The sequence below is a fragment of the Roseobacter sp. genome (assembly GCF_045106495.1).
Classification (GTDB): Bacteria; Pseudomonadota; Alphaproteobacteria; order Rhodobacterales; family Rhodobacteraceae; genus Roseobacter.
In genome coordinates, this window is record NZ_JBGCEQ010000031.1 from 1 (window position 1) to 56,995 (window position 56,995).

The 56,995-nt window shown below is 52.9% G+C and carries 54 protein-coding genes and 1 pseudogene (1 of these 55 cut by a window edge); 31 read left to right on the forward strand and 24 right to left on the reverse strand.

Features of this window, described 5'->3' with window-relative positions; all coding sequences use genetic code 11:
* The 5 genes from AB8B75_RS17420 to fliL (AB8B75_RS17440) all read right to left on the reverse strand — a co-directional run.
* Positions 1-2,210: hypothetical protein (locus AB8B75_RS17420; RefSeq protein WP_405364085.1), on the reverse strand; the 2,210-nt coding region annotated here is incomplete at its 3' end.
* On the reverse strand, positions 2,207-3,073 hold the full coding sequence (motA, locus tag AB8B75_RS17425; RefSeq protein ID WP_405364086.1) for a flagellar motor stator protein MotA: 867 nt from the start codon (positions 3,071-3,073) through the stop codon (positions 2,207-2,209). The genes motA (AB8B75_RS17425) and AB8B75_RS17420, both read right to left, overlap by 4 nt.
* 69 nt (positions 3,074-3,142) lie before the next feature.
* Entirely contained in the window at positions 3,143-3,730 is a 588-nt protein-coding gene (locus tag AB8B75_RS17430) for a MotE family protein (protein ID WP_405364087.1), read from the reverse strand.
* Positions 3,730-4,137, reverse strand: coding sequence for a hypothetical protein (locus tag AB8B75_RS17435; RefSeq protein ID WP_405364088.1), 408 nt, complete (start codon positions 4,135-4,137; stop codon positions 3,730-3,732). Before AB8B75_RS17435 ends, AB8B75_RS17430 begins: the two co-directional genes overlap by 1 nt.
* 10 nt (positions 4,138-4,147) lie before the next feature.
* The gene (fliL, locus tag AB8B75_RS17440) at positions 4,148-4,639 is read right to left on the reverse strand and encodes a flagellar basal body-associated protein FliL (RefSeq protein ID WP_405364089.1); all 492 of its coding nucleotides are present in this window, start codon (positions 4,637-4,639) and stop codon (positions 4,148-4,150) included.
* 120 nt (positions 4,640-4,759) lie between these two features.
* Here fliL (AB8B75_RS17440) and fliF (AB8B75_RS17445) point away from each other — a divergent pair, with 120 nt between their 5' ends.
* Genes fliF (AB8B75_RS17445) through fliP (AB8B75_RS17460) form a run of 4 tightly spaced genes read left to right on the forward strand, consistent with a single transcriptional unit; the run spans position 4,760 to position 8,013 of the window.
* On the forward strand, positions 4,760-6,391 hold the full coding sequence (gene fliF / locus AB8B75_RS17445) for a flagellar basal-body MS-ring/collar protein FliF (protein ID WP_405364090.1): 1,632 nt from the start codon (positions 4,760-4,762) through the stop codon (positions 6,389-6,391).
* A gap of 53 nt (positions 6,392-6,444) precedes the next feature.
* Entirely contained in the window at positions 6,445-6,990 is a 546-nt protein-coding gene (locus AB8B75_RS17450) for a flagellar biosynthesis protein (protein ID WP_405364091.1), read from the forward strand.
* Positions 6,983-7,279, forward strand: a complete 297-nt coding sequence (locus AB8B75_RS17455) for a FliM/FliN family flagellar motor switch protein (RefSeq protein ID WP_405364092.1) — start codon at positions 6,983-6,985, stop codon at positions 7,277-7,279. Before AB8B75_RS17450 ends, AB8B75_RS17455 begins: the two co-directional genes overlap by 8 nt.
* Complete coding sequence (gene fliP / locus AB8B75_RS17460) at positions 7,279-8,013, forward strand: flagellar type III secretion system pore protein FliP (protein WP_405364093.1); 735 nt, start codon at positions 7,279-7,281, stop codon at positions 8,011-8,013. The genes AB8B75_RS17455 and fliP (AB8B75_RS17460) overlap by 1 nt, the downstream gene beginning before the upstream one ends.
* Positions 8,014-8,198: 185 nt before the next feature.
* On the opposite strand, the gene AB8B75_RS17465 is transcribed toward fliP (AB8B75_RS17460), so the two are convergent.
* From AB8B75_RS17465 to AB8B75_RS17485, 5 genes are all read right to left on the reverse strand, one after another.
* On the reverse strand, positions 8,199-9,302 hold the full coding sequence (locus AB8B75_RS17465) for a flagellar basal body P-ring protein FlgI (RefSeq protein ID WP_405364094.1): 1,104 nt from the start codon (positions 9,300-9,302) through the stop codon (positions 8,199-8,201).
* Entirely contained in the window at positions 9,299-10,228 is a 930-nt protein-coding gene (locus AB8B75_RS17470) for a flagellin (RefSeq protein ID WP_405364095.1), read from the reverse strand. Before AB8B75_RS17470 ends, AB8B75_RS17465 begins: the two co-directional genes overlap by 4 nt.
* A 77-nt stretch (positions 10,229-10,305) precedes the next feature.
* Positions 10,306-11,751, reverse strand: a complete 1,446-nt coding sequence (gene flgK, locus AB8B75_RS17475; protein WP_405364096.1) for a flagellar hook-associated protein FlgK — start codon at positions 11,749-11,751, stop codon at positions 10,306-10,308.
* Positions 11,752-11,789: 38 nt separating this feature from the next.
* A complete protein-coding gene (locus tag AB8B75_RS17480; protein ID WP_405364097.1) occupies positions 11,790-13,130 on the reverse strand; it encodes a flagellar hook protein FlgE in 1,341 nt (446 codons plus the stop codon).
* A 100-nt stretch (positions 13,131-13,230) separates the two neighbouring features.
* Positions 13,231-14,064 (reverse strand): flagellar motor protein MotB, encoded by an 834-nt coding sequence (locus AB8B75_RS17485; protein ID WP_405364209.1) that lies wholly within the window; start codon positions 14,062-14,064, stop codon positions 13,231-13,233.
* A 140-nt stretch (positions 14,065-14,204) separates the two neighbouring features.
* Here AB8B75_RS17485 and AB8B75_RS17490 point away from each other — a divergent pair, with 140 nt between their 5' ends.
* Positions 14,205-15,416: an MFS transporter gene (locus tag AB8B75_RS17490; RefSeq protein WP_405364098.1), complete on the forward strand. Its 1,212-nt coding sequence runs from the start codon at positions 14,205-14,207 to the stop codon at positions 15,414-15,416.
* Between the two features lie 2 nt (positions 15,417-15,418).
* Here the strand turns inward: AB8B75_RS17490 and AB8B75_RS17495 are convergent, their stop codons facing one another.
* Positions 15,419-16,309 carry a rhodanese-related sulfurtransferase gene (locus AB8B75_RS17495; RefSeq protein ID WP_405364099.1) on the reverse strand — a complete coding sequence of 297 codons (891 nt, stop codon included), beginning with the start codon at positions 16,307-16,309 and terminating at the stop codon, positions 15,419-15,421.
* 135 nt (positions 16,310-16,444) lie between these two features.
* On the opposite strand from AB8B75_RS17495, the gene pncA reads away from it, so the two are divergent.
* Together pncA and pncB are read left to right on the forward strand one after the other, a co-directional pair.
* On the forward strand, positions 16,445-17,053 hold the full coding sequence (gene pncA, locus AB8B75_RS17500; RefSeq protein ID WP_405364100.1) for a bifunctional nicotinamidase/pyrazinamidase: 609 nt from the start codon (positions 16,445-16,447) through the stop codon (positions 17,051-17,053).
* Positions 17,046-18,338, forward strand: coding sequence for a nicotinate phosphoribosyltransferase (gene pncB, locus AB8B75_RS17505; RefSeq protein ID WP_405364101.1), 1,293 nt, complete (start codon positions 17,046-17,048; stop codon positions 18,336-18,338). Before pncA ends, pncB begins: the two co-directional genes overlap by 8 nt.
* Positions 18,339-18,452: 114 nt before the next feature.
* On the opposite strand, the gene AB8B75_RS17510 is transcribed toward pncB, so the two are convergent.
* The gene (locus tag AB8B75_RS17510; RefSeq protein ID WP_405364102.1) at positions 18,453-18,830 is read right to left on the reverse strand and encodes a hypothetical protein; all 378 of its coding nucleotides are present in this window, start codon (positions 18,828-18,830) and stop codon (positions 18,453-18,455) included.
* A 753-nt stretch (positions 18,831-19,583) separates the two neighbouring features.
* On the opposite strand from AB8B75_RS17510, the gene AB8B75_RS17515 reads away from it, so the two are divergent.
* Genes AB8B75_RS17515 through AB8B75_RS17540 form a run of 6 tightly spaced genes read left to right on the forward strand, consistent with a single transcriptional unit; the run spans position 19,584 to position 25,522 of the window.
* Positions 19,584-22,463 carry a monovalent cation/H+ antiporter subunit A gene (locus AB8B75_RS17515; protein ID WP_405364103.1) on the forward strand — a complete coding sequence of 960 codons (2,880 nt, stop codon included), beginning with the start codon at positions 19,584-19,586 and terminating at the stop codon, positions 22,461-22,463.
* Position 22,464: 1 nt separating this feature from the next.
* Positions 22,465-22,803: a Na+/H+ antiporter subunit C gene (locus tag AB8B75_RS17520; protein WP_405364104.1), complete on the forward strand. Its 339-nt coding sequence runs from the start codon at positions 22,465-22,467 to the stop codon at positions 22,801-22,803.
* Positions 22,800-24,350, forward strand: coding sequence for a monovalent cation/H+ antiporter subunit D (locus AB8B75_RS17525; protein WP_405364105.1), 1,551 nt, complete (start codon positions 22,800-22,802; stop codon positions 24,348-24,350). The genes AB8B75_RS17520 and AB8B75_RS17525 overlap by 4 nt, the downstream gene beginning before the upstream one ends.
* A 1-nt stretch (position 24,351) precedes the next feature.
* Entirely contained in the window at positions 24,352-24,852 is a 501-nt protein-coding gene (locus tag AB8B75_RS17530; RefSeq protein ID WP_405364106.1) for a Na+/H+ antiporter subunit E, read from the forward strand.
* Positions 24,849-25,136, forward strand: a complete 288-nt coding sequence (locus AB8B75_RS17535) for a K+/H+ antiporter subunit F (RefSeq protein ID WP_405364107.1) — start codon at positions 24,849-24,851, stop codon at positions 25,134-25,136. The genes AB8B75_RS17530 and AB8B75_RS17535 overlap by 4 nt, the downstream gene beginning before the upstream one ends.
* Positions 25,133-25,522: a Na+/H+ antiporter subunit G gene (locus tag AB8B75_RS17540; protein WP_405364108.1), complete on the forward strand. Its 390-nt coding sequence runs from the start codon at positions 25,133-25,135 to the stop codon at positions 25,520-25,522. Before AB8B75_RS17535 ends, AB8B75_RS17540 begins: the two co-directional genes overlap by 4 nt.
* 410 nt (positions 25,523-25,932) lie before the next feature.
* Here the strand turns inward: AB8B75_RS17540 and AB8B75_RS17545 are convergent, their stop codons facing one another.
* The 5 genes and pseudogenes from AB8B75_RS17545 to fliL (AB8B75_RS17565) form a co-directional block, all read right to left on the reverse strand.
* Positions 25,933-28,191, reverse strand: coding sequence for a hypothetical protein (locus AB8B75_RS17545; RefSeq protein ID WP_405364109.1), 2,259 nt, complete (start codon positions 28,189-28,191; stop codon positions 25,933-25,935).
* Positions 28,188-29,057 (reverse strand): flagellar motor stator protein MotA, encoded by an 870-nt coding sequence (gene motA / locus AB8B75_RS17550; protein ID WP_405364110.1) that lies wholly within the window; start codon positions 29,055-29,057, stop codon positions 28,188-28,190. Before motA (AB8B75_RS17550) ends, AB8B75_RS17545 begins: the two co-directional genes overlap by 4 nt.
* A 67-nt stretch (positions 29,058-29,124) precedes the next feature.
* A complete protein-coding gene (locus AB8B75_RS17555) occupies positions 29,125-29,739 on the reverse strand; it encodes a MotE family protein (protein ID WP_405364111.1) in 615 nt (204 codons plus the stop codon).
* The gene (locus AB8B75_RS17560; RefSeq protein ID WP_405364112.1) at positions 29,736-30,125 is read right to left on the reverse strand and encodes a hypothetical protein; all 390 of its coding nucleotides are present in this window, start codon (positions 30,123-30,125) and stop codon (positions 29,736-29,738) included. The genes AB8B75_RS17555 and AB8B75_RS17560 overlap by 4 nt, the downstream gene beginning before the upstream one ends.
* Positions 30,126-30,134: 9 nt before the next feature.
* Positions 30,135-30,620, reverse strand: a pseudogene (fliL, locus tag AB8B75_RS17565) (flagellar basal body-associated protein FliL).
* Positions 30,621-30,742: 122 nt separating this feature from the next.
* Here fliL (AB8B75_RS17565) and fliF (AB8B75_RS17570) point away from each other — a divergent pair.
* Genes fliF (AB8B75_RS17570) through fliP (AB8B75_RS17585) form a run of 4 tightly spaced genes read left to right on the forward strand, consistent with a single transcriptional unit; the run spans position 30,743 to position 33,994 of the window.
* Positions 30,743-32,368 (forward strand): flagellar basal-body MS-ring/collar protein FliF, encoded by a 1,626-nt coding sequence (fliF, locus tag AB8B75_RS17570; protein WP_405364113.1) that lies wholly within the window; start codon positions 30,743-30,745, stop codon positions 32,366-32,368.
* Positions 32,368-32,967, forward strand: a complete 600-nt coding sequence (locus AB8B75_RS17575) for an ABC transporter ATP-binding protein (RefSeq protein WP_405364114.1) — start codon at positions 32,368-32,370, stop codon at positions 32,965-32,967. The genes fliF (AB8B75_RS17570) and AB8B75_RS17575 overlap by 1 nt, the downstream gene beginning before the upstream one ends.
* Positions 32,960-33,253, forward strand: coding sequence for a FliM/FliN family flagellar motor switch protein (locus tag AB8B75_RS17580; protein WP_405364115.1), 294 nt, complete (start codon positions 32,960-32,962; stop codon positions 33,251-33,253). Before AB8B75_RS17575 ends, AB8B75_RS17580 begins: the two co-directional genes overlap by 8 nt.
* A 24-nt stretch (positions 33,254-33,277) precedes the next feature.
* Entirely contained in the window at positions 33,278-33,994 is a 717-nt protein-coding gene (gene fliP, locus AB8B75_RS17585; protein WP_405364210.1) for a flagellar type III secretion system pore protein FliP, read from the forward strand.
* A gap of 1,502 nt (positions 33,995-35,496) precedes the next feature.
* Here the strand turns inward: fliP (AB8B75_RS17585) and AB8B75_RS17590 are convergent.
* Entirely contained in the window at positions 35,497-35,703 is a 207-nt protein-coding gene (locus AB8B75_RS17590) for a hypothetical protein (RefSeq protein WP_405364116.1), read from the reverse strand.
* 165 nt (positions 35,704-35,868) lie between these two features.
* Here AB8B75_RS17590 and AB8B75_RS17595 point away from each other — a divergent pair, with 165 nt between their 5' ends.
* The 3 genes from AB8B75_RS17595 (at position 35,869) to AB8B75_RS17605 (ending at position 39,140) form a co-directional block, all read left to right on the forward strand.
* A complete protein-coding gene (locus AB8B75_RS17595; RefSeq protein ID WP_405364117.1) occupies positions 35,869-36,828 on the forward strand; it encodes a DUF1403 family protein in 960 nt (319 codons plus the stop codon).
* Between the two features lie 20 nt (positions 36,829-36,848).
* Positions 36,849-37,445 (forward strand): SMC-Scp complex subunit ScpB, encoded by a 597-nt coding sequence (locus tag AB8B75_RS17600; protein WP_405364211.1) that lies wholly within the window; start codon positions 36,849-36,851, stop codon positions 37,443-37,445.
* Between the two features lie 663 nt (positions 37,446-38,108).
* Positions 38,109-39,140: an NADP-dependent oxidoreductase gene (locus AB8B75_RS17605; protein WP_405364118.1), complete on the forward strand. Its 1,032-nt coding sequence runs from the start codon at positions 38,109-38,111 to the stop codon at positions 39,138-39,140.
* A 376-nt stretch (positions 39,141-39,516) separates the two neighbouring features.
* Here AB8B75_RS17605 and AB8B75_RS17610 read toward each other — a convergent pair whose 3' ends face one another.
* The 4 genes from AB8B75_RS17610 to AB8B75_RS17625 are packed head-to-tail and all read right to left on the reverse strand — an operon-like array spanning position 39,517 to position 45,380.
* A complete protein-coding gene (locus AB8B75_RS17610) occupies positions 39,517-40,671 on the reverse strand; it encodes an ABC transporter permease (RefSeq protein WP_405364119.1) in 1,155 nt (384 codons plus the stop codon).
* Positions 40,668-41,696, reverse strand: coding sequence for an ABC transporter permease (locus tag AB8B75_RS17615; protein ID WP_405364120.1), 1,029 nt, complete (start codon positions 41,694-41,696; stop codon positions 40,668-40,670). Before AB8B75_RS17615 ends, AB8B75_RS17610 begins: the two co-directional genes overlap by 4 nt.
* Positions 41,693-43,615 carry an ABC transporter substrate-binding protein gene (locus tag AB8B75_RS17620; RefSeq protein ID WP_405364121.1) on the reverse strand — a complete coding sequence of 641 codons (1,923 nt, stop codon included), beginning with the start codon at positions 43,613-43,615 and terminating at the stop codon, positions 41,693-41,695. The genes AB8B75_RS17615 and AB8B75_RS17620 overlap by 4 nt, the downstream gene beginning before the upstream one ends.
* Positions 43,608-45,380: a dipeptide ABC transporter ATP-binding protein gene (locus AB8B75_RS17625; protein ID WP_405364122.1), complete on the reverse strand. Its 1,773-nt coding sequence runs from the start codon at positions 45,378-45,380 to the stop codon at positions 43,608-43,610. Before AB8B75_RS17625 ends, AB8B75_RS17620 begins: the two co-directional genes overlap by 8 nt.
* Before the next feature lie 171 nt (positions 45,381-45,551).
* On the opposite strand from AB8B75_RS17625, the gene AB8B75_RS17630 reads away from it, so the two are divergent.
* Complete coding sequence (locus AB8B75_RS17630; protein WP_405364123.1) at positions 45,552-46,037, forward strand: class I SAM-dependent methyltransferase; 486 nt, start codon at positions 45,552-45,554, stop codon at positions 46,035-46,037.
* A gap of 503 nt (positions 46,038-46,540) precedes the next feature.
* On the opposite strand, the gene rpe is transcribed toward AB8B75_RS17630, so the two are convergent.
* Entirely contained in the window at positions 46,541-47,233 is a 693-nt protein-coding gene (gene rpe, locus AB8B75_RS17635) for a ribulose-phosphate 3-epimerase (protein ID WP_405364124.1), read from the reverse strand.
* Between the two features lie 154 nt (positions 47,234-47,387).
* Between rpe and AB8B75_RS17640 the strand changes: the two genes are divergently transcribed.
* From AB8B75_RS17640 to AB8B75_RS17655, 4 genes are all read left to right on the forward strand, one after another.
* Positions 47,388-48,407 (forward strand): ABC transporter substrate-binding protein, encoded by a 1,020-nt coding sequence (locus AB8B75_RS17640; RefSeq protein ID WP_405364125.1) that lies wholly within the window; start codon positions 47,388-47,390, stop codon positions 48,405-48,407.
* A gap of 5 nt (positions 48,408-48,412) precedes the next feature.
* Positions 48,413-49,180 carry an ABC transporter ATP-binding protein gene (locus tag AB8B75_RS17645; protein ID WP_405364126.1) on the forward strand — a complete coding sequence of 256 codons (768 nt, stop codon included), beginning with the start codon at positions 48,413-48,415 and terminating at the stop codon, positions 49,178-49,180.
* Positions 49,173-49,967, forward strand: a complete 795-nt coding sequence (locus tag AB8B75_RS17650; RefSeq protein WP_405364127.1) for an ABC transporter permease — start codon at positions 49,173-49,175, stop codon at positions 49,965-49,967. The genes AB8B75_RS17645 and AB8B75_RS17650 overlap by 8 nt, the downstream gene beginning before the upstream one ends.
* Positions 49,968-50,221: 254 nt before the next feature.
* Entirely contained in the window at positions 50,222-50,758 is a 537-nt protein-coding gene (locus tag AB8B75_RS17655) for a peroxiredoxin-like family protein (RefSeq protein WP_405364128.1), read from the forward strand.
* A 74-nt stretch (positions 50,759-50,832) separates the two neighbouring features.
* Here AB8B75_RS17655 and AB8B75_RS17660 read toward each other — a convergent pair whose 3' ends face one another.
* Complete coding sequence (locus AB8B75_RS17660; protein ID WP_405364129.1) at positions 50,833-51,720, reverse strand: MurR/RpiR family transcriptional regulator; 888 nt, start codon at positions 51,718-51,720, stop codon at positions 50,833-50,835.
* A 104-nt stretch (positions 51,721-51,824) separates the two neighbouring features.
* Between AB8B75_RS17660 and AB8B75_RS17665 the strand changes: the two genes are divergently transcribed.
* From AB8B75_RS17665 to AB8B75_RS17690, 6 genes are all read left to right on the forward strand, one after another.
* Positions 51,825-52,595, forward strand: a complete 771-nt coding sequence (locus AB8B75_RS17665) for an N-formylglutamate amidohydrolase (RefSeq protein ID WP_405364130.1) — start codon at positions 51,825-51,827, stop codon at positions 52,593-52,595.
* 62 nt (positions 52,596-52,657) lie between these two features.
* Complete coding sequence (locus AB8B75_RS17670; RefSeq protein ID WP_405364212.1) at positions 52,658-53,170, forward strand: TRAP transporter small permease subunit; 513 nt, start codon at positions 52,658-52,660, stop codon at positions 53,168-53,170.
* Positions 53,160-54,482 (forward strand): TRAP transporter large permease subunit, encoded by a 1,323-nt coding sequence (locus tag AB8B75_RS17675; RefSeq protein ID WP_405364131.1) that lies wholly within the window; start codon positions 53,160-53,162, stop codon positions 54,480-54,482. Before AB8B75_RS17670 ends, AB8B75_RS17675 begins: the two co-directional genes overlap by 11 nt.
* 50 nt (positions 54,483-54,532) lie before the next feature.
* Positions 54,533-55,567, forward strand: a complete 1,035-nt coding sequence (locus AB8B75_RS17680; protein WP_405364132.1) for a TRAP transporter substrate-binding protein — start codon at positions 54,533-54,535, stop codon at positions 55,565-55,567.
* A gap of 58 nt (positions 55,568-55,625) precedes the next feature.
* Positions 55,626-56,990 carry a glutamine synthetase family protein gene (locus tag AB8B75_RS17685; RefSeq protein ID WP_405364133.1) on the forward strand — a complete coding sequence of 455 codons (1,365 nt, stop codon included), beginning with the start codon at positions 55,626-55,628 and terminating at the stop codon, positions 56,988-56,990.
* Between the two features lie 2 nt (positions 56,991-56,992).
* Positions 56,993-56,995 carry the start of an aldehyde dehydrogenase family protein gene (locus tag AB8B75_RS17690; protein ID WP_405364134.1) on the forward strand. It continues 1,371 nt past the right edge of the window, so the window shows 3 of its 1,374 coding nt (coding positions 1-3); its start codon is at positions 56,993-56,995; the stop codon falls past the right edge of the window.

The following is a 56,995-nucleotide window of genomic DNA, read 5'->3' on the forward strand; positions in this document are numbered from 1 at the left end:
AAGAGATCAGCGAATGCCTTACGGTCTTCATTTTCGGATTGTGCGAGATTTGGCCAGTTTTCAGCCCTAAAGGATGCAAGATCGGACTGGTCTGCTGCGCCTTGCGCCGCATAGATCGGAGCTGCGCGATCATATTCGCCCATGGCGACAAAGGCTTGCGCACGCAGACCATCTGCAGCTTCTGTTCGCAAACCAAGCATATATCTTAAAGCCTGGGCAGGATCATCCATCGCCAGGGAAAGATAGGCGTTAAGCAAGACTTCGTCTTCCAGCGGGTCTGGTCTTTCAATCGCATCATAGTACTGCTTCGCTTCTTCATAAAGGCCGGCATCAGCCAAGCGCCTGGAAATATCATAAGATGTTTGCCGGGATAGGTTTTCCGCCTCGCCTACCAAGGGTCCCGTCGCAAGGGCTGCAAAATCTGCGTCCAGGGCATTTTTGTGCATCATCGACGCGACTTTATCACGCGTATCTTGCGCTAATACGGTTGGAAAGGCAGAGTTATTGATCCGATCCAACGCCTGCGCATGACGGCCCGTTCCAGCCAAAGCAAGCACTTCCACTCGGGCAAGTTCAGGACCCAAATCATCGTTGCGATATTCAAAGGCCAATGATCCCGCCAATACCGCTGTTTGATCATCAATCGGTTTGTCTTCAACCGTTAACGTTTCAACCAGGGCAATGATTGCTTCGGCGGCAACCACGTTATTATTTTGATCTATTACGTCTTCCAATTGCGCTTTGGCCTGTGCCGGTTGTCCGTCAGCGGCGTCAAATCTTGCCTCGCTCAAGCCAATTCGATCACTTTGGTCACCAGGCGTGCGATCCATATCCCTTAAAATCATTCGGGCGGTGTTTGTATCGCCAAGGGCAACAAACTTGTCCGAAAGACCGGATCCTAAATGTCGTTTAAGATGGGCGGGAAGGGCCATGAACCCGCGTAGAATGGCCGTGGTATTCACAGTGTTTCCGCCAGACAATTCAGAAAGCGAAAGCGCGGCCCAAAGGGCTGCATGGCCGTCGCATCCCAATGGTTCCAAAAAGGGCCCCGCGTTTGGGTCAAAACCCTTATCCACAATTGAAGCCATAGAACGCAGCATTTGCGCTTGAGGGATGGGGTCCGTGGCCAATTCCATAATGTGGATTGCTTCAGCGCCAAATCCAAAGTGGATGTAGAATTTTGCCAGTTCAAGCACGTTGGCATCAGAGATGACGTCAAACTCACCCACCAGCGCTTGACGCAACTCTCCGATTTGCTCAGGAAAAGGTTTATCATCCGCCCAGGTGTTTACCGCCAATTCTGCATCGCTGATGCATGCATCACCGTCCAAAGTACGAAGCGTTCTGTCGCCAAATACCGACGCAATATCCAGATCAATGCGCGACCCTGCCCGAAGTGAGACATGATCCGCTGCTTTCGCAGGCTCTTGATTCTCTGGTTGTATCTCCACCAGTTCTTCGACGGGCTCTGCCTGTATGGGAACGGGAGCAGAGGCAGAAGGTATCTCATCCAAGGCAGGCTCCAAAAGACCTTGAGACGCAGCGCGACCGATTTGAGTAAGCAGCGTTTGTGCTGCCTGATCCACACGATCTTGCTGATCTTCAACAAAACCTATCTGAACGCGATCCTGCTTAGGAACTGGCGTCGGGCTGGCGGGCGGCGCCACCGCAAGCGCTGGTCGATCAAAAAGAAGCGGAAGCACGGGTTGCGCGCGCAGTTCTTCTTGAGATGTCTCGCTTTGCTGAGGCATGATCTGAGGATCATCACCCGTCCCGCTGCTTTGCCGCGCCACCAGCTCCGGAGTGCCATTTGGTTGTGAAAGCGGCACTTCAAAGGGTGATTGCGTGGGGGCGGGGCCGTCAATGATATCAACAACCAACATGTCGGGGCGGAACAGGAACGCGTTTGCATGGCAGGGACAGTCCACACCAATATCAATGGCGTCCTGGGTGCTGCTGATACTTAAGTCCCTAACCCGATCCCGTGGAATCAAATCAAAGGCGCGCGCGGTATCAATCTGCGCCACCGGCGCTCCAAAGGACACGGTATACCCGGTTTCATTGCGCCCTACCTGCCAATCCAGATCAACGGGAACTCGGAAGACAAGTCGGGAAAAGTCAGCATGTTCACCAGACCGGGTTGTGACTGTTTGCGCAAAGGCAGGCATCCCAAGAACCCAGAAAAGCAAAAGGGCCACATACCGTATCATGCAGCGTCTTTTACAGATTTTAGCGCCTCTTCCAGTTCGGAAAAGCTTGGCCGGTTGTGGTGAGGTGTGTTTTGGCGCCCCACTTCAATGCAGATATTGGTGGCGTGGTTGTGCAAGTTGGCGATCAGAACTTCGCGGATCAACTGGTAAAAATGAGCATCCTCTTCGGTCGCACCTTTTACCTTGGCTGCAAACGGACCGACCAAACCATAGGCAAGAAACACACCAAGGAATGTACCAACAAGGGCGCCACCGATCAGCTTGCCCAACACTTCGGGTGGTTGATCAATAGAGCTCATTGTTTTGATAACGCCCAGCACCGCCGCCACGATGCCCAGTGCTGGCAGACCGTCGGCCATGGTTTGCAACGCATGACTGGAATGCAGCGCATGATGCATGTTGGCATCCATGCGCTTATCAAGCACTTCTTCGACCTGATGGGGATCATCATAGTTCATTGACGCAGATCGCATCGTGTCGCAAATCAAATCTATTGCTTCATGATCCTTCATGATCTTGGGGTATTTCGAAAATATAGAAGAGCTTTCTGGTGTCTCGATATGTTCTTCAATCGCCACAGGATTTTGCCGAGCCAATCTGATCAATTCAAACAATAGACACAAAAGTTCACGGTAGTCCTGGGCCTTCCATTTTGCGCCTTTGAAAACTTTGCCAACATCTTTTAGCGTGTGTTTGATGCCGCCCATATCATTGCCGATCAGAAAGGCGCCGGCTGCAGCACCCCCGATCATCATGAACTCAAACGGAAGGGCTTTGAGAATGATTCCCATTTTGCCGCCGGCCGCCAGATAGCCGCCAAACACCATGACAAAGATCACAACAATTCCGATGATGCCGATCATCGTAAACGACTCCTACCTACCAAATATCCAAAGATAAAATGGCAGATGAACCTTAAGAAACTCTCTGCATTATTGACTGGGAGCCCGGGCATTGCGTCCGGCCAGAATGACACTGATGGAATAGGCGGCTTGCGGACTAAGGCCTGCCATCACTTTTGCGGCTGCATCGGGGCGCATGCGCCCCAGAAACCCGGCCGCAAATTCTGGGGCCATTTCCTCAAACAAGGCAGCGGCATCCTTGGATTTCATATTTTCATAAACCGACGTGAGCCGCGCCAGATCCGTCTCTGCAGCCGTCTCGACCAGAGAGAGCGTGGCCGCCAACCCCTCCTCTGCGGCAACAAGATCACTCAATTTGCTGTCAATTTGTTCTTCTGCCAAGGCAAGGGCTTGCAGACGATCTGACAATTGCTCTTCTCGCCTTGCGACGCGGGCTTCGCGTTCCTTTAATGTGGCCATCAGCGCTTCAAGATCACTGCGCAATGCCTCAGTATTCAAGTCCAATGCAGGAATAGGCACTGCAGGTTTGGTCAATGCCTGCGCGAGTGCCTGTCCGTGTTCTGCCCCCAATCGCAGCAACCCGGACCCAATCAGCATAATGGCCACCAGAAAGAGCGCGCCACGCCCCGCACGACGGCGTTTCTTTATCCCAGCCATCAGACCTCTGCCTCAGCGCGATCCCGGTGGCTTTTGAACAACGTCTCCTCCGACACCGGCTCTTGTGCCTTGTTCGGCTTAGGTGCGGGTGGTTCTGGCAAGTCGTGCATGGAGGCCACCAAAAGTTCCAGCCGTTTGGCGGCATCCTCGGCGCGTTCCGTTAATTGATCAAGCGATCCAGTTGAAGACACTGCCGCACGATGTGCCTTATCCAGCGTTTTGGTCATGTCATCGACTTGGGCAGACAAGACCGCCACAGCACCGCCTACACCCTTTTCAAGATCATTAAATCGGCGCAACCGGCGGGACAAAACCAGACAATAGAAGCCCGCCCCAAGAGCACCGGCAATCAAAAGAATATCTGCAATCATGTCAGATCCTTGTGCGAATTGAGCCATCATCTCCATCACATATCTCTTAATTCAGTACGAATTCCGTGATCAAAAGATCCCTGACGCGGCCTTCACCAGTGACAATTTGAACCCTCCGCAGCATCTGCGCGCGTAGCCGTATCAAAGCTGATGGATCTTCCAGCTGTGCAGTCTCAACCGCACGCAGATAACTGTTCAGCACGTCAACCACGCGCGGCAAAAGCTTAGTCACATCGGCTTCATATCCATCGACAACTTCCAGCTGCGCCCGAAACCTGAGGTACTTGTTGCGCGCTTCTGCCCCCAAAGAAATGACCAAAGGTTCTACCTCAACAAATGTTATATCAGGCAAAGCACCTGCCTTAACCTCGGGCTCGTCCTCTGGTTCTTCCACCGCTTCACCGCCAAGAATCATACCTGACTGCACAGCGAAAAACCCACCTCCGCCGCCCGCAATGGCCAATACCAACCCAATGATCAAAGGGAATTTAGAGGCTTTCTTTGGAACCTCTTCTTCGTCAATTTCTTCATCTGCCATAGCTGCGCCCGATAACCGTTGACCGTTTCTATACAGTGATGAGGGCTAACCGATTATTAAGCCCGATCGGCGAAACATAACGAGTACAAACTGGGCAGAACGCCCGGTGAGGAGAGAATAGTGAATCAACTAGCGGGCAGTTGGGCGGGGCTAGGTCTTCGCAGGCAAATCATTGTCGCAATCGCTACAATTGCAGTTTTTGCTGCAGTTTTGATGATGTCTAGGATGGCATCCAAACCCAGCATGTCGCTGCTTTATGCAGGGTTGGAAAGCTCTCAGGCAGGAGAAGTGATTCGCGCTTTGGAGCAGCGTGGCGCCGTCTACGAAGTGCGGGGTGGGGCCATTTTTGTCGCCTCAAACTCTCGAGATCAGTTCCGTATGACACTCGCCAGCGAGGGCCTTCCCGCGAATGTGAGCGGGGGATATGAATTGCTTGACCAATTGACCGGGTTTGGCACCACATCCCAAATGTTTGACGCAGCCTACTGGCGCGCAAAAGAGGGGGAATTGGCCAGAACCATCATGGCAAGCCCACATATCAAGGCAGCTCGGGTTCATATTGCAAACCAGTCTTCGACCCCCTTCCAGCGCGAAATTGGGGCAAAAGCGTCGGTATCTGTCACCACCTCGGCGGGGTCGCTTTCAGTACCACAGGCGAAGGCATTAAAATATCTGGTAGCGTCAGCTGTGGCCGGCATGCTGCCCGAAGATGTTTCAGTTATCGATGGCACCGGCGGGTTGATTAGTTCTGGCGACGAACTGGCCACAAATCCTGCCGGTGACGACAAGGCCGACGCGATGCGCGCCCGCATTGAACGCCTGCTCGAGGCGCGGGTGGGGTATGGGAACGCTGTGGTTGAGGTCAGCGTTGAAACAAACACAGATCGCGAATCGATTGTAGAACGGCGCTTTGATCCCGAAAATCGGGTCGCAATCAGCACTGACACCGAAGAACGAAGCACCTCTGCAAATGACAGTGGTGGCGGAGATGTCACCGTCGCATCGAATTTACCCGATGGTGATGGGGCTGGTGACAGATCTTCCTCGTCAACCAACAGCGAAACACGCGAACGCATCAATTTTGAAGTTTCCGAAACGCAGCGTGAACTTGTCCGCGCCCCCGGTGCGCTTAAGCGGATCACCGTCGCGGTGCTGGTAAATGGAACAACGGCGGTAGATGCTGAAGGTGTTGAGACGTTTTCCCCCCGGTCCGAAGAAGAAATGTCAGCGCTGCGCGAGCTTGTCGCCTCTGCCGTTGGTTTTGACGAAGAACGTGGCGATGTGATTACCCTAAAATCGATGGAGTTTGAGCCCATTGTCATGGAAGGCACAGTGGGTGCGCCAAGCCTGCTGGACCAAATAAATCTTGATGTAATGTCGCTGGTTCAACTCGCTGTTTTGGCCCTTGTCGCATTGGTTCTGGGACTTTTCGTGGTTAAGCCGGTTCTTGCAACTGCGAACACCCCTGCGCCCGCCCTGCCACCACCGGGAACCGGGCAAAGCGACACCAACGATGACAAGGTCCTTACAGGAGAAATCCAAGACGATGCCGATCCGATGCCAGACATGGCAATGGCAGGGGGTGGGTTAGGTGACTTGCCTGATCTGCCGGGATTGCCAGATCTTGGTGGAATGGGCGGAATGGGCGCGGAAGATCCTGTTGGCCGCCTGCGTCAGCTCATCTCAGACCGTGAAGATGAAACCGTTGAATTGCTGCGCAGTTGGATGGAAGATGAAGAGGAGGCAGCTTAGTGAACACGCCCCTTATTCTGGAAGAGTTTGGCACATCTCCCCGTGGACCCGGCATGATGCAGGGTGCAGATGCGGTTTCTTTGGAAGAGGCGAAGCTAGAGTCGTTTGACCGCGGTTTTAAGGCTGGATGGGACGACGCTATTAAGGCGCAGGCTGATGAAAAGTCGCAAATCTCGGCTGACCTTGCCAGTAACCTGCAAGATTTATCCTTCACTTTTCAAGAGGCGCGGACGGATATGCTGGGTGCGCTGGCGCCCCTTATGGAAGACATGATCACCAAGGTTCTTCCGGTTGTGGCACAGGGCGCATTGGCCTCTCAAGTTCACGAGCTGATCATGGAAGAAGTGAAAGATGGCATATCAGAGGATGTCTCTTTGGCAGTCGCGCCAGATGATGAGGATCGCATCTCTGACCTACTTTCTGAAAGCCCTTCTCTTACTGTCGCGGTTCGATCTGATCCCACTTTATGTGTGGGGCAGGTCTTTTTAAAATTCGCTGACCGTGAACGGGAAATTAATATGGATGAGACACTCCTTAAAATCAAAGCGGTAGTAGATACCTTCTTTACCTCGCAAAAACAGGAAGCAGCCAATGGCTAATGACAGCCCTCCTTCGACAGATGCGTCGGAAAGCCCGTTCACCCATGTGCCGATCGAGGTGACAGTTACGGTTGGCAAGGCGCGCCCCCTGGTCAAAGACCTTCTTAACCTTGGGGAGCAGGCGATCTTGCCGTTGGACAAACGGATTGAGGATCCTGTTGATCTTTATATCGGTGATCGCCTGATCGCCCGTGGCGAACTGCAAGAGCTTGAAGGCGATCAAGCCGGTCAGCTTTCTGTCCGCCTGACGGAAGTGGTTGATTTAAAGAGCGGTGCGACAAAAGCCTGATGTTCCGGTTCATGCTCTTTCTTGGGGCAATCGCCTTGATGTCGGGCTTACCTCTGCCCGCACAGGCACAAGATATCTCAATCTCGCTTGGGGATGATAGCTCTCTTGCGGCGCGCAGCATCCAACTCATTATCCTCATCACTGTGCTCAGCCTTGTGCCGGGCATTGCCATTATGGTTACGTGCTTTCCCTTTATCGTGACCGTTCTAGCAATTTTACGGCAAGCCATTGGCTTGCAACAATCACCGCCCAATATGCTGATTGTCAGCCTGGCCCTTTTTCTAACCTATTTCGTGATGGAACCTGTTTTCACAGAGGCCTGGGGCTTGGGAATTGAGCCGTTGCTGTCCGAAGAATTGGACATGGAAGCGGCTTTTGAAAACGCGATGGGTCCGTTTCGCATCTTTATGGTGGGGCGGATCGATTTGGAAACCTTCGAAACGCTCGCGCTGCTGCGACCTGAAGGGACCAGCACAAGTGCAGCGGTCGACAGCCCACTTTCGATCCTGGTTCCCTCATTCTTACTAAGCGAGATTGAACGGGCTTTTCAGATCGGATTTCTGATCTTCATGCCCTTCTTGATCATCGATCTGGTGGTCGCGGCTGTGCTGATGTCGATGGGTATGATGATGGTGCCGCCCGCAATCGTTTCCCTTCCCTTCAAGCTTGCCTTTTTTGTCGTCGCAGATGGGTGGAGCCTGATTGCCGGCAGTCTTGTCAGGAGCTATTTCTGACGCCCAAGGCATAACATTTTACCGGCCGATGGTCTTCAGCAATAGTTTGCGAAACATCTTGCGTCGCCTACCCCGCTAGGATCAGAGGTTTCGGAACATAGCTCAAAAGTTGGCAGTTTAAGGTGTCTCTGTTCCGTTGGCTGTAGACAGACAGTTGCTTTGGTCTTGTGGCGCAACATACGAAATTACCTTACCAGAAACTCTGCATGCAGGGCACCTGCGGCTTTGATGCTTTTGAGAATATCGATCATCTCGCGCGGGGAAACGCCCAGCGCATTCAGCCCTGCAATCACCTCGGAAAGAGAGGTGCCGCCAGGAACAACGGCCAGACCTGTCCCTTCTTGTTCTTCCAGCGCTACTTCGGTGCGTGGAACGACAACCGCCTGGCCATTGGCAAAGGGGTTTGGTTGAACGACAAGCGGGGCTTCTTGCACCCGCAAAGTCAGATTGCCTTGCGACACGGCAACAGGCGAAATGCGCACGTCTGCGCCCATAACAATGGTGCCGGATCGTTGATCAACCACCACGCGGGCCCGACGTTCTGGTTCAACGCGTATGTTCTCAATCTCACTTAGGGCATGGGCGGGTGAAATCGCGCGCGTGGCCGCGATGTTCACTTGAACCGTGCCCGCATCCAACATGCGCGCGACGGTTCGACCATAGGCATCATTGACCGCCCGCTCCATCCGTTCGGCAGTGGTAAAATCGGGAGAAAGAAGCGCCATTCGCAATGTGGAAAGAGAGCTAAAATCAAAATCAATCTCGCGTTCGACACGCGCGCCGCTGGGGATCACGCCAGAGGTTGGTACACCTTCGACAACCGCCGCCCCGTTCCCTTCGGCAGCAGCGCCACCGGCAATGATTGTCCCTTGCGCAACCGCATATATTTGCCCGTCGGCTGCATTCAACGGCGTCATGATGAGCGTACCGCCCAGCAGGCTTTTGGCATCCCCAATCGCAGAGACTGTTACGTCAATACGGCCACCCGCACGGGAAAACGGCGGTAGGCTTGCCGTGACAAAAACAGCCGCCACGTTCTTTGGACGGAATTGTTCGCCGGTGACATTGACGCCGAGACGCTCAAGAATGTTTGACATGATCTCTTCGGTGAATGGAGCGTTGCGCAAGCCGTCGCCGCTGCCGTTCAAACCAACGACAAGACCATAACCAACCAAGTCATTTCCGCGAACACCATCGAATTCAACCAAGTCCTTTATTCGCACCGGTCCAGCTACCGCCGCCGTTATCTGGAGAGAGACAAATAGGACCAATGTAAGAAGCGATTTCATAGGAAATTCACCAGAGAAAGTTGCGAGCTTCGCACAGTTACTGAGTAAAGGCCCTGCAATTGGAACTGCACGTTTTCCAATTCGGTTGCCGTTTCGAAAGGATCCGCAGCAAGCAGGGCATTGCGCGCAAATTCCGTACTGGTTTCTTCGGCTTGATTTCTCGCGGCGATTAGTGAGATGCGCTCTTCTGTAAACCCGATTTTGGCTCGTAGGCTGGTCAATTGATCCTGATTGGACTGCAAACCCAGTCCATTGATGCGCAAAAGCTCTGATTGCTGATTGACATCCAATCCAAGAACGGGGTCTTCGGCCAGCGCTGCGACGGTCATATGCAGCAAAAGATCTTTTACTGCTGGATCGTTTGCACGAACATCGAGAGTCACACGTTCCGTGTCAGAAAGAACAAATGGCGCAAGTGCAGTGTCAGATCCAGTGTATGCAACAGTATCAAACCCAGCTGGATCGTTGAACCAGTTTTCTGCCGCAGCAACAATGTCTTCTGGTGTGGTTTGGCCCGTCACAACGGCCAGAACTTGAGCCAGTAAATCATCCGCGCTTGGCAAAGGAGTTTGGTCAGTAGTAGTTCCTGCGAACATGCTCCTGCCGGCGACATCATCGTTCAAGGAATTGATAACACCCTGAAGTTGTATTTGGGCATTGTCGGACGGATTGCCAGAAATGACACCGATCGGACCACCACCTGCCAAGATGAGATCAAGTCCCAGTTCACTACCAAAGTTTTGGACTCTTTCGAGAGTGATCTGCATTGCTCCGGTAAAATAAGTTGCTTCGGCATTTGCCACCGAATAACCATCCAGAACTTCTAGCGATCGCTCCAGTCCAGTCAGGTAATTGTGATTTCCCGAAAGAACTTCTCGGATATCTGCGACTTGACCACTTGAAAGCTCATCTGTCAGTCGGGACATATCTTGTCGCAAGCTTACACTGCGGCGTTGAAGCATAAAAGACTGAGCAAGATCGCCCAATGAAACAGAACCCATAGTTATAGCCTCAATATTGTTTGCATCATTTCGTCAGCAGCCGAGATCATACGCGCATTCGCGGCGTAGGCCTGCTCGACAAGTAGCAGCCGTTGCAATTCTTGATCTGTGTCTACGCCTTCGGCGAACACCAGTTGTGTCAGTTCATTGAGCTGAGTGGATGCAAAAGTCTGACTTTGTTCAGCCTGTGCCCTGTCCGCTCCTAACTGAGAAGTAAGAGTTGCGACCAGATTGATTGCAGAAAACGCGCCGCTTCCAAAGTCACCAGTTGCAGGTACTCTTTTTGCACTCAAAGTGCTGGAGAGAGACTGTAAAAGACGCGAGTCCCCAACATCTCCTTGAACTGCAGCGTTAATTCCATCTCGAATACGCCACGCTTCTCCGCCTTGTCTTTCGTCAACGGCTGCATTGATTGAAAGGCGTTCAGACACCCCAACTTCGTTGAGAGGATCAAAAGCTATCCCTGAATCCGTGAATAGGCCAGCGTCTCCCACTGCCAATGAAGCGTCCACGGCAGGATCCTGAAAGCGCTCAATCAGATCACGTGACAGGGCATCAAGTTGCGTTTGCGCATCCACGCCGAGTTCATCCCTGATTTCAAACTGGGCACCGAGCGAACCGCCACCTAGTGCACCACGTGCACTGTCGGTCCGCACTGGATAACCATCTATCGTCAGGCCCGACAGGTGTCCGCCTGCGAGTGTCATATATGGAGTTACTTGGTTCACTGGAGAAAATTCAATTTCTGCCACACCGCCGTCGATCAATATTACGCCGCCTGTTGAATAGAGCGCTATTTGGCCATTATCCCGTGGAATTTGGCGGACGGGTACAATTGAGCTAATTTCGTCGACTAGAGCTTGCCGGTTGTCTTGCAGTGCAGAAGTATCGCCACCGAGCACAGCCGTTTTTGTAATTTGAACGTTCAGTTCCTTTACGCCCGCCAGTGACGAATTGAGTTTATCGACTTGGATGCCAATATTGCGATCCGCTTCGCTTCGGGACTCTTGAATGTCATTGGAAGCGGACGAAATAAGTGTCGCCAGATCGCGTGCCGCGTTGACGACGCCCTCCAGCCTTTCTGGCGCATCGGGGCGGCTAGTTGCGGTGATCAGTTGGCTTTCAAATTCGGCAACGCGCGCCGAAAGAGAGTTCGCGGTGTCCGGTGTCCCCAGAGTGTCTTCATAACCCTTCAAGAAAATTGTCCGATCGTTCGCATTGTTGAATGCGGCATCAGCAAGGCCTCGGTCAGCAAGAAGGGCCGGGTTAACGTTCCGAGTGATTCCATCAATATTTACGCCACCGATCTGCGAAGACGATAGGTCAAGCGAACGAACACCATACCCAGGGGTCATCGCATTTGCGATATTTGCTGAAATCGTCTCCGAATTGCGCCCAGCGGCGCGCAAACCGGTCATAGCATTTGATAGCGCTGAGGAAATAGTCATATCCAGCCCTCTTCTTGAGTTTCAGGCGCTCGTTACGATCACCGTTTGATGTTGGTTGTTTCTTGCAGCATCTCATCCACTGTCTGGATGACTTTCGCGTTGGAAGAATAAGCCCTTTGCGTTTTGATCATATTGGTGAGTTCGCCAGCGACATCAGTCGTGGATTCCTCACGTGCAAATGATGCAATATCTCCGGTAGGCCCGCTTCCCGCATCCCAAAGAAAGAACGCACCACTATCTCTGGAAGGCAAATAGGTTTGGCTATCGAGAGCTTCTAACCCATTGAAGTTTGGAACGTTTGCGAGCGGCACTTGATAAACAGTCCTAATTTCACCTGTGTCAAATGATGCGCGAACATAACCGTTCGCATCAATGTCGATACCAATGAAATTTCCGATCGGAGACCCGTCTTTTGTTACAGCAACAGGAGCAAAGCTATATGAAAGCTGAGATAGCCCTTCGTTGTCACCGTAAGCGCCCATATCGATCTCAATCGGACCCGATGCGGCTTCTATCGTAAGTATGCCCGTGGTTGAGTCATATGTAGGTGGCGTGCCGGGAGGCGTTGGAAACACGGCTGCGTTGACAGCGACATTGTCGATTGTACCGCCCTGTGTACGGCTGTCGTTAAACTGAATGTCAATTTCTCCAATGGAGGTCAGTGGGTCGCCGGCAGAATCATAAATATTCATGGTCCATTCGTTTGTCGCCGGGTCCGTCGCGAGCGCTGGAGGCACGGGAGCAAATGTTATGCGGAGGCTTTGCGATGTGCCGAGGTTGTCAAAATATTCAACGGCAATCTGTTCCGTAGCCGCGGCCGCGCCAAATGCAGTTTCGGTTGCTGGTAAGTTGACCCCGAGATTGATTGCCGTGGTCGGATTGCCCACCAACGCGCTGGTATTTATGCGGATCGGTTCCAGACCATCAGCAGTATCTCTTGGATATTGGGGAATTGTCCCATCTGCATTCGCAGGAAAACCCATCAAAATTAAGTCGGTTTGGGATTTCAGGTAGCCGTCAGCATCGGTTCGGAAAGAACCGGTTGTTGCTAAGTACATCGGAGCATCCGCGCCACTTGTTGCCACTTGCGCCGCTTGCGCGACAGGGATCATACCACTCCCACGTACCGCGATGTCGGTTGAATTTGACGTCCCGATCAGCGTCCCGCTCTGATCAATCAAACGTTCCGTGGCAGCGCGAACGCCCCCAGCCGCATAGGAGCCGCCTCCCGAAGACAAAACCATGGACGCGAAATCCGTTTCAACCCGCTTGTAGCCGTAAGTTGAGGAGTTTGCGATGTTGTCCGAAATGGACGCCAATCGCTGAGCATTTGTCTGTAAACCTGCAACGCCTGCATTGAGCGAAGATGAAATTGTCATGGGCACGCCTTTCTGATGTGATCATTATTTGATCACTCAGATAGACGCCCGGACTTAACACCGCGCTAACATATAAAATGCGCCCTATTTAAGCCACAATTCAGCGAAGTAGCACAATTTCCACCCTATCGTTGCGTGTTGCCATCGGGTTGGGATGCACAGGCTCACGGTCTGCATGTCCGGTGACACGGTGCATTCTTTCGGCAACGATACCCTTTTCCTGAAGCATAACACGGGTCCGGCTGGCACGCGCAAAAGAGGAGCCCCATACTGGGTTTTCCGCCAAAACAACAGGCCCAGAGCGAACATGGCCGCCAATGGCAACGTCGTTGACCAGGGTCACACCTACGCTTGCGACCAAATCCACAAGTGTTTCCATCAATTGTGTTGGCCGGTCGGTATCGTCGACAAAAAGCGGTAAGCCATCCAATGCAAACAACTCTATGACAAGACCTTCATCCGTAATTCTGGTTACAATGTGCTTGAGCGCATTTTCCATGACGGTGCTCTCACCGCCACGCGCGGTAAGTTCGGCCGCGACGGCTTCCAAAGCTTGATCAGCGCGGTTACGTTCGCCACCTTCTTCGCTGACCCCGGATTCGCCGGCCGCTTTGTCTTTCTGTGTGGCATGCTGGGCTGAAGCGCCCAAGCCATTCTGCGGCAATGTTTCCTCAGAAAAGATACTGTCGCCCCCGAACGAACCATCTCCGCCACCGGATACACGGTTGATCGGAATAGTCGGCGCGAAGTAATCCGCCAACCCCTGTCGTTGTTGCTCGGTTGTTGCGTTCAGCAGCCACATCATCATGAAAAAAGCCATCATCGCTGTCACGAAGTCCGCATATGCGACCTTCCAGGCTCCACCATGGTGACCGCCCGCGATAATTTTCTTTCTCTTGATGATGATCGGTGCCAGATTGCTCTGCGCGCCCATATCTCCACCACTCATAAATTCACCCAACAAAAGGGTTACCGCAAAAGGTCTTTCCACTCTCTTAACGCAATTGCGGTTTGTGCGCTTGCGCCGGCAAGATCATTGGGAGCAGATAGGCAAAAAGGGGCACGGTACCGCATATGCCTATCACCGACAGCATATATTCTTGGGGCAGGCTTGTTCTGACCCTGGCGATCGCGACGATCGCAAACGTCGGCATGTGGGCGATTATCGTAATCATGCCCGCGGTAGAGACGGAATTCGGTTCTGGGCGTGCGGAAGCTTCCTTGCCTTACACGTTGACGATGATCGGCTTTGCGTTTGGTAATTTCGGGATTGGCAAAGCGGTGGATCGCTTCGGCGTGACGGTATCGCTGATTGCCGCAGCCATTGGAATCGCTTTAGGTTTTGGACTGGCCACTCTTAGCACTTCAGTTGCTTTTCTGTCGCTGGCACAGCTTCTGATCGGCTTTTCATCGGCAGTCGGGTTTGGACCCTTGATTGCTGACATATCACACTGGTTTGTGCGGCGCAGAGGCATTGCCGTCGCGCTGGTAGCGAGCGGAAATTACCTGGCAGGGGCAATATGGCCTCTGGTCCTGGCTGGAATGCTAGAGACCACGGGGTGGCGCAGTGTCTATTTGGTCATGGCCATTGTCACGCTGGTCGGTGTGATCCCGCTGTCTCTTGCGCTGCGCAGACAAGTACCCGAAGACACTCGGGTCACCGCTCAGGCACAGTCCTTGCAGAATGCAAGTTCATCGGGATTGTCGCCACGTGCACTGCAATACCTTTTAGGACTGGCCGGGATCGGATGTTGCGTGGCCATGTCAATGCCGCAAGTACATATCGTTTCCTATTGTGTGGACCTGGGATATGGGCCCGCTGTAGGTGCCGAAATGTTGGCTTTGATGCTTTTAGGGGGTGTAGGATCACGCATCGTATCGGGTCTTGTTGCGGACAAACTCGGAGGCGTGAAAACTCTGCTCATTGGATCAGCGCTGCAATGCATGGCCCTGTTTTTGTATCTGCCGTCGGGAGGTTTGGTCTCGCTCTACGCCGTCAGCCTGATCTTTGGCCTGAGCCAAGGAGGTCTTGTCCCCAGCTACGCCTTGATCGTGCGCGAGTACATGCCCGCACGTGAGGCTGGTGCGCGGGTTGGATTTGTACTGATGACAACCATTCTGGGCATGGCGCTTGGTGGTTGGATGTCCGGATGGATATATGATGCCAGCGGTTCGTATCAACTGGCCTTTGTCAATGGCATCCTTTGGAATGGCCTGAACATCGCAATCATGCTCTGGCTCCTGTCGCGCAGCAGACCAAGACGCAAAACAGCTCAGCCCGCCTGATCTCAAGCTTCGCCGCGGGCCTTCGCCAGCATGATTTGCTTTTGCCGCTCGCGAAACCTGTTCTTGTCCGCTTCTGATGTTTCATGCGCACATTGATGGCAGCTGACACCAGCCTCATACTCGGTCCGTTTGACGTCTTCCGGCAAGATGGGACGCCTGCAGCCATGGCACAGGGAATGCGGCCCTTCGCGTAGACCATGTTCAACGCTCACCCGGTTGTCGAACACAAAGCAGGAGCCTTCCCACTTGGTATCTTCTTCGGGCACGTCTTCGAGATACTTCAAAATGCCGCCTTTGAGGTGATAGACATCATCCACGCCCTGACCCAACAGAAAATTGGTGGATTTTTCACAGCGAATTCCGCCAGTGCAAAACATGGCGATCTTCTTGTTGTGAAAACGTGCTTTATTTTCCTCCCACCACGCCGGAAAATCGCCAAAGCTCTTAGTTTTTGGATCAATGGCGCCTTCAAAGGTCCCGATGGCCACTTCATAATCGTTTCGCGTATCGATAACGGCTACATCTGGCTCCGAAATCAAGGCGTTCCAATCCTGCGGCTCGATGTAATGTCCGACACGCGCGCGCGGATCGACGTCTGGCTGGCCCATTGTAACGATTTCACGTTTGATGCGGACCTTCATCCGACCGAAAGGTGCTTTCGCGCTGGTGGCCTCTTTCCACTCCAAATTGGCGCAGCCGGGAAGAGATTTTAGATGCGTAATCACCGCTTCAATGCCGGTGCGTGGCCCAGCAACGGTGCCGTTGATCCCTTCGCCCGCCAAGAGCAAGGTGCCTTGCACATCGTGCGCTAGGCAAAGTGCGAGTAAACCAGGTTTGATGGCTTCGGGATCATCAAAGCGCGTGAAGTGATAAAGGGCGACGACGGTATACATGAGCGCTCAAATATGCCGCGTCTGCCGCACAGGCAAGGGGCCAGTTAATCCGCGCATCTCCCAAGGCGCAGGCGGATGGCATTGACGCACTCGGAACATCCCCTTAACCACAAGATGGAAAAAGGAGATGCATAGATGTCCCAGGCTCTGATCGTAATTGATGTGCAAAAGGATTTTTGCCCTGGCGGCGCGCTGGCCGTGCCAGAAGGGGACACCATTGTATCCCCGATCAATGCCTTAATGGCAGATGCAGAAGCGGTGATCCTTACACAAGACTGGCACCCGTCAGGGCATTCTTCATTTGCATCGTCCCATGCTGGAAAATCACCCTATGATATGGTCGACATGCCCTATGGTCCGCAGGTGCTATGGCCCGATCACTGCGTGCAAGGGCGCAAAGGGGCGCGGTTTCACGCAGGTTTGCAGGTGGATCATGCCGATCTCATCATTCGCAAAGGATACAATCCCCAAATAGACAGCTATTCCGCATTTTTCGAAAATGATCACGCGACGCCAACGGGGCTCGAAGGCTACCTGAAGTCGCGCGGGATTGATGAAGTCTTGATGGTGGGTCTTGCTCTGGATTTCTGCGTGAACTTCTCCGCCGTGGATGCCGCAAAACTTGGGTTCAAGGTCACCGTGTACCAAGATTTTTGCCGTGCTATCGATCTGGACGGATCTTTGGACGCCGCCCTTTCGGGCATGAAAGCTGCCGGGGTGATGCTGGAGACGCACAATGGTTGATATCGCGGCGCGGGTTTGGAATCACAATTGGAAGATCGACCCCATTGTCCGATCTCTGATTGATACGGATTTTTACAAACTTCTGATGTGTCAGTCCGTTTTCCGCAACAAGCGCGATACCCGTGTGACATTCAGCCTGATCAACCGCACCAAGAGTATTCCCTTGGCAAAACTGATCGACGAGGGAGAATTGCGTGAGCAGTTGGATCATATCCGGTCTCTGTCCCTGTCGCGCGGGGAAAGCACTTGGCTACGCGGGAACACGTTCTACGGAAAACGCCAGATGTTCCGCCCGGATTTCATGGAGTGGTTCGAAAATCTGCGCCTGCCACCCTACCATCTGGAACGCAATGGCGATCAATACGAACTGACTTTTGAAGGCACTTGGCCTGAGGTCATGCTATGGGAAATTCCGGCTTTGGCTGTCCTGATGGAATTGCGCGGACGCGCGGTGCTGAACAAGATGGGCAAGTTCGAACTGCAGGTACTTTATGCCCGTGCAATGACCCGTGTCTGGGAAAAAATCGAAGCCATGCGCGACATGCACGATCTTTCAATTGCCGACTTTGGCACGCGCAGACGGCATAGCTATCTTTGGCAGGATTGGTGTGTTCAAGCGATGCAGGAAGGCCTTGGACAGGCATTTACCGGCACCTCGAACTGCAAGATCGCGATGAATCGTGAGCTCGAAGCCATTGGCACCAACGCGCATGAGCTGCCGATGGTCTATGCTGCCTTGGCAGAAACGGATGATGCCTTGGCACGCGCACCCTATGATGTCCTATCCGATTGGCATGAAGAACATGAGGGCAACCTGCGGATCATTCTGCCAGATACTTTTGGCACTCAGGGTTTTCTCGACAAAGCCCCGGACTGGTTGGCGGGTTGGACCGGCATTCGCGTCGACAGCGGTGACCCTGCCAGCGCAGCAGAGATCGCTATCGCCTGGTGGATTTCGCGCGGCGAAGATCCAAGCACCAAACGGATTATCTTCAGCGACGGCCTTGATGTGGACAAGATACGATCTTTGCACATCAAATTCTCTGACCGGGTGAACGTATCATTTGGCTGGGGTACGCTTTTGACAAACGATTTTAGAAAACTGGTACCCGACGACCGCCTTGCGCCGTTTTCACTTGTCTGCAAAGCAGTTGAGGCAAATGGCAAGGCAACGGTCAAGCTATCGGACAATCCCAACAAGGCGATGGGACCAGCTGACGAAATCCAGCGCTATAAACGGATCTTTGGTGTCGGCGAGCAGCGTCCCCAAAAAGTCATCGTCTAGGCTCCACGCGGTGCCGATTACAATTCAATGTCCACTGCAACTGTTTGCCAGTCAATGACGAGATAGCCGCTGTACTTGAGGCATCACTGAGGCGTCTTTACCCTCAGTTACCCATCAAACCGACGCAAGGCGCGTCGCGCATCCATCAATAACGGTTTCATTACGGATAATCTGTTTGCTCGGGTGTATGCCTTCTGCCCCTTCTGGCAGCATCAAGTACATAATGTCGCTACGGCGGTGAATACCGACCCCGGATTTCTTAGCCACTTTGTAAAGGTTGATCATCACAGTTGCTTTCGACCAGCCGGTCTCGGCTTCGATCTCCGACAACGACGTTCCCTGATCAAGCGCATTAATCAGATAACCAGCGGCAGTGCTTTCGTCAGGAAGGACAACATCTGATTTGTATCGCGCGGGATGCACCAGAATACGGTCCGCATTGCGCTGCGACAACGCTTTTACGCGCCGAGATTGAGCAAGTTGCAAAGTCATAACAAAATACCTTTTACTGAACTACTTTTAACAACGAGGAAAACGCGGATGGGAACCTGAGGCACTGCAGCTGCCAGCTGTTAAGACGTGTGCCAAAGCCCCTCGATGACGCACGATACGTGCAAGAATGTGATCGCCTTTCATGCCGGAGGTACATTCCTCAACTCCCCAACACTGCCCCTTCCAGATTGTCCGATCCGTCGCGCAAATGCGCTAACTGAAGCCGTTTTATGCCACAGTTCCGCTCAAGTTCAAAACTCGTTTTGACGCGCTACCTCTGGTGGAAACAGTTCAACAATCGCGGTTGGGTTTGGTTCCAATGCGTGCACTCTTAACGAAAGTGCCCAAATAAAAATCCCATTTATAGATAATAATTTCAATAATTTAAGTGCCAATTCTTGTTCTGATTGAATATCACCGCATTAACTAAAAATTGTGCGACTTACAGCGAATCATTCGACAAGTCTGGTTGTGTTTCAAAGACTCACGATCAGTGCCGTGTTTGAATTGCGGTCAAAACATGGCCGAACCGCGGCGGACAAACCCTGCGTTTTCCATTCGGGCGTTGGTCGGAATTCTTAACAAACACGCCAATTCGACCAATGATCTGCAAGCGCCATCGACACCCTTCCAAGCAGTTGTGTTTTTGATTTCAATGCAAGAATTTGCTGATTTTTGACGGTTTCGCTTGAGAACAGGCTCAAACTGACCCAGAAAGTGGGGAACTTTCCGAACTAAAGATCAGGAGTTCGCGTGTCCCTCTTCATCATCGTCGCTTTGCCATTTTTCGGTGCCCTGCTGCCAGGTTTGATGAACTCCGCAGGCAGGCAGGCCTGCGCGGGGGTCACATTTACCGTTTCGCTGGCGGCTTTCATTGGCCTGCTGACCAATTTGCCCGCGGTCATCGCCGGAGATCTGGTCACGGCACGCGTGGATTGGATACCGGCGCTGGGTCTAAATTTCACCTTGATGCTGGATGGGCTTGGCTTTTTCTTTGCTCTACTGATCCTCGGAATTGGCCTCTTGATCATTGCATATGCGCGATCTTATCTCGCACGCGAAGACAACATGGGCGAATTTTTTACCTATCTGCTACTTTTTCAGGGCGCGATGGTCGGGATTGTCCTGAGCGACAATATACTGCTCTTGTTGGTTTTCTGGGAACTCACCTCGCTCTCCTCTTTCCTGCTCATCGGGTATTGGAAGCATCTACCTGAAGGCCGTCAGGGCGCGCGTATGGCTCTCACCGTGACCGGTATGGGGGGCTTGGCGATGATCGGTGGCATGCTGATCTTGGGCCAAATCGTCGGCAGTTATGATCTGAGCGTCATTCTTGAAAACCGCGATCTTATCCAGGCCTCGCCTCTCTATCTGCCTGCATTGATCTTGATCCTCCTCGGGTGCTTTACAAAATCTGCCCAATTTCCATTCCACTTCTGGCTGCCTCACGCCATGGCTGCGCCCACGCCTGTTTCTGCTTATCTACATTCGGCCACCATGGTGAAGGCGGGGATTTTCCTCATGGCGCGCATGTGGCCGGTTCTGTCAGGCACCCCGGAGTGGTTTGTGATCGTCACTACCGCCGGTCTGATCACGATGGTGCTCGGCGCGGTCATTGCGCTCTTTAAACATGACCTCAAAGCGCTGCTTGCATTTTCCACGGTGAGCCACTTGGGGTTAATCACCATGCTTCTGGGCACGGGTACTGCCTTTGGGGCCATGGCGGCGATGTTCCATATTCTCAATCATGCGACCTTCAAGGCCGCGCTTTTTATGTCCGCAGGTATCATTGATCACGAAACCCACACGCGCGACATCCGTCGGCTGGGTGGCCTGCGTCATTTGATGCCCATCACTTTCACAATTGCCAGTCTGGCCGCGTTGTCGATGGCGGGCATTCCACCGTTGAACGGCTTCTTGTCAAAAGAGATGATGCTGGAAGAGGCCCATCATACGGTTCTGTTCCATTCCCATTGGTTCGTGCCAGGGCTTGCCGTCTTTGGGTCCATATTCTCTGCTGCCTACTGCTTCCGCTTGATTGGCCACACTTTCCTTGGAAAAGTGCGTGACGACTATCCAGCCAAACCCCATGATCCCGGCGCAGGTCTGTGGTTGCCCCCCGCAATCTTGGTGGTGCTGGTCGTGGTCATCGGCATAGCACCGTTTCTGGCAGAACCTTTCGTAAAATTGGTCACGGCTTCCGTTCTGGGTGATGCCAATGCTGTGCCCAAAGCGTACTTCAAAATCTGGCATGGCCTCGTGCCCGCCTTATATATGTCGATCGTGGCAACCGTTGGTGGGTTTCTCTTATTGTTGGCTTACCGCCCTGCGTTGCGCATATGGGATGGCACCCCCAGACCAGAGGCTAAAGTGATATTCGAAGGGTTGGTTGAAGCAATTGTATTGTTAGCCAAAAGGTTCACTCATGGTCTGCACAACGGTGCGTTCTCCCGATATGGCGCGATAATGGTGGCAACTGTGGTGGTTGCTGGGTACTTCGCCTGGACAACTGGAACAGTTGGTGCCGCAACACGGACCATGCAACCGGTCACACCAGTGGTCGTTGCCGGTTGGGCAATGTTGGTTGCCGCGACAATGGGAATGGTCTTTTTACACCGCAATCGCCTGATGTCTCTGATCCTGATCGGTATTGCGGGTTTGATGGTTTCGGTCGGTTTCGTGTTTTTCAGCGCGCCCGATCTTGCCATGACGCAGATCACGGTTGAAGTGGTGACAATTATTCTGTTGCTACTGGCGCTGAACTTTCTGCCAAATCAAACACCGATTGAGAGCACCGTGATGCGCCGCGTTCGTGACACCACGATCGCGATTGCTGGCGGGTTGGCCACAATGGCGATGGCCTATCATTTCCTGATGCGTGACGCGATCACATCGCCGATCTCGGAATTCCATTTGGCGAATTCCTACAAAGGCGGGGGTGGTACCAATGTCGTAAACGTCATCCTCGTTGATTTCCGGGGCTTTGATACCTTTGGCGAGATCATCGTTTTGGGTATTGCCGCCCTGCTGATTTATGCGCTGACTGAAACGCTCCTGTCTGGTCCGGTGCGCGCACGGCTGCTGAATCGCAAACCCGATCAACCACGGGCCGGTGACATGCACCCGATGATGATGGTGGTCCTGACCCGCGTGATGATGCCTGTGGTGATGATGGTCGGCTTCTACATATTCCTGCGCGGGCACAATGAGCCGGGCGGCGGCTTCATTGCCGGTCTCGTCGTGTCCATTGGCGTCGTGATGCAATATATGGCGAGCGGATTCAGCTGGGCCTCCGCCCGGTTGAAATACCCTTATCATGGTGTGATTGGCGCGGGCGTGCTGGTTGCTGGATTTACGGGCATCGGATCATGGTTTGTGAGTAAGCCCTTCCTGACCTCCGATTTCACATATGTCCGCATCCCGCCTTTCGAAAAATTTGAGCTGGCGACCGCGGCGCTCTTCGATGTCGGTGTTTTCCTCGCGGTTGTTGGAGCGGTGATGCTTTCCCTTGAAAGCTTTTCGCGCCTGGCCCGTCGCGCTCATGTGCCAGATACAGAGCACCCGATGGATATTGATCCATCACGCGACGACCCACCCGAACCTCCAATGACCACAAAACAGGAGGGCGTGTGACATGGAACTCCTCGTTGCATCCGCAATCGGCATCCTGACCGCTGGCGGGATCTATTTGACGCTACGCTTGCGGACCTTTCCGGTCATCCTGGGCATTTCGCTGCTGACCTATGCGGTAAACGTGTTTTTGTTCGCCTCCGGGCGCTTGACCATTGGTGCAGCGCCCATCCTGATGGACGGCGTTGAAAGCTATACCGATCCACTGCCGCAGGCTTTGGTGCTGACGGCCATCGTGATCTCTTTCGGGATGACGGCGGTCGTGGTGATGATTTCGCTTGGATCCTACCTCGGATCAGATGACGACCAGGTGAATGATCCTGAGACGGAGGATGCCGCATGACCCACTGGATCATTATGCCGGTCATCCTTCCGGCCATCCTCGCACCTTTCATTGTCCTGGCTGCCCGCTACCACATCGGGATACAACGTACCTTTTCGATTGCAGGTGTTCTGGCGTTGATCGGCATCGCTGCCAGTTTGGCTTGGACGGCTTCTGACGGCACCATCATACTCTATCAACTTGGAAATTGGGCCGCGCCTTTCGGCATTGTTCTTGTCGGTGACAAGCTGTCAACGCTTATGGTTTTGTTGACTTCTGTTTTGGCGTTCTTTGTGCTGCTTTATGCAATCGGGTCGGGATGGGACGATCGAGGGCGCCATTTCCACGCACTTTTTCAGTTCCAGTTGATGGGCATCATGGGCGCGTTTCTGACCGGAGACCTGTTTAACCTCTTCGTTTTCTTCGAAGTTCTGTTGATTGCCTCCTATGGGTTGATGATCCATGCAGGTGGCAATGCAAGGCTAAGAGCGGGTGTGCAATATGTACTTTTCAACCTCTTGGGCTCCACGCTTTTTCTTTTCGCACTTGGCGCGCTTTATGCCGAAACCGGAACACTGAATATGGCGGATGTTGCCAATCGTCTTGCTCTGGTGGATCCGAGTGAAACCGTAGGGATCCGGTTGGCTGCTGTCCTGCTGTTGCTGGTGTTCGCCATCAAGGCCGCCGTGGTTCCCTTGCATTTCTGGCTGCCTTCCAGCTATGCCGAAGCCCCACCGCCAGTAGCGGCGCTTTTTGCGATTATGACCAAAGTGGGCGCTTATGCGATCATCCGTGTTTACACGATGATCTTCCACCCGGAACTTGAAGTAACGGCGGGCTTGCAAACCGCCTGGTTATTGCCGGCGGCTCTGCTGTCTCTCGCAATTGGGATGGTCGGAGTCCTCGCTGCAAAACACCTCGACCGGTTGGTGGCGTTTTCTGTTATCGGTTCGATGGGAATGGTGATGGTCGCCATTTCATTATTTACCGAGACCAGTATCACTGCGGCTCTCTACTACATTGTACATTCGACCTTGGCCGCAGCCTCATTGTTCCTGATCGTTGATCTTGTCGGCAGCGGGCGTGCTGACCTAAAACTGACGGCGCAACCGATCGTTCCAGGTGCCGCATTGACCTCTGCTTTGTTCATGGTGGCCGCAATAGCGATGGCAGGTCTTCCGCCCTTGTCAGGGTTTGTAGGCAAACTGCTTATCCTGAACGCGGCTTTCCCGACGCCTTTGGTGGTTTGGGTCTGGGCGGTCGTTCTGATGTCCAGCCTGATTGCCGTGGTAGGTTTTTCACGCGCAGGCAGCGTGCTTTTCTGGAAAGCCAAGTCTTTGGCTCCAGTAGAAGAGCCCTCTGACACGTTTGCGCAACAAGCCCCTGCGACACTATCATATTGCGCAGTGGGCGGCCTGCTTTTGTTGCTGGCAGCCCATACCGTTTTCGCAGGCCCGGCCACCGCCTATATGGCATCAATTTCGCAGCAGCTGTTCAACCCGGAACCCTATATCTCGACGGTTCTCAAAACGCCGGGTAAACTCAGCAAACCAACGAAAGGACACTGACATGATCAAGGCCTATCGCTGGCTTTTGCCACATCCCCTCATATCTTTGTTGCTGGCGGTCGTATGGACCATTCTGCAAAATGATATTTCAACGGGTATGGTCGTGTTTGGTTTGATCTTGGGCGTGATCATTCCATGGGGCACTTCGGTCTGGTGGCCGGATACCCCACAGGGTTTTCACATGGGGCGCATGATCACCTATAGTCTGATCGTAATGTGGGACATTATGGTCGCCAATGTTCAAGTGGCGTGGATTGTTTTGACGCGGCCCAATTCCAAATTGCGTCCTGCATGGATTGTCGTTCCGCTGAAACTACAGCAACCCGAAGCGATCACCGTGCTGGCGGGCACCATTACGCTGACACCCGGCACGGTCTCTGCTGATCTGTCCAGTGAAGGTCATAGCCTGCTGGTACATGTCCTGGATACAGATGATCCGGATGCGGTGCGGGATGACATCATACATCGCTACGAGCGTCGCTTACTGGAGATATTTGCATGAGCTTTGCAACCGATCTGATGAATTTGGCGTTGATCCTGGCTTTCGTAGTGCTCGCCATCGCGCAAGTGCTATCGATGATCCGCCTGATAATGGGACCGACCACAGGCGATCGCATTCTGGCGTTGGATACAATGGTCGTAAACGCCATTGGGTTGATCGTGCTTTTAGGTATTGCCCAGGGCGTACGTGTCTATTTTGAGGCTTCGATGATCATCGCAATGCTGGGGTTTGTATCGACGGTCGCCTATGCCCGTTTTGTTCTACGAGGAGATATCATCGAATGACCTCTGAAATCATTGGAACATATGCTGTTGCCATTGCCCTCTTGATCGGATCAATCTTTGCTTTGGTAGGCGCGATCGGGTTGCTAAGGTTCAATGATTCAATGACCCGACTACATGCGCCAACAAAGGTTGGTACCGTCGGCATCGGTTCATTGCTTCTGGCCTCGATGATCCATGCTCATACTTTCGATGATGGCTCCATGCATGAGGTGCTGATCATGGCATTTCTGTTCGTGACGGCACCAATCTCGGCGCATTTCATTGCAAAGGTGAATATCCACAAAAGCGCCTGCGAAACACCCCCTTCGCCGACGCGCGACGCTACTTGGTCGACTTTAGATGTACCTGAAGCTGATCGAGACATCAAAGTTTCAAACCCGGGATAATGCACAAGTGTGCAAAGGTGTCCCGAAACTAAAATATCTCCTGATTCAGCAATCTATGTCTTGCCTTATGACAAATTGAAATCGAACCGCCGCAAGGACCGTTGCCTAGAGTCTGTCAGATCCTTTGCACCCATTTTGTTTGAGCTTCAGACATCAATTTTGTTGATCATCGAAATGACTGGAATTTCCGCGAAACAGCACCTCGGTGTTGGTGTACTCCTTCGGAAGATTTGCTATGAAAGAGGTTCTCTACATCACACACGGTTAAAGTTTCCCGCAGCGACTTCCCGGTTGTGAGGAGGCGTGATAGCGGTCAGTGTTCCATGGGTTACGCTACAGTTCCGGTGTTATACTGCGCTCAGAAAATACAGACGCGTTTCAAGCATGGTTATTCGAAGCCTTGATCGGAGCTACTGAGAAACAGTGACCTTTTCAAGTAACTGTGCCACGATTTCCCTCGCCGCGGCACTTTCTTCCAATGCGCTCGAAGTTGCGGCGATCATCCCGTTTTCGGTCGAGATATCTTCTACAGGTTCTTCTGCCAAACTACGAATGTCGCCGAATACAGGCGAGTTTTGAGAGGTAAGGTCAACCCAATCATCAGATAGCCAAGCTGCCCTTGACGCTGTTTCTGGCGCGCCGGAAGATTGAAACAATTCAACTGCCCTACCGTTTTGGCCAAGATCTAGGAATGATCTTGCACGCAATTCGTCTACTGCTTTGCCTGTTTCGTCTTCCAAAACTTGCAGAGCGTCTCGTGGTTTCTCTAAATCTAAACTGATCTCAGCTACTAAGATGTCATGTTCTTTCGACCGCAAATCACTTGGAAGGACTGATAAAGTCTTTTGGGCAAGACTACTGAATCCCATTTCATTCAATCTTTTAGCGACAGAGAGAACTGATTGCTCCGTAAGGTCACTATCGGAGATAGGATAGTGAGAAAAAAATACTTCAAGGAAGTCTTCGTCGTTGGCGTCTTTTGCTAGAGCGGAAAAGATATATGACTGCAATTCGGCTGAAATTGTAGCGTCTTGATAGAGAACCGAATTTTGGAGAGATTTGATCGCTTTTGCGAATTGGCCAGACAAAGCGGCAGCCAACACATGAGCCCGAGTTAACTGCGTGCCAATGGGGCTGTCTTCGAATTCGAAAGCATATGATTCAATCAAAAGCGATATGTCCGCAGGCACAGGTGACAGATCGTTCACCCTGTTTTCCACAAATGCGACCAATGCTTCCGGAGATTCCTTGCTATTTGATTGAGTGATATCAGAAAGGAGTTTGTCGGCTGCGTCTATGTTGCCTTTTCTTTGTTCAATTTTGGCTCTTGCTAAATTTGCGTCATTAGCACCTTCCGACTTAGACAAGTTAACGCGGCGCAGCGCAATTGACGCGGCCTCGGTCTTTCCCAGTTCAGTAAATCTTTTACTCAACGCTGGAGCAATTTGATCCCTAAGATGTAAAGGCAGTTTTATTAATGTGCGCAGCGCAGCATCTTCGTTTACAACTTGATCCCTTGATACCGTTCTTGCGGCCATAATTGCCCACAATGACAACTCAGAGTCACAATCCGCATAGCGGTGTACAGAACGCGGGTTTTTTGCGAAACCAAAGTCCACAATGCTTGCCAAATCCATCAATTCGGGATTGGATTTTGTCAATGTTTCCGACAAACGAAGAACTTGCTTTGCTTCTGCGCCAAATCCGAAAAAAACATATAACCGTGCCAGTTCAAGAGCTTTGATTTCGTTCAGTCGACCAACTTCAGAAAAGAGACTTTCGCGGACTGATGACACTTGTTCATGGAATGGTCGATCGTCACCCCAATTTGTTACTTGAACTGCTGTCGAGTCAGGGCATACCCCACCAGACGACATCAAGTCTAATGAATCTCGTTCAATGGGAATGTCGCGGCTATTAGTTATTCTGAGGTTGCCAAGTTCATTTTGTGCATCAGGCAGGGTCTGTCGAGAGGAGTCAAAAATCTCTGCCTCTGGCGTTTCTTCTTCTTCAGTTACTGGCAGGTTGAGTTGAACTATTGAGGGTTCCACTAATCCTCTGGAGGCCGCCGCAGCCACTCCTTGTAAAAGCCGGTCTCTGGTTTCAGCTACAACCGCAGCTTCAAGATCGGATATCAATTCGTTCTGTGCAGAATCCAAGTCCGTTGTATCCTCTTGTAGGACATCGCGTTCTAAATTGCTCGGGTAAGGGCTTTCAGTACCAGACCAAAGCAATTCGCCGAAGTCGAATTCAGAACTTGGCTCTAACGAAACAAATGAAGGATCACTTACACGATTTTCCTCCGGTAGCGGGGGGCCATCGATTACGTCAACAACTAGAAAGTTACCGCTTTCAACGAAAACTTTTGTATCGCAAGCACAAGAAAGAACCAATTCTAGCCTGGAGGGATATTGCACGATGTTTGTCAATTGGTTTCGAGGTATGATGTCGAAAACACGGCTGATATCGAATCCGTCTTCGTGTCCAAGAAAAGTAATGTACTGCCTTCCAGGAACGCTGGACATTTCCCATCTTACAGACGGTGGCACCTGCATTACAAGCCGGGTAAAACCGTCATGATCGCCGGAACGAACGTTGATTGGACTGGCAACCGCTACACTCGAAAACCAATAGGTTAAGACCCAAAAAGCTACAGTCAGCTTCTTCATGCGGCACCTTGTTTCACGGATTTTAAGGCCTCTTCAAGTTCGGAAAAACTCGGTCGGCAATGCGATGGTGTATTCTGACGCCCGACTTCAATACAAATATTGGTGGCGTGTGCATGAAGGTTGGCTACCAGCACTTCGCGAATGAGTTGATAGAAGTGACCATCTTCTTCAGTAACGGTTTTCACTTTGGCGGCAAAAGGGCCAACAAAACCGTACGCGAGAAAAACGCCGAGGAATGTTCCAACCAACGCTCCGCCAATCAGCTTTCCCAAAACTTCGGGGGGTTGATCAATCGACCCCATTGTTTTGATAATGCCCAAAACCGCGGCCACAATTCCCAGCGCAGGCAAGCCGTCGGCCACTTGTTGCAGAGCGTGGCTGGAGTGCAACGCGTGATGCATGTTGGCTTCCATTCGCTTTTCCAAGACCTCTTCGACTTGATGCGGATCGTCATAGTTCATCGAGGCCGATCGCATCGTGTCACAAATAAGCGCAACGGCTTCTTTGTCTTTTATTATTTTTGAATACTTGGAAAAAATCGAGGATTCGTCTGGAGCTTCGATATGCTCTTCAATCGCGACTGGATTTTGACGTGCCAATCGAATTAGCTCGAAAAGTAAACAAAGCAGATCCTTGTAGTCTTTGTGCACCCATTTTGGTCCCTTAAATACACGACCAAGATCGCCTATCGTGTGTTTGACGGCGGACATACTGTTACTAATGAAGAACGATCCCACGGCTGCACCGCAAATCATCATCATTTCAAAAGGCAATGCCTTTATTATGATACCCATTTTGCCGCCAGCGGCTAGATAGCCGCCAAATACCATGACAAAAATGACTACAATGCCAACGATTCCAACCATGTTGTTCCCCGGAGCAATTCAACAAAGGCATCATCGCAAAAGGAGGTTAAAAAAACCTCTGCACGCACTATCCTTTTGGAACATCTGCATTTCGGCCAGCAAGAATAACACTAATTGAATAGGCAACCTCGGGAGACAGGCCAGCCATTATGCCGGCAGCGGCATCCGGCCTCATCCGACCTAAGAAACCGGCTGCAAACGCTGGTTCCATTTGTTCAAAAAGAGGGGCAGCTTGCTTAGGTTTCATATTTTCATAGACCGCTGTTAACCGTGCCAAGTCATCTTCGGCTGCAGTGTCAGCCAGTGCTAGCAGGCCGCGCAAGGAGTTTTCCGCCTCTTCCAGAACGGTAAGTCTTCGTTGCAATTGCTCATCTGCAACGCTCAGAGCTTTCATACGTACTGCGATCTGGTCTTCTTTTTCGGCAATCTTTGCTTCACGTTCTTGAAAAGTCCGCAACATTTCGGACATTCTGCTTTTGTCCTCTGGCGACATACCGCTGCCTGTGAGAGCTTTTGGTTTAGACTCTTCCTCCTTGACCTCGGAAACCATCGGATTTTCTGTCGCGACTGCTTGGCCAGCGCCGACGCCAATTCGTATCACTGCCGAACCGACCAACAATCCGACGATGAGGAGAACAGAACCACGTCCACTACGTCCGGAAAAAAGTTTTTTTGGTTTCATTGGTGCGTCTCCGTTGCCCGATGCCTGACGAACATGGGTTCGGCAGCCGATTGCGGCGTAACCGGAGCGGCACGTTCTTGCGAAACTACAGATGGCTGTTGGTCTGGTATGTCATGCAGCGATGCCATTTGAAGCTCCAACTTCCGAGACATTTCTTCTGCACGCTGTGTCAGATCTGTCAAAGTCTGTGCTGATCCGGCGGCAGTGCTTTGCGCTGAAGAAAGCGTCTTGGTAAGGTCATCCACTTGCGCGGACAACACTGCAACAGCGCCGCCCACACCTTTTTCCAAGTCATTGAAACGGTTCAATCGTCGACCTAGGACGAAACAGTAAACGCCCGCGCCCAAGGCTCCAGCAGCGAGTAAGATATCTGCGATAAGGTTCATTTCACCCTCCTAGTTCAGTACAAATTCCATAATGAGAAGATCATTCACGCGATCTCTACCCGCTGCGATTTGCACACGGCGCAGCATTTGTGACCGGAGGCGCGTCAGCTACGATGGATCTTGAATATCGCGCACTTCGATTGCGCGCAGATAGCTGTTCAAAACATCAACGACGCGCGGCAATACTTGCTCCACTTCGTCAGCATGTTGTTTCGATACTTCGAGTTGGGCACGAAAGCGCAAGAACTTCTGTGCACTTTGCTGCGGTAGCGAAACGGTGATTGGTTCAAGAGGAATAAAGACGACTTTTGGCTGAGAATCTTGAACTTCTTCCTCTTCAGGAGCCTCCGCCGATTCGGGACCTAAAATCATTCCGCTCCACGTTGCAAAGAAGCCTCCGCCGCCGCCTGCCAACAGCAAGACAAGCCCAATTATTAAAGGCATTTTCGACGATTTTGGTTCAATTTCTGTATCATCAGTCGTTGCGTCGGCCATGATTAATCCATTTGCAGTTGCGAAAATGGTTATAGACGCGATTGCACTAACCGATTGTTAAGCCAGATAGTTCATTGCTGTTGCTACCGCCGGACAGAACGTTCGGTTTGACGGAGGTTATTGTGCAGCAACTTTTGAATGCTTGGACCGGGCTAGAGCTTCGCCGACAAGTCATTGTTATTGTGGCCACTGGAGCGATGTTCTTTGCAATTCTGGCAATGACCAGAATGGCTTCTTCTCCTTCAATGACTCTTCTTTATTCTGGTCTTGAGAGTGGTGCTGCAGGAGACGTTGTACGTTCTCTTGAACAACAAGGCGCAGTTTTTGAGGTGCGTGGTGGGTCAATTTTTGTTTCCTCAAAAGACCGTGACCAGCTCAGGATGACGTTGGCGAGCGAAGGCCTCCCGCAAAACTCCAACCGAGGCTATGAGTTGCTCGATACGTTGTCCGGTTTTGGCACTACTTCACAGATGTTTGACGCCGCCTATTGGCGCGCCAAAGAAGGTGAACTCGCGCGCACAATTGTTTCCAGTCCACATATTTCAATGGCCCGAGTACACATCGCCAGCACTGGATCAAATCCGTTTCAACGAGGCGTGACGCCGAAAGCTTCAGTAGCCGTTACGCCATCTGGCGCAGCACTTACCGGACCACAGGCAAAAGCGATCCGCTTTCTTGTATCTTCCGCTGTCGCTGGATTGGCATCGGAAGATGTAGCGGTAATTGATGCAAATGGCTCGCTAATTGGGGCTACAGACGAAGCTGCTCCGACTAGCGGGGGAGACGACAAGGCGCAAATTCTGAAAGATAAAGTGCAAAGACTCCTGGAAGCACGCGTCGGTTTTGGAAACGCAATTGTTGAAGTCAGCGTAGACACAGTAAACGAAAGCGAAGCGATCAGAGAGAGGTTTTTTGATCCTGAAGGTCGGGTTGCCATCAGCACTGACACCGAAGAAAGAACAAATTCTTCAAATGAAGCCGGTGGTGGCGACGTAACCGTTGCCTCTAATTTGCCAGATGAGGAAGGTGGTGCAGGAGAGAATTCTTCGTCTCAAAACAGTGAGAGTCGAGAGCGCATAAACTATGAAGTGTCCGAAACAGAACGTGAGATCTTGCGTAGCCCCGGCGCGGTCAAGAGACTAACAGTTGCCGTATTGGTAAACGAGACGCTGACAACTGCCGAAAACGGAGATGAGACTTTTGCCCCACGCGAAGAAGCCGAATTAGAAGCCCTTAGGGACTTAGTTTCATCCGCTGTGGGCTATGACGAAACCCGTGGGGACATCATTACAATCAAATCGATGGCCCTTCAGAGCGTGCCAGCGCAAGGGACGGCTGCCAGCACATCGTTTATGGATGTCCTCAGTGTAGATTTGATGTCAGCGATTCAAATGGCTGTTCTGGCTGCGGTTACATTGATTTTGGGACTTTTCGTTGTTCGACCACTGCTTATGAAACCAACCCCACCTGTCAATGAAGCTGTTGCTGCATTGCCTCCCGGCGAAGAACTGCAGTCAGATGAGGCAGGTTTGACCGGTGAAGTTACGTCTGACGAATTCGACCTCCCGGAACTGCCAATAATTTCAGGATTTGGCAACGATGACGTGGGCGGATTGCCAGACTTAAACATGGCCGGCGGCCTTTCAGATGATCCGGTGGATCGCTTGCGGAACATGATAGGCGAGCGCCAAGAAGAAACTGTGGAAATTCTGCGTGGTTGGCTAGAAGACAAAGAGGAGAAAGTCTGATGTCTTTGTCACATCGATACCGAAATTTTGGAGGTTCGAAAGCAGAACCCAAGACCGGTGAATCTCTTAGTACCGAGGGCATAGAAGACCAAAAACTTCAATCTTTCGAGGAGGGTTATCAAGCCGGTTGGGACGATGCAGTCAAAGCTCAAAACGACGCAACGATGAAGATTAGCGCCGAATTTGGTCAAAACCTTCAAGACATGTCTTTCACTTACCAAGAAGCAATCTCCAAACTCACGCTCTCCATCGAGCCCGTTATGGCGCAAATCGTAGACAAACTGCTTCCCTCTTTGGTGAGCCAGGCTTTGAGCGCTCACGTCGTGGCAGAACTTACCGGTTTGATTAAAGAAAGTTCTGGGCAACCGATCGAGATTGTTGTGGCACCGGAAAACGTAGAGACAGTGAAAGAGCTTGGAGAGAAAAGCCTTACAGAGACATTTGAAATCGTCGAAGAAGCTTCGCTTGGGCAAGGGCAAGCCTTTGTTCGGATTGGTTCTGAAGAAAGAAGTATTGATCTGGATTCCGTGATCACTGGTGTTTCACAAGCTCTAACCGCGTTTTTCCACGAGACCCAACAGGAGACTAACAATGAGTGATTTGCCCACTGATCAGAAACCCGCTTCGGAAGTCTCAAACCCATTTACATCGGTTCCGATAGAACTGAGTGTATGTGTTGGCAAAGCAAGGCCACTAATCAGAGAGCTCATTGCGCTTGGCGAGAATGCTGTTTTGCCTTTGGACAAATCCGTAGACGATCCTGTTGAACTCTACGTCGGTGACAGATTGATTGCGCGTGGCATGTTGGAAGAAAGTGAGGACGAGAAAAGTGGTCAACTGGTTGTCCGTTTGACGGAGATCGTTGATTTACAAGCAGGCCTCTGATCATTGTTTTCCCATCGCGCTTTCATCGCCTTCCTGGTCCTGAGTAGCTTTTTACTAGGAACGGAAGCCGGTGCTCAGGACCTGTCGTTTTCTTTTGGAGACGATGATTCAATCAGCGCGCGCACTATTCAGTTGTTTGCACTAATAACGGTTTTGAGCCTAGCACCTGGTTTGGCAATTATGGTGACTTGCTTTCCGTTTTTGGTAACGGTTCTTTCGATCCTGCGACAGGCGATTGGACTCCAACAGTCACCGCCCAACATGTTGATCATAAGCTTAGCCTTGTTTTTGACATTCTTTGTCATGGAACCCGTTTTTGTCCAAGCTTGGAACGAGGGTATTATGCCGCTGAACGATGAAGTCATTGACATCGAAACTGCATTTCAGCGTACGTTAGAACCATTTCGAGTTTTCATGGCAGGTCGTCTAGATCCGGAAACGTTTTTTGCGATGGCCGAGTTACGACCAGATACGATCGAAGCAACACCAACAAAAGATGCTCCGTTGTCAGTTCTTGTACCCAGCTTCCTGCTTTCCGAAGTATCACGGGCTTTTCAAATTGGGTTCCTAATTTTTTTGCCCTTTCTAATAATCGATCTGGTAGTTGCGGCGGTCCTGATGTCGATGGGTATGATGATGGTGCCTCCAGTAATCGTTTCACTGCCTTTCAAACTTGCTTTTTTTGTTATCGCAGACGGGTGGAGTTTGATCGCCGGAAGCTTAGTAAGGAGCTATTTTTAAAAGCCCTTGCAGTCATGATCGGCTTCGCTGGAGCGGTCCAGATTCCGACCAGCGCATGAACTGGCTTTCTTGCCTCGTATGGTCAAGTTGTTAGGGCGGCGAACGTCATCGTTCAATTTTCTGCGGTCTATCAATACCACTTGCCCCCTTTGCAAAAGAAGAAGGTCAGCCCAAAGCCACAAGAGAAAACAAAAGACTGTAATTGCAGGCAAGATCATATCACTTGATTTGCCGCCTGTTTGCAGAATTGGCAAAATGAGGGCCAAGATTGACGGTAGTCGACTAGATACCACTATGATTCGAAAACCACGCTCTATTGTCGCTTGATTTGGTAAATGGAAGGTCGGCAGGATTGCACCGCCAAGTTTCCCGCCGGCCAACAGAACGCCGGCGAAAACTGCTATCGCTGCGTTTCCCATCCAAACGAGTGCAACGGTCAAAGCAATGGCCGCAAGCCCAGAGATCAGGTCACCTATTTGGGTTAAGCGTGGGTCGGGTATTGGATTGCACTGCCACGCGCGATGATAAATTTCACCGGACACCAAAAATATCAGCATGGACCCGCTCAACCAAAGTGAACCGGGGCTGCCAAGCAAGTGCTGACCGACGGCTTCAACGATACTGGTTTGGTCCCAAACCTCACGAATTTGAAAAGCAAGTCCGGACAGCAAGGCAAGAAGGTTGCCAATGTTGTAAAGCGCACCTGGTCCAACTAAGCGTCTTCTGAAACCGGGCGGAAAAATTGATGAAACGCGCTTGGTCAGCTTGGCTCCATGATTTTGCGACCTCTTGGCAATGGGCTGCAAATGGGCTGCATTGCTACTATTATTCATCGCACTACCCTCTAACTATTCACTTGCAATTGCTGCGCTCTGGTTTGAGGCGGAGCACGGGGCTACATGATAGGGTCGCGTAAAAGAAGCGTTTGATGAGTTTTCGTTGATTCTGAAAATAGACATAAGAACAGCGGCATACATAAGGAATCTTGGCCGTCATTCTCCAGAAACCCGGCGTTCGATGGGTAGTCTGAACGGTCAAGAAGTGCATTTGTGAGTTGAGACCCAGGCGATGCGAATGCAAAAACTGAAGTGCGCAGGGTTTTAAAGAATGTGGGCTGATCCAAGGCTTCAATGTTTTTGTGCCTTGAGAAAAGCTGAACGAGACCTTGACCTTGCATCGGGGTAATTGTGCGGTGACGTGAGAAATGATTTGGTCGGACAACCGCGATGAGCGACCAAAACATCCGGCGTTTGTTGATCATTAGTATGACCAAGCGATTGCGACAGCATTCAGTGAACTCGGGACATGAGGACGCTTGGGCGATTGATTGAATGGCCCGCAGATCTGTGCGCCTGGTAACGGTGAAAACGCATGTAAGAAAGCAAGTATTGTTTAGATGGCGTAGAGAATGCGCGACTACTACCGGCCCAACCCAAGGTAAATGCGGACGAAGTTCCGGATACGATGCAGTTGCTCGTCATGACACACGCCGTCGCGTTGTTTCATGCCGTTGGTTGAATTCTCCAGATCTTGCCCCGCAAATCTTCCGACACGACGTTATCCAGTAAGTTGTGTTGCAACACGCGCTTGAACTTGGCGTTCTCGTTTTCCAGTGTCGACAATCTGGGTGTATCTGACACATCCGTCCCGCAGTATTTGGATTTGAATTCGTAGAACCCGGCTTGGCTCTCGCCATGCTTGTGGTTCATTCCGATGATTTGTGCCTAGATGAAACGGCTCTTTCGCAATCGTTTGTGCCTTCAAGTGGTCGAGCACACTCCACATTGGAACAAGAGAGATTTCACACGGGCAACGGCAGGCGCTTACCTAACTATTATGTGGCAATAAGCGCCGCCGCCCTCTAGAATTCTGACATGACATATCAGCCGTCAGTGGTTTTGGAAGATCTTAGCAAGCTTACGACAGTACCCGCTTGGGCGACCGCGCGGCCCATCGAAACTCAAGAATCTTTGGCTTTTCGATGTGGCGCCGCGTGCACTGTCCTCGATACCCTGATTACTTCACCGATTTATGGTGTTCCGACGCGACTTTTGGCCAATCGACTGGCACTTAAGGCGGCAACTTCGACCTCGAAACTAGAAGGCAGACTGGCGCTGGCAGCTGACATTCGTGATGCATATTATTTGACACCTTCCGATGCAGCGCGCGGGCCCGACGGGGATTTGCTCGCTTTCTGGCGCGACATCGCGCGACTACGCATCAGAGGACGTGACTGGATAGCTGGAGTTAATGAATTGGCGGGTTCCAATTTCGAAGATGTCGAGGATTGGATCGGCACTGGAATTGCCATGGCGCATGCCAAAGGGCCTTTGGCAGGCTGCGTGTGGGTGATGCGTGTAGTTTTGTCCGCCAACGATCGTTCTGAGCGGATTGCCTGCATGCTTTCGGACATCGTGATGGCACGCGCTCTGAACTGGAAATCCGTAATACCGGTTTCGTCGCAGGGTTTGACCAAAGCGATGTTGCGAAACCTTGTTGCCGACGAGCAAGATGCCAACTTGGAAATCCAAAGCCGAATCCTGAAATCAGTCGAAGATACAATCACCCAGGCGCGGGAGCTTGCCTATTCGGCCTCGGCGCTGCGGTCCGTTGCGCCTAAGCTCAGGGCAAAAGGTTCGGATGCCGCTGTCGCACTGTTTCTGACTGAAGACGCAGTCGCGCCATCCTCGATGCTTGCGCCGACGATCCAAGGTACATCATTGCGCATGACGGATCGCGCGGCGCGGCGATTTTGTGATCGGCTGGTGGCTTTGGGGGTGGCGCAGGAATTGACCGGCAGACCGACGTTTCGACTTTACGGAGTCGCGCCGTGACCGCCAATCCGACGAGTGCCATGACGGCAAAAGTGCAGAAAGGTTCGGAGTTGGAAGGCAATTTTGACCGCGAACTCAGAGAACTGCCTCAGGCGTTGCGCTGGCGCGAGTGGATGAGTCGTATTGAAGCGATACTTTTTGCAAGCGCCTCTCCTGTGACCCGAGAGGATCTGGCACGCGTCATCGGCAAGAAAGCGTCGGTTGAGATCTTGATTTCGGACATACAAGCTGAAATTGCCGGTCGGCCCTATGAACTGGTCCAGGTTGCTGGGAGTTGGTTGTTCCGAACGAAGTCGCAATTCGCTGAAGCGATCAGGGTTGCGGCTGATCTTGGGGATATGTCGCTTGGCCTCACCGAAGTGGAGATGGCTGTGCTATGTGCTATTGCTTACCATCAACCGATCGATCGGGCAGGTTTGGCCGATATCTTCGGCAAGGAAGTTAGTCGAGATCTTTTGTCACGCCTTCGGTACAAAGACCTGATCGCGAATGGCCCACGGTCTCCACGCCCTGGTGCGCCGCATACCTTTGTGACAACGGAAACATTTCTGGTAACCTTCGATTTGCAGACACTAAGAGACCTTCCAGAGTTACTGTTCCAAAGGGAGGGGGAATAAGCTGCCCTGATGCAAGCTATTGATGGCAAAGCGAAACCCCGTTGCCTCATAGTCGGGAGGAAGATAGCACCCGTGCAAGTCACGTCGGTAAATTGGACGTCTAAAATGCGGACAAATGGCAACCTGTCAATTTAATTGGCTGTATTGAACGTCTTTTGCAAAGCACAAAAGGCGAATCAAAAAAGGGCAGTGGCGTAACGCTGAGCGTTATGATCCTTATATCAGATCACACATTTGGTCATGGGTAATGCCGTGAATGGGTTCTGCAACGAGACAGGCAACCGATACACGATTGAAAAACCAGAAAGACCAGTTAGTGGTGTACTAGAACTTTTTGTTTCTACATTTGCGTCCGCTGCCAGATCTTAAGCTTTCCAGTGGTGTTTTTTGCGAGTAATTTGGACCAGCGACCCGCAACCTTTTACAGTCGAAGCAGAAACCCGCGCGAAAGGGCGGATTTCCGGCAATTCCGTTCTTTGTGTAAATGTGCATCGCGGATCAGGTCACTCCACAATTGAATAATGAGGCGCAGAGGCCGGCGTTTGCAAAGTGGCGATGTCGCGCTGTAAGTCGTGTTTGAGAGACGGTGGAACGCGACTGGTCAGTTTGTATTGGATGTGATTGGTTTACCCGATCAAACCGCGTGACAGCACAGGAAACCTTATGTCCCAGTCCAGCACCGAAAACCGCCGTATAGTTCTGGCTCAACGACCAAAAGGGTTGCCAGATGCAGACACACTCCGCCTTGAAACCGCCTCCATACCCAAGCCGGGTAACGGAGAAATGCTCCTGCGGACAAGCTACCTGTCACTTGACCCTTACATGCGAGGCCGAATGAACGATGCCAAGTCCTATGCTGAACCGGTCAAGATTGGCCAGGTGATGACGGCTCAAGTCGTGGCTGAAGTCATCGAATCCAATCTCGAGGGTTACGCCGTGGGGGATCTGGTGCTGGCAGGATCTGGTTGGCAGGACTACGCGATTTCGGATGGGACGCAGGTGATCAACTTGGGTCAGAATCCAGAAAACCCCTCATGGGCTTTGGGGATTATGGGAATGCCGGGCTACACGGCCTATGCAGGATTGCTGCTGATCGGCGACCCAAAGCCTGGAGAGACGGTTGTTGTGGCAGCGGCCTCGGGTCCCGTCGGGGCGACTGTTGGTCAAATTGCCAAGATCAAAGGGTGCCGCGTCGTAGGTGTTGCTGGCGGTGCGGAAAAATGCGCGCATGTTGTCAACAACCTGGGCTTTGATGAATGTATTGATCACAGATCTGAGGATTTCAGCGAGAAACTGAAAGCCAGCTGCCCGGATGGGATCGACGTTTATTTTGAAAACGTGGGCGGCAAGGTGCTTTACGGCGTGCTTCCGCTGTTAAATTCTTTCGCGCGCATGCCGGTTTGCGGTGTTGTGTCGTGGTATAATCTTCCAGGGTTGCCAGAGGGCAATGATATGGGCCCCGCGATAATGGGAACAATCTTGCGGATGAAGGTTAAGGTGCAGGGTTTTATCATTTTCGACAGTTTTCCTTTGAGCACATACAAGGACTTCCGTCGCGATATGACGCAATGGATTGCGCAGGGTAAAATCAAATACAAAGAACAGGTTGTGATGGGATTGGAAAATGCGCCTGAAGCTCTCAATGATGTTCTTCTTGGACGCAGTTTCGGAAAAGTCGTAGTGAAGGTAGACTAGGACTACAATGGCCATCGGCTCGCAGGATTTGCGATTTCATAAGGTTGTCGACTATCGGCGCAAAAGTTGGCCATCCTCCTGACCCAATCGCCGATCTGATTTAGACAGTAGATAAAACGTTTGTTGACGTCTCTGTTTGGGACAAAGGACCTCTGCTAGCCCGGTGTTCTGCCGTATGGTTGACACGACTGCATCGCAATGCGTGTTACGGCCGAGACCCGTGTTTCCCGGCTTGCTCACAAACATGGTTCCGCAAGGTGTTTGTACATGGATTTGCCGGGTTTAACTGTAGGTGCCGGAAAGCTGCGTTGATCTACAGGTCTACCCGACCAGGCACTTTTCTGTCCTAAGAGTAACCCATTATGAGTATGTGACGTCAGGTCTTGTAAGGGTCGAGTGATGCGCGCAGCCCGTCACCAAGGAAATTGAAAGCCAAGACAACGAAGATGATCGGCAGCATTGGAATTGCAGTCCAGGGATAAATTTCTATCGAAGCCAGGTTTTGCGCATCGTTAAGCATGACGCCCCAACTCACAGCAGGCGCACGCAGGCCAAGGCCGAGAAAGCTGAGCGCTGTCTCGCCAAGGATCATTGCCGGGATTGAAAGGGTCGCGGAGGCAATCAGGTGGGACATGAAGTTTGGCAACAAGTGCCGCCGGATGACACGCCCGGGTTTTGCCCCCATCATTTCCGCCGCACGCACATATTCTTCCTCTCTCAGCGAGAGGAACTTGCTTCGGACAGCCCGTGCGAGACCTGGCCAGTCGAGGATCCCGAGAATGATTGAGATTATGAAGAACACGGCGACCGGACCCCAGTTCGATGGCACCGCAGCGGAGAGCGCCAGCCAAAGGGGGAGTTCGGTCAGGGAGCGCAGGATTTCGATCACTCTGTTGATCACCCAATCGGTTTTGCCGCCAAAGTAACCGGCAATGGATCCGAAAAAGATACCCAGGACAAAAGACACCGTGATCCCGATCAGGCCAACCGTGAGAGAGAGCTGTGCGCCATAAAGGATTCGACTGAAGACATCTCGCCCCAGTCGGTCGGATCCCCAGAGGAAGATGGTTGCCCCTTCGGGTGCGCAGAACAGATGCGTGTTTGATTTGACCAGACCAAAGAGCTTGTATTGGCTGCCCTCGCAGAAGAACTGTAAGGGCATGGGTATCGATGTGTCGGTTTCATAAGTCCAACGATAGCTGACCAGATCGGCTGTTGCCGTGGTCGGATAAACAAACGGTCCGACAAACTCTCCTTCGTGCCAGAAATGCACCGATTGAGGCGGCGCATATAGGTAATCGGCACTGCGCTCATTGGGAGTGTAAGGTGCGATAAAGCCGGCTATGGGCAACATGAGATAGCTGATCAGAAGGAACAGACCGGAAATCAGCCCCAGCTTGTGACGTTTGAATTTTCGCCAGACCAAAACCCAATTCGGCGCGTCCATATCCGAGCGTTCCAGCGCAGAGAGATCCACGTTGTCGGAATAGGGCGCATCGTCGACATAGCGACCGTCTGGCAACTCCGTCATGATCCGCGGGCTCCGTATCGAATGCGCGGATCCAGCAGAACCAGTAGCAGATCAGACACCATCGTGCCGATCAGTGTCAGCAGGGCCACAAACATCAAAATGAAACCTGCCAGGAATTGGTCTTGCGACTTAAGCGCCGTGAGGAGCGAGGGTCCGATGGTTTGCAGGCCGAGCACCACAGACACCAGCACGGAGCCTGATACCATGGCAGGCAGTAGATTGCCGATGTCCGCAACAAATGGGTTGAAGGCCATGCGAAGCGGATATTTGGCCAGCAGTTTCGCGGGTGCAAGACCTTTGGCTTTGGCGGTTTCCACGTAAGGTTTGCTGAGTTCATCCAGCATATTGGCGCGCAAACGTTGCATCATTGCAGCCGCCCCTGATGTGCCGATAACGAAGGTCGGGACAATCAGGTGAACGAGGATGGATTTGACCTTGTCAAAAGACATAGGCTCGCCCTCGAATTCCGGTGACATCAACCCACCGATGGGCAGATCAAAGTATTTGTTGCCATAGTAAAACAGCATCAACGCCAGCAGAAAGTTGGGCGTCGCCAACCCCAGATAGCCCACAAAGGCAGAAGTATAATCCACCCAAGTCTCGGACCGCGCCGCCGCAATGACGCCAAGAGGCAGGGCTACAAGATAGACAAAGAGCACAGCCGCGAGATTGACCAGTACGGTTAACCAAAGCGCATCACCGACAATCTCGGAAACCGGGCTGTCAAATTCAAACGACCAACCGAAATTGCCCTGAATGAGTCCGTACCAGCCTTGCGGCCCGGGCGCCATACCGACCCAGATCAGGTATTGCTCCCAAATGGGCCGATCCAGAGCGTATTCGGCACGTAGGAATTCCGCCTTGGCCACGCCCTCTGCCTGTCCGGTTGCGCGCAGTTCGGCGATCTGGTTGGAGAGGTAGTCGCCGGGAGGCAGATTAATGATCACGAAGATCATGATCGACACGACCCACAGCGTAAGCAACATGGTGATGAACCGGAAAACGGCGTATCTGAGTATCATCATTGCGAAAGCTGCTGAAACGGTTCGTCGTAGTAAAATTCATCTACGCGGTGGATGCCGAAATGCGCGCCGGGGTCCCACGCCCATTTGGCGACTTCGGGCACATTGCGCAGTCGTTTTGAGACTACAACTGGTTGCGGTGCTTCTGCCAGTATCCCGATGCCGTATTGTTGGTCAGCATGAATGGCCAACATTTCCCGCCAGATTTCCGCCCGTTTTTCCACATCCGTTGTGTGATCCCAATCCCAGCTGAGCTGCATCAACCTTTGTGCTTCGGGCATATCCGGCTTTTCACCAACTTCGCCACCGGTTTGGTAGTATTGCCCCCATTTGGGCCAGGCAAAAAATTCCTGATGTGTGGGGGCCAGGTATTCGGGCGGTGTGTACGCCTGAGGCAATCCATTGTCCCATCCAAACCAGACTGCTGACATTGACAGCCCGGAATAGACCCGGTTTCGCAGAATGTCGCGGTCCAAAGGTCGCATAACCAGTTTGATGCCAATTTCGCGCCATGTATCCGTGATGATGGCCAGGGCGTTTTCGACTTCCTGGCGCTCGCCGGCTGTTTCGATGACGAATTCCATCGGGCGCCCGTCATGCAATTTGCGTATGCCGTCCGCCGTGCGTTCGATCAAACCCATTTCATTTAACAGTGCATTGGCTTTGGCAGGATAGTAGATCGACCATGAAAAAAGATTGGCCGGGTCAAAAAACGGGCTTTTGGCCAGCGCCGTCATACCCCCTTCTTTGGCCAGTCCGAAATACAGCGCGCGATTGATCATACGCCGGTCGATGCCGAGGCTCAGCGCGCGTCTGAAACGCACGTCACGGATGACTTCGCGCCAAACCGGGTCCGCAAAGTTGAGGTTGGGATAAATGGCGATCTGATTGGCTGCGCCATTTGCCCACAGAAGGGTTTTATAATCGCCACCATCGGCTTCACCCTTTTTCAGGATGGAGATATCCGGGAAATCAAGGCCCCGTGCTTGAAGATCAACCTCGCCCGCGTTTGCTTTGGCAGCAATGAGGCCGCCGCCGACAATGGTCATTTCCACGATGTCGATGTATGGCAACTGCACGCCTTTTGCGTCGATGCGATGGTAATATGGATTGCGCACAAAGAGATTGCGGCTCGATTTTGTACCGGAGGCATTCATCCAGGGCTGCAAGGTCGGCAGGTCCGGATTGTCAAACTTGTACATGTTGTCGCGGTCATTGTGCAGCGCGGCCCAAGCTCTGACCCGCGCCTTTTTGATGGCCTTCTTCAGTGTTTTGGCGTCCGTGAAATCCGTGTGGAATTGCTTGAGGTAATGAGCCGGACGATAGAGGAAAAAGGGGCTGGCCTGCGCCAGCAGTTGCAAAAATTGCGGGTTGGGTGTTGGCCATTCAACCACGACCGTATGGGCGTCGGGAAAAGTGACATCCGCCAGAACGCCATCGACGATCATGTGTTGCGGCGGGCCTGCCGGGCTGAGTTCGGTGTTTTGCGCCACATGTTTCCAGTAATACTCGAAATCTGCTGAAGTGAAGGGATGACCGTCAGACCAACGGTGCCCCTTGCGCAGATGCAGGGTGAACTTGCGCCCCTCCACGACTTCGATATCGCGAAGTATATCGGCGCGTAACTTGTAGTTTTGATCGTATCCAACAAGGCGTGCGTAGCCGTAAACGACCATTTGGCGAACGTCTTTGGAGCGCGATACCAGCGTCCGCAGTGTGCCACCCTGCTCACCAAATGTGCGCCCTTTGGCGGCAAGATCGATCACCAGTGGTTCTTGTGGAATGCGCTGTTGCACAGGTGGCAAGCTGCCGTTGCCAACTTCCTTTTGCCAAAAACTGCTTTCCTGTGGTTCAGGCATGTCCGCTTGTGCTGGCAAGGTCAGGGCCAGCCATATGAGAAATAGGCAAATAAATCTAAACATGGCAACGCACCTTATGGCCGGGTTCCAATTCGGTCAAAGCCGGGGCCGCAACGCCTTCAAATCGAAAGGCTTCGGGCCAGGTTGACGGGTTTCCTGCACCTTTGGCTACCAGCCCGAGGTCAATCGGTCTGGAAATGTCAGGTTCAGGCTGCGCGGCGATCAAAGCCTTGGTATATGGGTGTCGTGGATTGTAGAAAAGAGAATCAGGCGGTGCCTGCTCCACAATGACGCCTTGCCGCATTACAGCGACATCGTCCGCGATGCGTGCCACTACGGCCAGATCGTGACTGATGAATAGATAGCTCAGACCAACTTGATCTCTAATGTCTTCAAGGAGGGTCAGAATTTGTTCTTGTACCGATACATCCAATGCAGAGGTTGGTTCGTCACACACCAGTAGAACAGGGTCCAGCGTCAGCGCGCGGGCAATCGAAAGCCGTTGTCGCTGGCCACCTGAAAAAGCGTGTGGGAAGCGCGTCAGCATCGAAGGATCCAACCCAACCCAGCGCAGCATTTCAGCGGCTTTTTCGCGCCGCTCAGCATTGGAACCAATGCTGTGGATTTCCATCGGTTCGGTGAGCGCCTGCTGCACCCGCATGCGTGGCGATAGGGACGAATAAGGATCTTGAAAGACCATTTGGGCTTGCCGCTGGAATGCCACCCGTTCCGCTTTTGTCATGGCATTGATCATGACCGGCGACGCCGCTGCTGACGGTCGAAAAATCACCTCGCCGCCGATGTCCGGCGTCTCTGCCCCCAATGCTATGCGTGCACAGGTCGTCTTTCCAGAACCGCTTTCACCAACGACGGCCAGTGTTTTACCACGCTGGAGCGCGAGATTGACCTCATGACAGGCCGCTACGGTCATAGGTTTGCTCCAACCGCCCGCCCGCATGGTGTAGGTCTTGCAAACGTCACGCATTTCCAGGATCAAGTCATCGTTTGGTGCGGCACGTGCGGGCGCGGCAACTTCCGGGATCAGCGGAGCGGCTGCAAAAAGCTTCTTGGTGTAGCCATGGGCAGGAGCTCCCAAAACCGCTGGAGCCGGACCGCGCTCCATCACACGACCCTTGTTCATCACGACAACGGTTTCGGCCATATTCGCCACGACACCAAGATCGTGGGTGACCAGGATCACGGCCATACCCGTGTCTTTTTGAAGGTCTTTGATCAGACCCAGCACTTGCGCTTGTGTGGTCACATCAAGAGCAGTTGTTGGCTCGTCGGCAATCAGGAGATCCGGCTTTGCCACCATGGCCATAGCGATCATTGCCCGTTGCCGCATGCCACCGGACATTTCAAAGGGATATGCACGCCACACTCTGGTAGGATCTGGAAATCCGACGCGCTCGAAGGTGTCCAACACCGTTTTCTTTGCCTCTGCAGGACGCATGTTGCTATGAAGATGCAGGACCTCGGAGACCTGATCGCCCAGCCGATGGAGCGGAGACAGAGAGCGCATCGGCTCCTGAAAAATCATTGATATCTGATCGCCGCGGATCGATCTCATCGCACGTTCCGGCAATCCGAGGAGCTCCATTGATTTGCCGGCACAATCAAATTTGATAGACCCGCTGCGGATCTGTGCGCTATCGGGCAAAATGCGTAAAACGGACCGGCATGTGATGGTTTTGCCCGAACCGCTTTCACCGACCAAGGCCAGGGTTTCGCCAGGCATCACCTGGAAACTAACGTCGCGTACGACCGCTTCTGCTGATCCAAAGCCGATGCTCAAATCCTGGACGTCAAGCAGAGGCGTTGTCACGTTTCGGTCACTTCCCTAGATAATCATCGCCAAGAAAGCCATTCCCCGGCTCGAACAGTCAACTTGATTTCGCCTCTTACGTCCAGCGTACAGATGTGTGAGCGGCTTTGTGCTACCATTTTTTGACCAAATGGCGCATGTCACGACGATAGCAAAGCAAAAGGAACATCCATGAGTCGTCTGGATCTGTTTATTGACCGCATGGTCTCGCAACGCGCCTGCCTTGACCATGCGGTACGTCTGACCGCAGATTTAACCGGGCCGGTGTTTGAACTTGGCCTTGGCAACGGACGAACGTATCATCACCTGTGTGAAATTCTGCCGCCCCGCGACGTTTTTGTATTTGAGCGTGCAATTGCGTCGCATCCCGACAGCACGCCATCTGACGATCGCGTTTTTCTGGGCGATGTTTTTGAAACTCTGCCAGCCGCCCTTGCTCGGTTCGGCGCGACATCTCGGTTGATACACGCGGATTTAGGCGGACATAGCGCGGAAAAGAACGTTGATTTTGCGCGACGTGTCTCGCCAGTGATCGAACCGTTGCTGGCGCCGGGCGGGCTGATGGTGTCCAGTGACAGAATGTTCTTTGAAGACCTGAAAGAGATTGCCTTGCCCTCTGATGCCGTTCCGGGGCGTTGTTTCATCTATCGACGCTAGTTCGACATGCAATGGCGCCGTGGGCACAAGGCGCTCGGCGCTATTCGGAGCGTGAATTGGTGATTTTGGAAACGGCGGCTTGGCACGCGCCTATCGCAGTTGATAAACGCTGTTCAGGGGTTTGATGAAATCCGACAATAGTCAGCCCCTGTTCCATGCATCTTTCGTGGCGCGTGCCGTCAACTGTTTGCCAGAGTTCGAAGGAAGACCTTCAAGTTGGCATTCACCCAAGTGCGCTACCGAAACAAAAATCGCACTCGGCAATGTGGCCACCATGACCAAGGTGGTTGCGGAAAATACAGATCTGGCGAGGCAGACGTTGGCTTGGAGCTGCTTTCTTTCAATGAGTTTGCGTGCATTTGGGCAGGAAGTTGGAGTGAGCGGGTCAAGGACCAACTAGGAGGATGCGGAAACAGTTTTGGGACATGGCACTTTAGGTCAGATGATCTGAACCGGATATGGCCCGAAACCCTGTGTATGCGCGCGCGACAGGCCCAAAGACTTCAGACATAGGTGCCTTGTGCCGCTTCCCGGATCGCGCGGATGTTGGCCCCGTAGGAAGACGGGTCGATGACCGACCCGCCGCGGAAAACAGCGGAACCGGCAACCAGAACATCTGCACCGGCCCGGGCGACGAGAGGTGCGGTGGTCGGGTCGACGCCGCCATCAATTTCGATGTGTATCGGCCTGTCCCCGATCATGGCGCGCAACTGACGTATCTTGTCGACCTGGCTATGAATGAATTTTTGCCCCCCAAAACCGGGGTTTACGGTCATAACGCAGATCAGATCCACCATATCCAACAGGTATTCCACCGCCTGAGCGGGGGTTCCGGGGTTCAGGGCAACGCCCGCCTTGACCCCAGTGGCTTTGATGGCCTGAACGGTGCGGTGGATATGTGGCCCGGCCTCGACATGGGCTGTAATCACGTCAGCTCCGGCTTGCGCAAAGGCATCGATAAAAGGATCAACCGGTGCGATCATCAGATGCACATCCATCACACCTTTGATGTGCGGGCGGATCGCGGCGCAGGTGGCGGGCCCAAAGGTGATATTCGGCACAAAATGCCCATCCATGACATCAACGTGGACCCAATCGGCGCCTTGTGCTTCGATCGCCTCGCATTCCTTTCCGAAATTTGCGAAATCGGCGGATAGAATGGAAGGGGCGATTTTCACGGATCGATCAAATGACATGGGTGCGCCTTGCATAGAGGATCAAAGATAGGGGCGCTATACCCCCCGGGACAGATGCGAAGCAAGGGGAGTGTGTGCTTGCAGCTTTGTTGGCTTAGGTTAAACTTTGGTCAACCGGGCAGATGGGCCTGAAAACGAAGTCTGGGAGGACATCATGTTGAAATTCGACCGCCGTCAGGCCATTGGAACACTTGGTGCGGCCACTGCGATAGGACTGGCCGCGCCCGCCTTGGCAACAGGCAAGAAAATCACCGTTGGCGCCCTTAGGTTCACTAGCCATTCTGGCAGTTTCATCGCCTATGAACGCAATTACTTCGGCGATGCAGGTCTTGAGGTAGAGTTAAAGTTCTTTCAGGCGGCGCAACCGATGGCCGTGGCGATTGCCAGCGGAGATGTCGACTATGCTGTGACGGCGATCTCGGGCGGTTTGGTATCGTTGGCCGACAAGGGCGCAATCAAAGTTATCGGTGGTGCGCTTTCAGAGGAACCGGGGATCGACGGGCAGAAAATTCTTGCCAGCGATGCGGCGTTTCAGGCGGGCCTGACCTCTCCGGCGGGATTGGAAGGCAAAAGCTTTGGCATGTCGACAGCCGGGTCCTCGTTTCACTACATGGGGTCCAAAGTTGCTTTGGCCGAGGGCGCTTCGATGTCCTTCAAACCCCTTCAAAAGGTCGGAGCGATCATTGGCGCGCTCAAGACCGGACAGATTGATGCCTGGTCGATTGTGCCCCATATCGCAAAACCGCTGGCGGCGTCCGGTGCGGTGCACATCATTGGGAATATCGCCGACTATCTGCCCGACTATCAGGTCACCACTGTGTTTACATCGGCCAAAAACGCCGGCGATGAAAAGACGCTGACGCAGGATTACCTGGCCGCTTATTCGCTAGGCGTTGCGGATTACAATGCCACGATGATCGCACAAAAGCACGGGCAGGATGGCATTGATGCCATGGTCGATCTGATTCACAAATACGTCTACGCTGACCGGCCACGGGAAAAGGCCGCTCCGTCGATCATCAACGGTACGATGCGCCTGAATGAAGGCGCCGCGTTGAATGTCGCCTCGGTGCGTGACCAGTTGGAATGGTTTCAATCGGAAGAACTCGTAGACGCAGGCATCACCTTGGATACGTTGCTCGATACGTCCTATGTCGCAACTATCGGCAGCTGAACCCTGTGGAATTACGCCTTTCCGGGATCGGTCATTGGTACGGCGATCGCGAGGTTTTGCGCGGCATCGATCTTGAGGTGCCGGCGGGGCAGATTGTTTGCATCGTTGGTCCGTCCGGGTGTGGCAAATCTACATTGTTGCGCATGATAGGCGGGCTGGAAGAGCCACACACAGGAGAGGTGCTGCAAATGGGCGCGACGCCCTTGGGGTGTCTGAACCCGCTGACTTATGTGTTCCAGGATTTTGCACTGCTGCCATGGCGCTCGGTGGCGGGCAATGTGTCTCTCGTGCTGGAAGATCACGCGCTGTCAAAAGCGCAAGCAGGCAGCATGATCAAAGATGTTCTGGAACGGACGCGATTGACGGATTTTGCAGATGCTTTGCCGCGCCAACTTTCCGGTGGGATGAAACAGCGCGTGGCCATTGCGCGTGCCTTGGTGGTTAAACCGGCGGTGATGTTGATGGACGAACCGCTTTCCGCTCTGGACAGCCAGACGCGGGAGCTTTTGATAGACGACTTGGTCGGGCTTTGGACCCGCACGCCATTTACGGCTGTATATGTGACGCATAATCTGGCCGAAGCCGTCCGACTGGGCCACAAGATCGTGGTGCTGTCGCGCAGGCCGGGAGCGATACGCGCTGTTATCTCGTTGGATAAACCCTTGGCCGACCGGGGTTATGGCGATGCGGCGTCAGAGGCGCAGCAAAAGCACCTGTGGGATTTGATGCGAGCCGAGGCCGTGGCGGCAGATGCGGAGCTTTTGAATGGCTGAGCCCGTGCAAAAGGTGACATTTCGTGGTGGAGGATTTGCCCCATCTACGCGGCGCTGGGTTGGGTTTTGCGTCTTTGCCTTCCTTTTGCTGCTGGCTGAATGGGGCACGCGCACCGGTGTGATCTCATCGCTCACGCTGCCCCGGCCCAGCGATGTTCTATGGACTTTCCAGGAGCTCTACGACTCCGGAGCGCTCTTCAAACATCTGCTGCCTTCTCTGGCGCGTCTCGCGATTGGGTCCGCACTCGGGGTGAGCCTTGGCATCGGCGTGGGTCTCTTGATGGGTCTCTTTTCCTATATCCGCGCCGGGCTTGTTCCGCTGGTCGCCGCCATTTTTCCGGTCCCGAAAATCGCGCTCCTGCCGCTGTTTGTGATCTGGTTCGGTATTGATGAGGGCAGCAAATACGCTCTGATTGCGTTTGGCACATTTACGCCCACAGTAGTTGCAACCTATGCGGCTGTGGACAACGTGGACCGTACCCTGATCCGCATGGGCCAGAGCTTTGGCCTGACATGGTTGTCGATCGTAGGCAAAATTGTCTTGCCCGGCGCGATGCCTGGAATCTTATCCGGGCTGCGTATCAGTCTGGCCATTGCCATTATCCTCTTGGTGGCTGCTGAGATGCTGGGCGCTGAATACGGAATCGGCGCCTATATTCTTGAAGCGGGATCTCTGTACGACCTCGAACGGCTCTTTGCAGGCGTGGTCATTTTGTCTCTGCTGGGCGTGATCACCAGTGCAGCCATCGGAGCGATTGAACGTCGGGTGCTAAATTGGCGCAGTTAAGACGCGCGCATTGCCAACGTTACAATTTCCGGTTTTTGAGTGAACTTCGCCGCGCGAAAAGAGCCTGAAAGCATATCGCCTTGCGCAATTGTTTCGTGAGCTTCGTTCTCGTTATCAACTGAGAAGAGGCGGCCAAATCTGCAGCCGAGTTTTTGGCGCAGTATCTGGCACAAGAATATGTGAATTCGGGGCTCTGGCCTCATGGGGAAATTCGTGAAATGGATCCTCGGCAACCAATTCAAAGGAATTCCGCCATGCTGATGCCACGCCAGAAAACACCCGATCTTTCACTGCCACTTCTGGGCGGTGGTCAGTTCGATCTGTCAAATGAAAATGCGGAAACCGGCACGGTCGTGTGCTTTTATCGTGGCCTGCATTGCCCCATCTGCGCCACCTACCTGGCGGAGCTGGAAAAACGTACCGCCGACTTTGCCGAGCGCGGCGTGAAAACCATAGCGATCAGTTCGGACGGGCAGGATCGGACCCAGGCGATGGTGGAGAAAATCGACGCAAAATCATTGCGTTTTGGGTATGACCTGAGGCTCAGCAAAGCAAAGGAATGGGGGCTCTATGTTTCCACATCGCGCGGTAAGACCTCGATCGGGATAGAAGAGCCAGCGCTTTTTTCAGAACCAGGCTTGTTCATGATCACGCCGCAGCAAACGCTTTACTACGGTTCGGTCCAGACGATGCCCTTTGTGAGGCCTCATTTTTCCGAACTCGTCGGGGCTTTGGATTTTGCGATCAAGAACGACTATCCGGCGCGCGGCGAATACACCGGCGAGGTCTGACCCAGTCGTGTAAATTTTACCGGGCAAATCCTACGCGGATTTGTCCGGCGCGCAGGACTGCGACATGTCAATTGTCAGGTGAATTTTCGAAACAGTTTCGTCTGATCAAACATATCTTCCAGCGTTTGCATGCGGTCTTTGGTGTCTGTCCACAAAAGGTCCTGTACGGCAGCAATGGCGGTTTCGACGAGCAACAGGGTGGTCGCCGCAGAATCCCAGGCTGACGGCACAACGATCCTGCTGGAAAAACAGATCTCGGCAATTCTGTGCACCGGGGACCGCCACTGATCCGTAAACAGGATAAGCGTCGCACCCCGCGCATGGGCCATTTCCGCCAGTTTCAGCGTGTTGCTTTCATAGCGCCGCACATCGAAAATCACAAAGGTATCGCCCGGTTTTACGTCCAGCAGATAGTGTGGCCAGGCATTCGATGTTGATTGAATGTGGATCACGTCCGGGCGGATCATCTGCAGATGCAAAAACAGATACTCGGCCATAGTATGGGTAATCCGACCGCCCACGATATGCAGCCGGGATGTAGTATCCGCCAGCTGTGCACAGGCTTTGTCGAAATCATCGGTATCGATTTGCGACAGCGAATGGCGGATGTTGTCCATCACCGCATCGGTGAACCGATTGAGCATATGCCCGGCGGGCACACCCTCTGCCCAGGTATCGTGTTTGGCAATCGGATTTTTTACCTTTGCTTTCAGCTCTTCGCGCAGGTCGGACTGAAACTCTGGATAGCCTTTGAACCCCAACTTTTGAACCATGCGCGCCACCGTAGGTGTCGAGACATCGGCGTCATGAGCGAGCGCTGCAATGGGTCCAAGTCCAGAGGCAGGGTAATTTTCAAGAATTGAATGAGCCAATTGACGTTCGGCGCGGGTGAGCGTTTCAAGTCTTTCTTGTATACGATCAGCGATGGTCAGGTCGGCGTCTTCCAAGCGATTAGCCTTCATTTTGACGGTTTTTGTTACAGTTCAATTAAAACTGAAAGAATTCTTTCATTATTGTGTTGACAGAATCCCGATCCGGCAAGAGGTTTATGCCCAACGGGGACTAAATGACGACAAAAACCATGACAGATGTGCCGATATCGTCGGCTATTGTAAGCCGAAGCGCCGGTGCATCCGACATTTTTCTGGTTTGTGAGCATGCGTCTAACCACATTCCTGAAAGCTACAACAATCTGGGGCTGAGCGCGCCTGATCTGCGGAGCCATATTGCCTGGGATCCAGGCGCTTATGGTGTGGCGCTGCATTTGTCCGAATTGCTGGATGCACCTTTGGTAGCAGGCGGAATTTCGCGACTGGTTTATGATTGTAACCGTCCGCCAGAGGCGGCAGGAGCGATGCCGGCCCGTAGCGAAACCTACGACATACCAGGTAATGCCAACTTGTCTCACGCCGATAAATCCGCCCGCATTGCCGACGTTTACACGCCGTTCAAGGACACGTTGGCGGAAACATTGGCAAACAGCAAAGCCTCAGTATTGATCACTGTCCACAGTTTCACGCCAGTCTTTCAGGGCCAATCTCGCAGCGTTGAAATTGGTGTTTTGCATGATCAGGATTCGCGCCTGGCCGATGCAATTCTGGCCTGCGCGAAAGCACATACCGATTTGAAGGTTCTGCGTAACAAGCCTTACGGTCCTGAGGATGGGGTAACCCACACCCTGCGCGAGCACGGGATCAAGCAGGGCTTGCACAATGTCATGCTGGAAATCCGCAGCGACTTGATCGCCACCCTGCAAGAGCAGGCGTCTATGGCGCAGATGCTGGCCGCATTGTTGCTAGATGCTGTTGCTGCCACTCAGGCGGAGGCTTCTACTTGAAACATGTGGCCGCCACATATGTCCGCGTGGTTGATGCGGTGAACTACAGGATTGGCCGCGTGATGATGTATGGCATCTTTGCGATGATGGCGATTTTGCTTTGGTCATCGATATCCAAGACGTTTTTCCTGCCTTCACTATGGACCCTTGAAATCGCTCAATTTGCCATGGTGAGCTACTACATCATGGGCGGCCCCTATTCTGTGCAACTGGGAGCCAATGTGCGGATGGATCTTTTCTATCATGATTGGTCGGTGCGCAAAAAAGCCTGGTTTGATGCCTTCACGGTTCTGTTGCTGATTTTTTACCTCAGCATTTTGCTTTATGGAGGCCTTGGCTCAACCGCTTATTCACTGGGGTATTGGGGTCAGGAACCACTGAGCTACTTTGCAGGGTTGGTCACGGGCGCCGAGGAAGTTGGGCGGTTGGAGCGCTCCAGCACTGCGTGGCGCCCCTACATATGGCCGATAAAATCCATCATGGTTCTGGGTTTTTTCCTGATGTTGTTGCAGGCCATCTCGGAGTTGATCAAGGACATTGCCACCCTGCGTGAGGTTGACCTCAATGTCGTATGAGATGATCGCCATTTTGATGTTCGCCTCAATGATGCTGATGTTGATGACAGGCCAGCGGGTCTTTGGTGCAATCGGCGGTGTTGCGGCAGTGGCTGCGATTTTACTGTGGACGCCGGGCGGCATGAACATCCCGTTCGCAAGTGCGATGAAGCTGATGAAATGGTATCCGCTGCTGACACTGCCGATGTTCATCTTTATGGGCTACGTGCTGTCGGAATCCAAAATCGCCGATGACTTGTACCGTATGTTTCACGTTTGGATGGGGCCTGTATCCGGTGGGCTGGCCATCGGCACGATTGGGTTGATGGTGCTGGTCTCGGCGATGAACGGACTAAGCGTTGCGGGCATGGCCATTGGTGCAACCATCGCGCTGCCGGAGCTGTTGCGCCGGGGATATGACAAACGGATGGTCACGGGGGTTATTCAGGCTGGATCCAGTCTGGGTATTCTGGTGCCGCCTTCGGTTGTTTTGGTGCTCTATGCGATGATCGCACGGCAACCTGTGGGGCAATTGTGGCTCGCAGGCGTGTTCCCGGGTCTGATGATGGCGGCGGCGTTCATTCTCTATATCTATCTGCGGTGCAAGGCGAACCCCAGTTTGGGTCCTGTGCTGCCACCGGAAGAACGCACCGTACCCATGGGCGAAAAGCTGCGATTGTTACGTGCAGGCCTGTTACCCATCGTGATTTTCATGGCGATGATGGTGCCCTTCGTAAACGGGTGGACATCCCTTGTGGAAAGCTCGGCCATTGGAGCAATCACGGCATTTTTGGCGGCCATAATAAAGGGCCGGATGACCCGCGAAGTGTTCGAAGTATCTGTCCGGCAAACACTCGCGATTTCTTGCATGTTCATGTGGATCATTCTGGCGGCACTTGGGTTTGGCGCTGTCTTTGACGGGCTTGGCGCTGTGAAGGCGATCGATACGCTTTTTACTGAACAGCTTGGTTTGAACCCTTGGATGATCCTGATCTTGATGCAGCTTTCCTTCCTCTTGATGGGAACATTCCTGGACGACACCGCGATGCTGGTCATCGTGGCGCCGCTTTATGTACCACTGGTCGCGGCTTTGGGCTTTGACCTGATCTGGTATGGTGTGCTTTATACCATCACCACTCAGATTGCCTACATGACGCCGCCCTTCGGCTATAACCTGTTCCTGATGCGCGCAATGGCCCCGCCAGAGATCACTTTGCGCGATATCTACGGCTCCATTCTGCCTTTTGTTGCGGTCATGTTGGTGTGCCTGGCCTTGATCATGGCCTTCCCACAAATCGCTTTATGGCTGCCGGAGTATGTATACGGAAAATAATCAAGACCCCGGTGTGCGGGGCGCTTTTATCAACAAGGAGAACCACCACCATGACAACAAGACGTAAGTTTATCACCACGGCTGCGGTTGGCGCCGCTGCCGCGCCCCTCGCGGCCCCCGCCGTGGCACAATCCACGATCAAGTGGCGGATGCAGACCTATGCCGGCCCGGCTCTGGCAGAGCACGTCATCAAACCCGCCATTGACAGTTTCAACAAGATTGCCGGTGACCGGATGCAGATCGAGTTGTTTTTCGCGGACCAGCTGGTGCCGACTGGCGAGCTTTTCCGCGCCATGCAGAACGGCACAATTGACGCGGTACAATCAGACGACGATTCCATGGCTTCGCCTACAGATGTGACCGTATTTGGCGGCTATTTCCCGTTTGCCTCGCGGTATTCGCTCGATGTGCCGGTACTGTTCAACCAGTATGGCCTCAATGAGATCTGGGACGAAGAATATTCCAAGGTTGGTGTCAAACACATCTCTGCTGGCGCGTGGGACCCTTGCCATTTCGCGACCAAAGACCCAATCAACAGTCTCGAAGACCTTAAAGGCAAACGCGTCTTCACCTTCCCAACCGCCGGGCGTTTTCTAACACAATTCGGCGTGGTGCCTGTCACCTTGCCTTGGGAAGACATCGAGGTTGCCGTGCAGACCGGCGAATTGGACGGCATCGCCTGGTCCGGAATTACTGAAGACTATACAGTCGGCTGGGCGGATGTGACCAACTACTTCCTGACGAACAATATTTCCGGTGCTTGGGCAGGCTCGTTCTTTGCCAATATGGAAAGCTACAACGCGCTGCCGGAAGACTTGCAAGAGCTGTTGAAGGTTTGCATGGATCAGTCACACTACTATCGGCAGTGGTGGTATTGGGGAGGAGAGGCCAACCTGCGTGTCAACGGCACCAAGATGGAACTGACCACAATCCCCGACGCGGAATGGCAGCAAGTCGAAGACGCTGCGCTGAAGTTCTGGGATGAGATTGCCGCAGAATCCGAGACCAAGGCCAAAGTGGTTGAGATCTTCAAGAAGTATAATGCTGATATGGTAAAGGCCGGACGCCCTTACCGTTACGGCTAAACTGACCATCGGGGGCGGTGAAAACGGCCCCCGACTTACCTAGAAGTGGACATGTCCCATGCCTGGCATCCTAAGTTTTGATCACCTGAAAACCCAAGTGTCCGAGGGCACGACTGACACTGTTCTGGTCTGCGCGGTCGACATGCAGGGCCGCCTGATAGGGAAAAGGTTCCACGCCGCCAATTTCATTTCGCATTCCTATGCTGAGACGCATTGCTGTAACTACCTGTTGGCCACGGATCTGGAAATGGCCACGCCTGACGGTTATGCGTCGACTTCCTGGGAAAAGGGCTACGGCGACTACGTGATGCGCCCGGATTTGAGTACCATCCGCCCCGTACCCTGGTTGGAAGGCACGGCGATGGTCATGTGCGATGTGCTCGATCATCATACGCATGCCCCTGTGCCACATGCGCCGCGCGCCGTGTTGCAAAAACAGATCGCGCGGCTGGAGGCGATGGGTTTCACCGCCAAGATGGCGACAGAACTGGAATTCTTCCTGTTCGAGAAGAGCTTTGATGACATCCGCAAGAGCGGCTTTCGCGATCTGGCCCCGATCAGCGGGTACAACGAAGACTACCATATCTTCCAGACCACCAAGGAAGAAGGCGTCATGCGCCCGGTGCGCAACCACCTATTTGCAGCGGGTATCCCTGTGGAGAATACCAAAGGCGAGGCCGAAGCCGGGCAAGAAGAGCTCAACATCCGTTACGCCGCCGCGCTCGATTGCGCGGATCACCACACCATTGCGAAACATGCGATCAAGGAAATTGCCTGGCAACAAGGTCACGCGGCGAGCTTCTTGCCGAAATGGGATGCTGGCAAGGTGGGCAGTTCCAGCCATGTGCACCAGTCGCTTTGGCAAGATGGTACCCCGCTGTTCTACGATAAAGGCGCGGACCTTGGCATGTCTGATCTGATGAAACACTATATGGCGGGGTTGATTGCTTTTGCGCCGGAGTATGTGTTTTTCTTGGCGCCTTACGTCAACAGCTACAAACGCTTCTCCAAGGGCACTTTTGCACCGACCAAAACGGTCTGGTCCGTGGACAATCGCACGGCGGGGTTCCGGCTTTGCGGCGATGGCACCAAGGGTGTCCGCGTAGAGTGCCGGATCGGTGGCTCCGATCTAAATCCCTATCTGGCGCAGGCAGCGATGTTGGCTGCAGGCATCAAGGGAATTGAGGATCAGATGGTGCTGGCTGCGCCCACCAAAGGCGACGTCTATGAGGACGCGAAAGCGGCGGATATTCCGCAAACGCTCAGAGCCGCAACGGATACCCTGCGCGGCTCGCAGATGCTGCGCGCAGCAATGGGAGACGATGTGGTCGACCACTACACCCGATGTGCGGAATGGGAACAGGAAGAATTTGACCGCGCTGTTACGGATTGGGAAATTGCACGCGGTTTTGAGAGGGCTTGAGGATG

What these genes read in the sequence shown, in the direction of transcription:
- motA (WP_405364086.1), bottom strand. Translation starts at nt 3,073, where the DNA reads ATGATCGGCATCATCGGAATTGTTGTGATCTTTGTCATGGTGTTTGGC.
- AB8B75_RS17430 (WP_405364087.1), bottom strand. Translation starts at nt 3,730, where the DNA reads ATGGCTGGGATAAAGAAACGCCGTCGTGCGGGGCGTGGCGCGCTCTTT.
- AB8B75_RS17435 (WP_405364088.1), bottom strand. Translation starts at nt 4,137, where the DNA reads ATGGAGATGATGGCTCAATTCGCACAAGGATCTGACATGATTGCAGAT.
- fliL (WP_405364089.1), bottom strand. Translation starts at nt 4,639, where the DNA reads ATGGCAGATGAAGAAATTGACGAAGAAGAGGTTCCAAAGAAAGCCTCT.
- AB8B75_RS17450 (WP_405364091.1), top strand. Translation starts at nt 6,445, where the DNA reads ATGATGCAGGGTGCAGATGCGGTTTCTTTGGAAGAGGCGAAGCTAGAG.
- AB8B75_RS17455 (WP_405364092.1), top strand. Translation starts at nt 6,983, where the DNA reads ATGGCTAATGACAGCCCTCCTTCGACAGATGCGTCGGAAAGCCCGTTC.
- fliP (WP_405364093.1), top strand. Translation starts at nt 7,279, where the DNA reads ATGTTCCGGTTCATGCTCTTTCTTGGGGCAATCGCCTTGATGTCGGGC.
- AB8B75_RS17465 (WP_405364094.1), bottom strand. Translation starts at nt 9,302, where the DNA reads ATGAAATCGCTTCTTACATTGGTCCTATTTGTCTCTCTCCAGATAACG.
- AB8B75_RS17470 (WP_405364095.1), bottom strand. Translation starts at nt 10,228, where the DNA reads ATGTCCCGACTGACAGATGAGCTTTCAAGTGGTCAAGTCGCAGATATC.
- flgK (WP_405364096.1), bottom strand. Translation starts at nt 11,751, where the DNA reads ATGACTATTTCCTCAGCGCTATCAAATGCTATGACCGGTTTGCGCGCC.
- AB8B75_RS17480 (WP_405364097.1), bottom strand. Translation starts at nt 13,130, where the DNA reads ATGACAATTTCATCTTCGCTCAATGCAGGCGTTGCAGGTTTACAGACA.
- AB8B75_RS17485 (WP_405364209.1), bottom strand. Translation starts at nt 14,064, where the DNA reads ATGGGCGCGCAGAGCAATCTGGCACCGATCATCATCAAGAGAAAGAAA.
- AB8B75_RS17490 (WP_405364098.1), top strand. Translation starts at nt 14,205, where the DNA reads ATGCCTATCACCGACAGCATATATTCTTGGGGCAGGCTTGTTCTGACC.
- AB8B75_RS17495 (WP_405364099.1), bottom strand. Translation starts at nt 16,309, where the DNA reads ATGTATACCGTCGTCGCCCTTTATCACTTCACGCGCTTTGATGATCCC.
- pncA (WP_405364100.1), top strand. Translation starts at nt 16,445, where the DNA reads ATGTCCCAGGCTCTGATCGTAATTGATGTGCAAAAGGATTTTTGCCCT.
- pncB (WP_405364101.1), top strand. Translation starts at nt 17,046, where the DNA reads ATGGTTGATATCGCGGCGCGGGTTTGGAATCACAATTGGAAGATCGAC.
- AB8B75_RS17510 (WP_405364102.1), bottom strand. Translation starts at nt 18,830, where the DNA reads ATGACTTTGCAACTTGCTCAATCTCGGCGCGTAAAAGCGTTGTCGCAG.
- AB8B75_RS17520 (WP_405364104.1), top strand. Translation starts at nt 22,465, where the DNA reads ATGGAACTCCTCGTTGCATCCGCAATCGGCATCCTGACCGCTGGCGGG.
- AB8B75_RS17525 (WP_405364105.1), top strand. Translation starts at nt 22,800, where the DNA reads ATGACCCACTGGATCATTATGCCGGTCATCCTTCCGGCCATCCTCGCA.
- AB8B75_RS17530 (WP_405364106.1), top strand. Translation starts at nt 24,352, where the DNA reads ATGATCAAGGCCTATCGCTGGCTTTTGCCACATCCCCTCATATCTTTG.
- AB8B75_RS17535 (WP_405364107.1), top strand. Translation starts at nt 24,849, where the DNA reads ATGAGCTTTGCAACCGATCTGATGAATTTGGCGTTGATCCTGGCTTTC.
- AB8B75_RS17540 (WP_405364108.1), top strand. Translation starts at nt 25,133, where the DNA reads ATGACCTCTGAAATCATTGGAACATATGCTGTTGCCATTGCCCTCTTG.
- AB8B75_RS17545 (WP_405364109.1), bottom strand. Translation starts at nt 28,191, where the DNA reads ATGAAGAAGCTGACTGTAGCTTTTTGGGTCTTAACCTATTGGTTTTCG.
- motA (WP_405364110.1), bottom strand. Translation starts at nt 29,057, where the DNA reads ATGGTTGGAATCGTTGGCATTGTAGTCATTTTTGTCATGGTATTTGGC.
- AB8B75_RS17555 (WP_405364111.1), bottom strand. Translation starts at nt 29,739, where the DNA reads ATGAAACCAAAAAAACTTTTTTCCGGACGTAGTGGACGTGGTTCTGTT.
- AB8B75_RS17560 (WP_405364112.1), bottom strand. Translation starts at nt 30,125, where the DNA reads ATGAACCTTATCGCAGATATCTTACTCGCTGCTGGAGCCTTGGGCGCG.
- AB8B75_RS17575 (WP_405364114.1), top strand. Translation starts at nt 32,368, where the DNA reads ATGTCTTTGTCACATCGATACCGAAATTTTGGAGGTTCGAAAGCAGAA.
- AB8B75_RS17580 (WP_405364115.1), top strand. Translation starts at nt 32,960, where the DNA reads ATGAGTGATTTGCCCACTGATCAGAAACCCGCTTCGGAAGTCTCAAAC.
- AB8B75_RS17590 (WP_405364116.1), bottom strand. Translation starts at nt 35,703, where the DNA reads ATGAACCACAAGCATGGCGAGAGCCAAGCCGGGTTCTACGAATTCAAA.
- AB8B75_RS17595 (WP_405364117.1), top strand. Translation starts at nt 35,869, where the DNA reads ATGACATATCAGCCGTCAGTGGTTTTGGAAGATCTTAGCAAGCTTACG.
- AB8B75_RS17600 (WP_405364211.1), top strand. Translation starts at nt 36,849, where the DNA reads ATGACGGCAAAAGTGCAGAAAGGTTCGGAGTTGGAAGGCAATTTTGAC.
- AB8B75_RS17605 (WP_405364118.1), top strand. Translation starts at nt 38,109, where the DNA reads ATGTCCCAGTCCAGCACCGAAAACCGCCGTATAGTTCTGGCTCAACGA.
- AB8B75_RS17610 (WP_405364119.1), bottom strand. Translation starts at nt 40,671, where the DNA reads ATGACGGAGTTGCCAGACGGTCGCTATGTCGACGATGCGCCCTATTCC.
- AB8B75_RS17615 (WP_405364120.1), bottom strand. Translation starts at nt 41,696, where the DNA reads ATGATGATACTCAGATACGCCGTTTTCCGGTTCATCACCATGTTGCTT.
- AB8B75_RS17620 (WP_405364121.1), bottom strand. Translation starts at nt 43,615, where the DNA reads ATGTTTAGATTTATTTGCCTATTTCTCATATGGCTGGCCCTGACCTTG.
- AB8B75_RS17630 (WP_405364123.1), top strand. Translation starts at nt 45,552, where the DNA reads ATGAGTCGTCTGGATCTGTTTATTGACCGCATGGTCTCGCAACGCGCC.
- rpe (WP_405364124.1), bottom strand. Translation starts at nt 47,233, where the DNA reads ATGTCATTTGATCGATCCGTGAAAATCGCCCCTTCCATTCTATCCGCC.
- AB8B75_RS17640 (WP_405364125.1), top strand. Translation starts at nt 47,388, where the DNA reads ATGTTGAAATTCGACCGCCGTCAGGCCATTGGAACACTTGGTGCGGCC.
- AB8B75_RS17650 (WP_405364127.1), top strand. Translation starts at nt 49,173, where the DNA reads ATGGCTGAGCCCGTGCAAAAGGTGACATTTCGTGGTGGAGGATTTGCC.
- AB8B75_RS17655 (WP_405364128.1), top strand. Translation starts at nt 50,222, where the DNA reads ATGCTGATGCCACGCCAGAAAACACCCGATCTTTCACTGCCACTTCTG.
- AB8B75_RS17660 (WP_405364129.1), bottom strand. Translation starts at nt 51,720, where the DNA reads ATGAAGGCTAATCGCTTGGAAGACGCCGACCTGACCATCGCTGATCGT.
- AB8B75_RS17665 (WP_405364130.1), top strand. Translation starts at nt 51,825, where the DNA reads ATGACGACAAAAACCATGACAGATGTGCCGATATCGTCGGCTATTGTA.
- AB8B75_RS17670 (WP_405364212.1), top strand. Translation starts at nt 52,658, where the DNA reads ATGATGTATGGCATCTTTGCGATGATGGCGATTTTGCTTTGGTCATCG.
- AB8B75_RS17675 (WP_405364131.1), top strand. Translation starts at nt 53,160, where the DNA reads ATGTCGTATGAGATGATCGCCATTTTGATGTTCGCCTCAATGATGCTG.
- AB8B75_RS17680 (WP_405364132.1), top strand. Translation starts at nt 54,533, where the DNA reads ATGACAACAAGACGTAAGTTTATCACCACGGCTGCGGTTGGCGCCGCT.
- AB8B75_RS17685 (WP_405364133.1), top strand. Translation starts at nt 55,626, where the DNA reads ATGCCTGGCATCCTAAGTTTTGATCACCTGAAAACCCAAGTGTCCGAG.